The organism is Paraburkholderia diazotrophica (assembly GCF_900108945.1).
Taxonomy (GTDB): domain Bacteria; phylum Pseudomonadota; class Gammaproteobacteria; order Burkholderiales; family Burkholderiaceae; genus Paraburkholderia; species Paraburkholderia diazotrophica.
In genome coordinates this window covers 1-57,671 of record NZ_FNYE01000046.1, presented here as the reverse complement: position 1 = coordinate 57,671, position 57,671 = coordinate 1, and the positions used below count along the sequence as shown (strand labels likewise).

General features: G+C 62.7%; 50 protein-coding genes and 1 pseudogene (1 of these 51 running past the window's edge). 9 read left to right on the top strand and 42 right to left on the bottom strand.

The window, feature by feature from the left end; genetic code table 11:
* On the top strand, window positions 1–270 hold the 3' portion of the coding sequence (locus BMW76_RS34725; protein ID WP_090873353.1) for a muconolactone Delta-isomerase family protein. The gene continues 24 nt to the left of window position 1, outside the view; 270 of the gene's 294 nt are visible here — the last part of the coding sequence; its start codon lies off the left edge, out of view; it ends in the stop codon at window positions 268–270.
* Window positions 271–362: 92 nt separating this feature from the next.
* Window positions 363–1,079, top strand: coding sequence for a GNAT family N-acetyltransferase (locus tag BMW76_RS34720; protein ID WP_090873352.1), 717 nt, complete (start codon window positions 363–365; stop codon window positions 1,077–1,079).
* Between the two features lie 23 nt (window positions 1,080–1,102).
* Here BMW76_RS34720 and BMW76_RS34715 read toward each other — a convergent pair whose 3' ends face one another.
* Together BMW76_RS34715 and BMW76_RS34710 are read right to left on the bottom strand one after the other, a co-directional pair.
* Complete coding sequence (locus BMW76_RS34715) at window positions 1,103–1,948, bottom strand: helix-turn-helix domain-containing protein (RefSeq protein ID WP_090873351.1); 846 nt, start codon at window positions 1,946–1,948, stop codon at window positions 1,103–1,105.
* 37 nt (window positions 1,949–1,985) lie between these two features.
* The gene (locus tag BMW76_RS34710; RefSeq protein ID WP_090873350.1) at window positions 1,986–2,546 is read right to left on the bottom strand and encodes a carboxymuconolactone decarboxylase family protein; all 561 of its coding nucleotides are present in this window, start codon (window positions 2,544–2,546) and stop codon (window positions 1,986–1,988) included.
* Between the two features lie 262 nt (window positions 2,547–2,808).
* On the opposite strand from BMW76_RS34710, the gene tauA reads away from it, so the two are divergent.
* Genes tauA through BMW76_RS34695 form a run of 3 tightly spaced genes read left to right on the top strand, consistent with a single transcriptional unit; the run spans window position 2,809 to window position 5,514 of the window.
* Window positions 2,809–3,819 (top strand): taurine ABC transporter substrate-binding protein, encoded by a 1,011-nt coding sequence (gene tauA, locus BMW76_RS34705; RefSeq protein WP_090873349.1) that lies wholly within the window; start codon window positions 2,809–2,811, stop codon window positions 3,817–3,819.
* A 50-nt stretch (window positions 3,820–3,869) separates the two neighbouring features.
* Window positions 3,870–4,652: a taurine ABC transporter ATP-binding protein gene (locus tag BMW76_RS34700; protein WP_090873348.1), complete on the top strand. Its 783-nt coding sequence runs from the start codon at window positions 3,870–3,872 to the stop codon at window positions 4,650–4,652.
* Between the two features lies 1 nt (window position 4,653).
* On the top strand, window positions 4,654–5,514 hold the full coding sequence (locus BMW76_RS34695; RefSeq protein ID WP_090873347.1) for an ABC transporter permease subunit: 861 nt from the start codon (window positions 4,654–4,656) through the stop codon (window positions 5,512–5,514).
* A gap of 33 nt (window positions 5,515–5,547) precedes the next feature.
* Here the strand turns inward: BMW76_RS34695 and BMW76_RS34690 are convergent, their stop codons facing one another.
* The 16 genes from BMW76_RS34690 to BMW76_RS42905 form a co-directional block, all read right to left on the bottom strand.
* The gene (locus BMW76_RS34690; protein WP_090873346.1) at window positions 5,548–6,576 is read right to left on the bottom strand and encodes a Gfo/Idh/MocA family protein; all 1,029 of its coding nucleotides are present in this window, start codon (window positions 6,574–6,576) and stop codon (window positions 5,548–5,550) included.
* A 624-nt stretch (window positions 6,577–7,200) separates the two neighbouring features.
* On the bottom strand, window positions 7,201–8,244 hold the full coding sequence (locus BMW76_RS34680) for a glycosyltransferase family 2 protein (RefSeq protein WP_090873344.1): 1,044 nt from the start codon (window positions 8,242–8,244) through the stop codon (window positions 7,201–7,203).
* A 616-nt stretch (window positions 8,245–8,860) separates the two neighbouring features.
* Entirely contained in the window at window positions 8,861–10,246 is a 1,386-nt protein-coding gene (locus BMW76_RS34675; protein WP_090873343.1) for a sigma-54 dependent transcriptional regulator, read from the bottom strand.
* A gap of 290 nt (window positions 10,247–10,536) precedes the next feature.
* A complete protein-coding gene (locus BMW76_RS34670) occupies window positions 10,537–11,160 on the bottom strand; it encodes a type II secretion system protein (protein WP_090873342.1) in 624 nt (207 codons plus the stop codon).
* Window positions 11,157–11,549: a type II secretion system protein gene (locus BMW76_RS34665; RefSeq protein WP_090873341.1), complete on the bottom strand. Its 393-nt coding sequence runs from the start codon at window positions 11,547–11,549 to the stop codon at window positions 11,157–11,159. The genes BMW76_RS34670 and BMW76_RS34665 overlap by 4 nt, the downstream gene beginning before the upstream one ends.
* A gap of 22 nt (window positions 11,550–11,571) precedes the next feature.
* Window positions 11,572–12,117: a type II secretion system protein gene (locus tag BMW76_RS34660; protein WP_090873340.1), complete on the bottom strand. Its 546-nt coding sequence runs from the start codon at window positions 12,115–12,117 to the stop codon at window positions 11,572–11,574.
* Window positions 12,118–12,120: 3 nt separating this feature from the next.
* Complete coding sequence (locus BMW76_RS34655; RefSeq protein ID WP_090873339.1) at window positions 12,121–14,466, bottom strand: type IV pilus secretin PilQ; 2,346 nt, start codon at window positions 14,464–14,466, stop codon at window positions 12,121–12,123.
* On the bottom strand, window positions 14,463–15,071 hold the full coding sequence (locus BMW76_RS34650) for a hypothetical protein (protein WP_090873338.1): 609 nt from the start codon (window positions 15,069–15,071) through the stop codon (window positions 14,463–14,465). Before BMW76_RS34650 ends, BMW76_RS34655 begins: the two co-directional genes overlap by 4 nt.
* Complete coding sequence (locus BMW76_RS34645) at window positions 15,068–15,634, bottom strand: hypothetical protein (protein WP_090873359.1); 567 nt, start codon at window positions 15,632–15,634, stop codon at window positions 15,068–15,070. Before BMW76_RS34645 ends, BMW76_RS34650 begins: the two co-directional genes overlap by 4 nt.
* 11 nt (window positions 15,635–15,645) lie before the next feature.
* Entirely contained in the window at window positions 15,646–16,176 is a 531-nt protein-coding gene (locus BMW76_RS34640; protein ID WP_090873337.1) for a hypothetical protein, read from the bottom strand.
* Window positions 16,173–17,114 (bottom strand): hypothetical protein, encoded by a 942-nt coding sequence (locus tag BMW76_RS34635; RefSeq protein WP_090873336.1) that lies wholly within the window; start codon window positions 17,112–17,114, stop codon window positions 16,173–16,175. Before BMW76_RS34635 ends, BMW76_RS34640 begins: the two co-directional genes overlap by 4 nt.
* Entirely contained in the window at window positions 17,095–18,831 is a 1,737-nt protein-coding gene (locus BMW76_RS34630) for a GspE/PulE family protein (RefSeq protein WP_090873335.1), read from the bottom strand. The genes BMW76_RS34635 and BMW76_RS34630 overlap by 20 nt, the downstream gene beginning before the upstream one ends.
* Window positions 18,832–18,845: 14 nt before the next feature.
* On the bottom strand, window positions 18,846–20,048 hold the full coding sequence (locus BMW76_RS34625) for a type II secretion system F family protein (RefSeq protein ID WP_090873334.1): 1,203 nt from the start codon (window positions 20,046–20,048) through the stop codon (window positions 18,846–18,848).
* Between the two features lie 46 nt (window positions 20,049–20,094).
* Window positions 20,095–20,598, bottom strand: a complete 504-nt coding sequence (gspG, locus tag BMW76_RS34620; protein WP_245763503.1) for a type II secretion system major pseudopilin GspG — start codon at window positions 20,596–20,598, stop codon at window positions 20,095–20,097.
* A 135-nt stretch (window positions 20,599–20,733) separates the two neighbouring features.
* Window positions 20,734–21,426, bottom strand: coding sequence for a response regulator (locus tag BMW76_RS34615; RefSeq protein WP_090873333.1), 693 nt, complete (start codon window positions 21,424–21,426; stop codon window positions 20,734–20,736).
* Window positions 21,427–21,448: 22 nt separating this feature from the next.
* Complete coding sequence (locus BMW76_RS42905; RefSeq protein WP_090873332.1) at window positions 21,449–22,456, bottom strand: SCO family protein; 1,008 nt, start codon at window positions 22,454–22,456, stop codon at window positions 21,449–21,451.
* 276 nt (window positions 22,457–22,732) lie between these two features.
* Here BMW76_RS42905 and BMW76_RS34605 point away from each other — a divergent pair, with 276 nt between their 5' ends.
* Window positions 22,733–23,884 (top strand): sensor histidine kinase, encoded by a 1,152-nt coding sequence (locus tag BMW76_RS34605; protein ID WP_090873331.1) that lies wholly within the window; start codon window positions 22,733–22,735, stop codon window positions 23,882–23,884.
* Window positions 23,885–23,954: 70 nt separating this feature from the next.
* Here BMW76_RS34605 and BMW76_RS34600 read toward each other — a convergent pair whose 3' ends face one another.
* Window positions 23,955–24,746: a response regulator gene (locus tag BMW76_RS34600; protein ID WP_090873330.1), complete on the bottom strand. Its 792-nt coding sequence runs from the start codon at window positions 24,744–24,746 to the stop codon at window positions 23,955–23,957.
* Window positions 24,747–25,301: 555 nt separating this feature from the next.
* Here BMW76_RS34600 and BMW76_RS34595 point away from each other — a divergent pair.
* A complete protein-coding gene (locus BMW76_RS34595; RefSeq protein WP_090873329.1) occupies window positions 25,302–25,943 on the top strand; it encodes a lytic transglycosylase domain-containing protein in 642 nt (213 codons plus the stop codon).
* A 36-nt stretch (window positions 25,944–25,979) separates the two neighbouring features.
* Here BMW76_RS34595 and BMW76_RS34590 read toward each other — a convergent pair whose 3' ends face one another.
* From BMW76_RS34590 to BMW76_RS34560, 7 genes are all read right to left on the bottom strand, one after another.
* The gene (locus BMW76_RS34590) at window positions 25,980–27,650 is read right to left on the bottom strand and encodes a c-type cytochrome (protein WP_090873328.1); all 1,671 of its coding nucleotides are present in this window, start codon (window positions 27,648–27,650) and stop codon (window positions 25,980–25,982) included.
* A gap of 2 nt (window positions 27,651–27,652) precedes the next feature.
* Entirely contained in the window at window positions 27,653–28,474 is an 822-nt protein-coding gene (locus tag BMW76_RS34585; RefSeq protein WP_090873357.1) for a LolA-like protein, read from the bottom strand.
* A 26-nt stretch (window positions 28,475–28,500) separates the two neighbouring features.
* Window positions 28,501–29,310: a LolA-like protein gene (locus BMW76_RS34580; RefSeq protein ID WP_090873327.1), complete on the bottom strand. Its 810-nt coding sequence runs from the start codon at window positions 29,308–29,310 to the stop codon at window positions 28,501–28,503.
* Between the two features lie 39 nt (window positions 29,311–29,349).
* Window positions 29,350–29,874, bottom strand: a complete 525-nt coding sequence (locus BMW76_RS34575) for a hypothetical protein (RefSeq protein WP_090873326.1) — start codon at window positions 29,872–29,874, stop codon at window positions 29,350–29,352.
* Entirely contained in the window at window positions 29,871–38,033 is an 8,163-nt protein-coding gene (locus BMW76_RS34570; RefSeq protein WP_090873325.1) for a choice-of-anchor Q domain-containing protein, read from the bottom strand. The genes BMW76_RS34575 and BMW76_RS34570 overlap by 4 nt, the downstream gene beginning before the upstream one ends.
* A 19-nt stretch (window positions 38,034–38,052) precedes the next feature.
* Complete coding sequence (locus BMW76_RS34565; RefSeq protein ID WP_245763505.1) at window positions 38,053–39,597, bottom strand: multicopper oxidase family protein; 1,545 nt, start codon at window positions 39,595–39,597, stop codon at window positions 38,053–38,055.
* 112 nt (window positions 39,598–39,709) lie between these two features.
* Window positions 39,710–41,272 (bottom strand): multicopper oxidase domain-containing protein, encoded by a 1,563-nt coding sequence (locus BMW76_RS34560; protein ID WP_090873324.1) that lies wholly within the window; start codon window positions 41,270–41,272, stop codon window positions 39,710–39,712.
* A gap of 312 nt (window positions 41,273–41,584) precedes the next feature.
* On the opposite strand from BMW76_RS34560, the gene BMW76_RS34555 reads away from it, so the two are divergent.
* Window positions 41,585–42,271, top strand: coding sequence for a DNA alkylation repair protein (locus BMW76_RS34555; protein ID WP_090873323.1), 687 nt, complete (start codon window positions 41,585–41,587; stop codon window positions 42,269–42,271).
* 169 nt (window positions 42,272–42,440) lie between these two features.
* Here BMW76_RS34555 and BMW76_RS34550 read toward each other — a convergent pair whose 3' ends face one another.
* The 16 genes from BMW76_RS34550 to BMW76_RS34475 all read right to left on the bottom strand — a co-directional run bounded on the left by BMW76_RS34550 (window position 42,441) and on the right by BMW76_RS34475 (window position 57,034).
* Entirely contained in the window at window positions 42,441–42,941 is a 501-nt protein-coding gene (locus tag BMW76_RS34550; RefSeq protein WP_090873322.1) for a MarR family winged helix-turn-helix transcriptional regulator, read from the bottom strand.
* A gap of 147 nt (window positions 42,942–43,088) precedes the next feature.
* Window positions 43,089–43,787, bottom strand: a complete 699-nt coding sequence (locus tag BMW76_RS34545; protein ID WP_407669065.1) for a methyltransferase family protein — start codon at window positions 43,785–43,787, stop codon at window positions 43,089–43,091.
* A gap of 185 nt (window positions 43,788–43,972) precedes the next feature.
* A complete protein-coding gene (locus BMW76_RS34540; protein WP_090873355.1) occupies window positions 43,973–44,455 on the bottom strand; it encodes a MarR family winged helix-turn-helix transcriptional regulator in 483 nt (160 codons plus the stop codon).
* 14 nt (window positions 44,456–44,469) lie between these two features.
* Window positions 44,470–45,453 (bottom strand): type II secretion system F family protein, encoded by a 984-nt coding sequence (locus BMW76_RS34535; protein ID WP_090873320.1) that lies wholly within the window; start codon window positions 45,451–45,453, stop codon window positions 44,470–44,472.
* Window positions 45,454–45,496: 43 nt separating this feature from the next.
* Entirely contained in the window at window positions 45,497–46,474 is a 978-nt protein-coding gene (locus BMW76_RS34530; protein WP_090873319.1) for a type II secretion system F family protein, read from the bottom strand.
* Between the two features lie 66 nt (window positions 46,475–46,540).
* Window positions 46,541–47,908, bottom strand: a complete 1,368-nt coding sequence (locus tag BMW76_RS34525; RefSeq protein WP_090873318.1) for a CpaF family protein — start codon at window positions 47,906–47,908, stop codon at window positions 46,541–46,543.
* A gap of 17 nt (window positions 47,909–47,925) precedes the next feature.
* Window positions 47,926–49,107, bottom strand: a complete 1,182-nt coding sequence (locus BMW76_RS34520) for an AAA family ATPase (RefSeq protein ID WP_090873317.1) — start codon at window positions 49,105–49,107, stop codon at window positions 47,926–47,928.
* 27 nt (window positions 49,108–49,134) lie between these two features.
* A complete protein-coding gene (locus tag BMW76_RS34515; RefSeq protein WP_090873316.1) occupies window positions 49,135–49,599 on the bottom strand; it encodes a TadE/TadG family type IV pilus assembly protein in 465 nt (154 codons plus the stop codon).
* On the bottom strand, window positions 49,596–50,063 hold the full coding sequence (locus BMW76_RS34510; protein WP_245763502.1) for a TadE/TadG family type IV pilus assembly protein: 468 nt from the start codon (window positions 50,061–50,063) through the stop codon (window positions 49,596–49,598). The genes BMW76_RS34515 and BMW76_RS34510 overlap by 4 nt, the downstream gene beginning before the upstream one ends.
* 30 nt (window positions 50,064–50,093) lie before the next feature.
* A complete protein-coding gene (locus tag BMW76_RS34505; RefSeq protein WP_090873314.1) occupies window positions 50,094–51,362 on the bottom strand; it encodes a pilus assembly protein TadG-related protein in 1,269 nt (422 codons plus the stop codon).
* A gap of 39 nt (window positions 51,363–51,401) precedes the next feature.
* The gene (locus tag BMW76_RS34500) at window positions 51,402–51,704 is read right to left on the bottom strand and encodes a hypothetical protein (protein WP_090873313.1); all 303 of its coding nucleotides are present in this window, start codon (window positions 51,702–51,704) and stop codon (window positions 51,402–51,404) included.
* 21 nt (window positions 51,705–51,725) lie between these two features.
* Window positions 51,726–53,672, bottom strand: a complete 1,947-nt coding sequence (locus BMW76_RS34495; protein ID WP_090873312.1) for a type II and III secretion system protein family protein — start codon at window positions 53,670–53,672, stop codon at window positions 51,726–51,728.
* A 93-nt stretch (window positions 53,673–53,765) separates the two neighbouring features.
* The gene (gene cpaB / locus BMW76_RS34490; RefSeq protein WP_090873311.1) at window positions 53,766–54,614 is read right to left on the bottom strand and encodes a Flp pilus assembly protein CpaB; all 849 of its coding nucleotides are present in this window, start codon (window positions 54,612–54,614) and stop codon (window positions 53,766–53,768) included.
* Window positions 54,615–54,677: 63 nt separating this feature from the next.
* Entirely contained in the window at window positions 54,678–56,105 is a 1,428-nt protein-coding gene (locus BMW76_RS34485) for an ATP-binding protein (RefSeq protein WP_090873310.1), read from the bottom strand.
* A gap of 121 nt (window positions 56,106–56,226) precedes the next feature.
* A complete protein-coding gene (locus BMW76_RS34480) occupies window positions 56,227–56,775 on the bottom strand; it encodes an A24 family peptidase (RefSeq protein ID WP_090873309.1) in 549 nt (182 codons plus the stop codon).
* A 76-nt stretch (window positions 56,776–56,851) separates the two neighbouring features.
* Window positions 56,852–57,034: a Flp family type IVb pilin gene (locus tag BMW76_RS34475; RefSeq protein WP_090873308.1), complete on the bottom strand. Its 183-nt coding sequence runs from the start codon at window positions 57,032–57,034 to the stop codon at window positions 56,852–56,854.
* Window positions 57,035–57,169: 135 nt separating this feature from the next.
* Between BMW76_RS34475 and BMW76_RS34470 the strand changes: the two are divergent.
* Window positions 57,170–57,671 (top strand): annotated as a pseudogene (locus BMW76_RS34470) (site-specific integrase); the annotation flags it as partial.

The window sequence follows — 57,671 nt, the reverse complement described above, 5'->3', positions numbered from 1 at the left end:
ATCACCACCCCGCCCACTCCGGAACAACAGCCGCAGCTCATGGCGAAGGAAGTCCCCCATACGCTTCAGCTCTATCTCGACGGAAAGATCGAGCAGTTCTGGTTTCGCCAGGACCGCCCCGGCGTGTTCTTTCTGATGGACATCGAGTCGATCGATGAAGCGAAGGCGACAGTGAACGAACTGCCGCTGACGGAAGGCGGCTTCATGACGTTCGAATTGACGCCTGTCGGACCCCTCGCGCCGTTGGGCCGCCTGATTCAGAAGAACTAAGTGCTTGGGGCAGCGTCGACGTTATCAAACGCCTGGAAGAGCGACGGGAAGATCAACCAGAAGCGCTGCCCCACACCTCGATGGAGAAAGCGATGTCTGAAGCCGAAGCAAAAAGGAAAGCGAGCGGAATCCATCCTCTCGACGATGTGGTCTGGAACGCGCTCGTCGCGACGCATAAACGCTTTGCACTCGGCGATGGCGGGGCGATCCGCTATCCGTCCGACGTCGCGCCCTATGCCGCGACGGCCGACTCCAGTGCGGAATCGTTTGCGGCTTTGCGTTCTCTCGTTGAGGCGCAAGGCCCCGTCACTTTGGTCACGACGGACGACATCGTTCCTCCGCCCGGCTTCTCCGTCATAAGGCGGGCCGTCTTGCTGCAGATGATCTGGCAAGGCAGGCTCGATCGACAGGATGAATTTCAGCACGTGAGACTGGCCGTTGCCGATGTTCCCGAGATGCTCGCGCTGACCGCCGCGACCAGGCCCGGCCCGTTTGGTCCGCGCACCATCGAACTCGGATCTTATTTTGGCGTTCGCACGCAGGACGAACTGGTCGCGATGGCGGGCGAGCGCATGACGCTCGACGGGTTCACGGAGATCAGCGCTGTCTGCGTGGACGAGGCGTTTCGCGGGCGTGGCCATGCTGCCGGCCTGATGAAACTGCTGATCTCAACCATCACCGCGCGCGGCGAGACGCCCTTTCTGCACGTCTTCACATCGAACCGGACCGCGATTTCGCTCTATCGCACGCTGGGCTTTGTCGACAGGCGTGAGATGCATCTCACCGGGCTCGATCGCGCGCAAAGCTAGCGGAGCGGACCTTTGCAATCCGCTCAGCGTTTCGATGAATGCGCTGCGAGCATCGCGTGATGGCGCGCTTCTGTTGCATCGTCGACAGGGAACATGCATTCGAGGCGCAGCTCCTGCGCGGCAACGTTTTGCGGTGCGCCAACGCTTGTGATCATCGAGAAATATCGAAGCACGATGCCGTCTTTGACGAAGCCGAGCGGAATCATGGGCATCGCAGGCGCAGTGGCGGGCGCGTGCCAGCTCTTCCAGTCGCGCGGTACGTCGGGATAGGCGAGCAGTTCATCGAGCAGACGCGCGGTATCGTCGTCGATCACCCGACCCACCGATTCCCGGTACACCCGCTGCAACAGGCTGCGCGAAACGGTGTCCCAGTCGGCCAGGAACGGACGCATCCCCTGCCGATCGAACATCAGATGCAACATGTTGCGCGGACCTTCGCGCGAAGCCATATCGATGAAGCAGTTGAAAAAGCGTGGCGCCGCATCGTTGGTCATCAGGACGTTCCAGTGCCCGTCCATCGCGATCGCGGGAAACGGTTCGTGCTGGCGAACGACCCGCTCGAGCGCGCGGATGACGCTGCGCATCTCCTGCGCGTTCCACGGCGCCTCCGAATACAGGGGTGCATAGCCAGCCGCGAGCAGCAGTGCATTGCGCTCGCGCAGCGGCACATCGAGCGTTTGCGCGAGCGTCAGCAAGGTCTCCCGGCCTGGCACGCTGCGCCCGCTTTCAATGAAGCTGATCTGCCGCTGCGAGACACCCGCATCGAGCGACAGATCGAGCTGACTCACGCCACGTACATCGCGCCAATAGCGCAACAAGCTGCCAAGTTCGCCGGGCGGCGCTTTCCGGTCGCGACTGGTGACATTCATTCGATTTCCCCGATCAACGCGGACGACTATAGCGAACTCACGCGACGGGCGCACGCCAGGCGAACGCCTCGAACGATGCTTCGAGTGCCGGCCGGGTCACGCTCGCGACGTAGTTCGTGATCGTCGATGCGGCAACCACCGCGATGACTTCAAGCAGTTGCTCGGCGCTGAACCCGGCTTCGAAGAAACGCCGCTGGTCCGCATCGGCAAGGCGGCCACGCTTTTCGATCAACGTACGCGCGAGCATCGACAGCGCGGCGAGTCGGGCGTCATCAGGCAGCTCGCGTTGCCGGATCGCATCGACATCGGCGGGGCGTACGCCCTGTTTCAATGCGAGTGCGGTGTGAAACGCGACGGGCCACTCGCTGACGTTCGTGACCGCGTTGGTCAGCAGCAACGTCTGGATTTGCGGCTCCGTCAAACTGCTTGCATGCACGCGCTCGAACAGGCCGATGAACCCGTTGACCAATACCGGCGATGTGGCCATTGCGGCCGCAATATTCGGGATCAGACCAAAAGCCTCTTGCAGTTGCCGGAGCACGGGTTTCGATTGTGCAGGCGCCGATTCCATCGTATGAACGGGATAGCGGGTGGACATGGTATCTCCTTGACGGTGAGCGCCACCAGATTCGTAGCGCGACAGCCAAAGAGTAGAGAACGTTGCGCGGCACACCAATTACATCGGATGTAATCGCCGCACGGCATTTGCAAAGAAGCGAACGCGCAATAGAGCCACCGCACGCGTCGCACGACATGCGCAGCAATGCTTCAAGCCGTATATGCAACTGATGATTCATTGGTTAGCAGGCGGCTCTCCACGCGCTAACCTGCTTCCATCTCCAACTGAACAGAAATCTTCCATGAACATTAAACGTTTCGTCCAGGCTATCGCTGCAAACGCAGTGCTGGCAACATGGCTCATCCACGGCACTGCGGCACGCGCAGACACCGTCAATATCGCCTATCAGTACGGCGCCGATCCTGCGAAGCTCGCCCAGGCCAGCGCAGCGTATGAGAAAGCAACGGGCTGGACGATCAACTGGCGGCGCTTCGATACGGGCGCGGACATCGTAGCCGCACTCGCTTCCGGCGATATCCAGATCGGCGATGTCGGCTCAAGTCCCTTCTCGGCCGCCGTGAGCCGCGGCGTGCCGATTGAAGCGGTCGTGCTGAATGCGTTGACGGGCGGCTCGGAAGCACTCGTCGCGCGCAATGGCGCGCATATCGACAAGCCGCAGGATCTCATCGGCAAAACAATCGCAACGCCCTTTGTATCGACCAGCCATTACAGCCTGCTCGCGGCGTTGAAGCACTGGGGCATCAAGCCCGATCAGGTGCGCATCGTCAATCTCGGACCCACCGAAATCATCGCGGCGTGGGCGCGTGCCGACATCGACGCGGCCTATACGTGGGATCCTGCGCTCGGCAAGGCCAAGGAATCGGGCCACGTCCTCGTCGATTCGACGGAAGTCGGAAAGTGGGGCGCACCGACGTTCGATCTTTGGGCCGTGCGCAAGGACTTTGCGCAGGCACATCCGGGATTCGTCGCGAAGTTTGTGTCCGTAACGTTGAACGCCATTTCGGACTATCGGGCAAACGGCAAGACATGGACTTCGGGCTCGACGCAGGTCGTAGCCATTTCAAAGCTCAGCGGCGCAAATACATCGGACGTACCGCAACTGCTCGCAGGCAATGTCTATCCGACTGCATCCGAACAGGCAGCGCCGACGCTGCTTGGCGGAGGCACGGCAAAAGCCGTGGCAGCAACGGCGCGCTTTCTTCAGGAGCAAAAGAAAATCGACCAGATACTGCCTGACTACAGTGCAGCCGTCACGACGCGCTTCGTGACAACGGCTGCTACGTCGAAGTAACGGTATCGCAATGCCCGAACTCTTTGACAAGATAGAACAGCACGCAAACCATGGCTGAACTGAGCGCACATGACGCCACCGTCGTCTATGAAACGGCGCGCGGCCCGCTGACCGCGTTGCAGGACGCATCCCTGTCGGTGCGCAGCGGAGAAATCGTCGTCGCGCTCGGCGCATCCGGTTGCGGCAAGAGCACACTGCTGTCGTTGCTCGCCGGCTTTCAGGCGCCGACATCCGGCAGCGTCACGAGCGACGGCAAGCCCGTGCACGGACCCGACGCGAATCGCGGCGTCGTGTTCCAGGACGATGCATTGATGCCGTGGCTGAATGTGCTGGACAACGTCGGCTTTGGACTGCGCATGCGCGGCGTCGGCCGCACAGCGCGTAATGCGCGCGCTGCAGAAGTTTTGCGGCTCGTGAAGCTCGATGGGTTCGAGCATCACAGGATCAACGAGATCTCAGGCGGCATGCGTCAACGCGTGGGACTGGCACGCGCGCTCGCCGCCGATCCGTCGTTCCTGCTGATGGACGAGCCACTCGGCGCACTCGATGCGTTGACGCGCGAACACATGCAGACACTGCTGCTCGACGTATGGCAAGCAACGGGCAAGGGCGTGTTTCTGATCACTCACAGCATCGAGGAGGCCGTGTTGCTCGCCACCGAACTGCTGATTCTCTCGCCTCGTCCTGGACGGGTCGTGCAGCGGCATCGGCTCGATTTCGCGCGGCGTTACGCAGCTGGCGAGCCGATCCGTTCCATTCGCATGGACCCGCAGTTCACGGCGATCCACATGCAACTGCTCGATCAGCTCGTGCGCGAGACGCAGGAGGCTTGACATGTCATCGCTCAAGAACACTCACGCAGGTCCACCGTCGAACATTGCCGATCAGGCCGCGCTCACGTCCACACGTGCACGAATCCGCATCGGCCGCATCGATCGCGGACATGCTGCAACGTTGATTACCGTGCTGGCGCTTCTCTCGGTGTGGTGGCTCGCGAGCCACCTCCAATGGTTTCCTCCTGTACTGCTGCCGACGCCCGAAGCAATCGTCCGCAAGCTGGGCCAGCTATGGACCGATGGCTTCGATGACGCGACGCTCACGCAGCATCTGGCGGCCAGCCTCTCCCGTATCGCGCTGGCGTTCGTGCTCGCGCTGGTCACGGCCATCCCCGCCGGACTTGCAATCGCGACCAGCAAGATAGCGCGCGGCGCGCTCGACCCGGTGATCGAGTTCTATCGCCCCGTTCCGCCGCTCGCGTATCTGCCGTTGATGGTGATCTGGTTTGGTATCGGCGAGCTGTCGAAGGTACTGCTCATCTATCTGACCATCTTCGCGCCGCTGACGATCGCGACGGCGTCAGGCGCCAGCCGCGTCGCAAAGAGCCGCTTGCTCGCCGCTGCATCGCTCGGCGCAACGCGCTTCAAGCTGCTCGTCCACGTGGTGTTGCCAAGCGCGATGCCCGAAATACTGACGGGCTTGCGAATCGCGCTCGGCGCCGGATGGTCGACGCTCGTCGCCGCCGAACTGATTGCCGCAACGCGCGGGCTCGGCTTCATGGTCTATTCCGCCTCCCGCTTTCTCGTCACGGATGTCGTGATTGCCGGGATTCTGGTGATCGGCGCTATTGCTTTGGTCCTGGAACTGGGACTGCGGTGGCTGCAACGCAAGCTCACTCCGTGGCACGCGGAGAACTGAGAAGATGGTTATCGAGGGGCGTGGGGACCGCGCTTATTCAAACGAGCTTTGACTGTCCTCAATGCTCACCCAACAGCCCGACTGGGCCGAACGGAAAACGGCATCGATCACTCGCATATTCGAGCGCGCGTCTTCGAGCGGAATAGCCTGTGGACCTCCGGTCAATATTGCTTCTGCGAACACTGCGGCTGCCACGCCATATTGATCGCACACCGGTAGTTCCAGCCAGCGTTGCGTATCGACGCCTGTACTTGAGCGCTCGCTCAATAACAGACGCGTCGGCCGGTCATTCGGTGCGTTGAACGGAATCTCGACCTCCATCCGGCCCGTGGTTCCGTGAAACTGCATGCGCTGGTAATTGTGGATCTGCGTGGCGTAAAAGAAACTTGCCTGCACACCGTCGAAATCCATCAATACAGAGCCGAGCCGGTCCACCTCGAATATCGGATCGCGCTCCATCAGCGCGACCACCTGCTTTGGCTCACGCCCAATGATGAAACGTGAAGTCGTGATCGGATAACAGCCGATATCCAGAAGACCGCCGCCGCCAAACTCGCTCTGATTGCGGATATTGCCCGGGTCGGTGTTGTAATAGGTAAAGCCTCCCGTTACTGCCCGCAATTCGCCTATCGCGCCCTCTTCGATCAAGGTTCGCACTTTCAGCCATTGCGGATGCGTGCGAACCATAAATGCTTCCTGCACGTATCGGCCGCTCTTGTCGCGCGCAGCGATCAGACGCTCAGCCTGTCGGACATCCAGCCCGATCGGCTTTTCACACAGCACGTGCTTGCCCGCCTCCACGGACCTGATCGTCCATTCCATGTGAATGTGATTAGGCAATGGGATATACACCGCGTCGATTTCCGGGTCTGCCAGCAGTGCCTCGTAACTGTCATACGCGACAGCCAGGCCATATTTCGCCGCGGCTTCCCGAGCCTTCTGCGGATCTCGCGACGCAATGCCCTTTACGCGACATTTCGGCGCGTTATGCATGGGCACAACAACCTTGTCGTTGATTTTTGCCGTGCCCAAAATTCCCCAAACAACTGCATCCTTTGCCATGACGTGTCCTTTCGAATTCTGTACGTGAGAACTGGAATAAACGCGCACCTGCAACCTCTATTTGCACCAGTGTACGCCCGGCGCTTACTTGAGGCGCACGTGCCGGCCCCCAAAACCACGGGAGTCGCGCCGTGCAGTGGCAGATGGCTCTGCATCAAACGACGGGCAACGCCACAGCGCCAGCAACGGACCTGTCCCTGACAGACAACTTACTAACACGGTGACGTTATTAACTTCTAAGCCCTCTTTGTCTAAACTTTGGCCCGGCAACGACAACCTGCGCGCGTCGAACACCGGCCGGCAGTCAGATCGACACCTTCTGAGAGAGGACAAGAATGGAGGTCTGCAACGCGTGCCACTTCCTGAACGGAAGGCCCTCCAGCACACCGCCGCATCCGCTTTTGCGTCTTGCGGGCTCCGGCGTTTTTGGAACGCCAGCGCGACCCGTTACGCGCTATCTGCAATGCCGATGCGATGATTGCGGCGCATGGCTTCATCAGAACACTGATGCGGGCACGCCGGCTGAAAGGTGGTCGGTGCGAGACGCAGACGCGCGACTTCGCAACGGTGATCGCTTGGCTGCACGCAAAACGGAATGGCCGTTTGCGGCGCGCGTCTCTCTAATCACAGGCCTAAAGTCTTAACACGGCGATTGCTTCTGAGTACCAGAGGATAAACGCGCTTCTTGACGAATTGCACCGCGCAACTCAAAACGCGGGGATGATCCATTGTGTGCCTAAGGGCTGCCGCGAAGCGCCTTTGACGAATCGCCTCGGTGACATCGAGCCAGCGCAGCGAGGTTTCGAGTGAACGGTGCCGGTGCGCACATGCGTCGGCTAATCTTCCGGACAGCGCGTGCGATGCGCGAAAGCGTGCATTTGCTTCGAGCATGCCCAGGAGCGCTGGTCGGTCCGCGGACTTGTCAGTGGAGAGCGAACCGTCGCGTCGCCGATAGTGATAACCCATGGCCGGATAAACAACCATACGCGCATCGTGTTTCACCAGCACGCGCAATAGAAGATCGAAGTCTTCCGCAGAGCGGACCCGCGCGTCATAACGAAGATCGCCTAAAAGCTCGGCCTTGATCATGGGCTGGAGATAGCCGAGGTGCGGCGCGTTGACAAGCGCGACCGCATCGAAAGTCGTGGCGGTTTTAAGGTCGAGTAGCGAGTGTCCCGTGAGCGAGCCGCTCTCGTTCATGATCAGCAAGTCGTCCGCTGCTATCCCTTCGCCGTCTGCCTCCGCCCTCGCAAGCAGCGACGCGAGGCGTCCTTCCGCGAACGCGTCGTCACTGTCGAGGATTGTGATCCAGCGTCCCCGCGCGCAGGTCAGCGCGCGATTGCGCGCAACCGACGGCCCCGCGTTGGACGATGAGGTCAGCAGAACGATACGTGGGTCGTTATCGGCAGCGGCGCGTACGATCTCCACGCTTGCGTCAGTCGATGCATCGTCCACAACGATGAGCTCCCAGTCTGCAAGACTCTGTCTCTGGACCGACTCGATGGCTTCTCCGATCCAGTTCTCTCCATTGAAGTTGGCCATGATGACAGAGACAGCAGGAAGAGGCACCGGCGCAGGAATGATCGAGCGATCCGTGCCGCGCTCTTCGATGCGGTCGAATTCGCGTGGAGGGCTCCTTGAAGTCGTGTGTTCACCCGTTAAGCTCATGGTCTCGGTCCTGAAGCAGGGTTCAAAGATGTGGCGGCAGCGTAAAGCGGCGCAACGTTAGCGGCCGCCTTGCGGGAGCAAGCCCGCTGCGAATGCCAGATCGGTAAAGGAACGTTCAGCGAGCGAAATGGCGATGACGAGCCAGATACGTCCGCTCGACTGCCTCCGATGCGGTGCGTCTACCGGACCGAGGTAGTACAGGACATGTCATATGTCCCTTCCGTGACGGCGCAAAACAAACCGCCCACGAAGCGCATAGGCCGATCGGAAACGCGTGAGTCATAGCTAATTAAGATTAGCATCTGGCCTTACGACGGGCTATCGAGAACCTCAACGTTTTGCGACTTCCTGTCAGACATTTGCGCCTGTTTTCAGGCGGCGCTGAAGTGAGTGCCCCTATACCGGTGACATTGCATGATGTCGAGAAGAGCGACACCGTGCGCGCGGTGCTCGAACATCGTGCGGTGCAGTTCGCATCGGAATGCATTCCGTCGCATGGCGTTTTTTTCGTGCGGGACTGTCGCTTGCTCCGCTGTGGCAGAGACTTTTTCGCACTGCGTCAAGCGCGCCATAACGCACCATAGCGCACCGTAGCGCGCCGCGAACTGTCATGAAACTAGCGCACGGTTGTCAGCGGAACATCGGCGCGTATGACGCTCAGAAAAGCCGCAATATCGAACCCATACGACTCGAGCAGCCGGTATAGCGTGACGCGCGAGATATCGAGCTCGCGCGCGGCGTCCGCGACTCTTCCGCGATGACGCATCAGAGCCCTTTCGACTGCGTGCTGTTCGGCACGCCGCCGCACCTGATCGAGCGATACGGTACGCGTGCCGACATAATGCGCGAGACCCAGGTCGCTTGCCGTAATCACCGGATTGTCGAACAGCACGACAGCGCGCCACACGCGATTGCGCAGTTCGCGGACATTGCCGGGCCAATCATGCGTGCGCATCGCGCGGATCGCATCGTCGGAGAAGCCGCGAATCCGGCGGCACGAATCTGCGCGCAGCTGATCGAGCAAATGCCGCGCCAATAGCTCGACGTCGGTGCCGCGCGCGCGCAGCGGCGGCTCGTCGATCTGCAGCACGCTCAGCCGATGATAGAGGTCTTCGCGGAATCGGCCCTCCAACGTCGCCTGCTTCAGGTCCACATGGGTCGCGCAGACGATTCTCACGTCGACATCGATCGAGCCGTTACAGCCCAACCGCTCGATGCTGTGTTCCTGCAAGAACCGAAGCAGGCTCGCCTGGCTCTTCATCGGCAGATCGGCGATCTCGTCGAGAAGGACGGTGCCGCCGCTCGCCGCTTCGATGCGTCCCGTCTTACGCTCGTTCGCGCCAGTGAATGCGCCACGCTCATAGCCGAACAGTTCGGACATGACGAGATGCTCAGGTATTGCGCCGCAGTTGATCGCGACAAACGGCGCATGCCGCCGCGCGGAGTAGCGGTGAATCGATAGCGCCGTCAGTTCCTTGCCCGTTCCCGACTCGCCCTGGATGAGCACGGGTGCGTTGCATATCGCGACCTTGCGGATCGTGCGAAAGAGCTGGAGCATCGCGTCCGACGAACCAATCATCTCGCCGTCCATCACCGTCCACGGATGCGCGGCTATCGGCTCCGCCAGCGAGCACATGCCGCGCGCGTGCCCTACTGCATGTCCGAGCTCGTCCACTGTCGTGGGCAGCGTGACGTAGCTCATGCAGCGGCCGCGCACAAGCGAGCGGATCGACTTGTCTTCGAGCTGCTCGGGCCGCAACGCCGCGACCCAGCCTACATCGCGTGAAGCGATCACGTCGGTGAGCGCTTCCATGTCACGCGGAAATTTCATCGACGCGAGATCGATCAGTCCGCCCGCGCCTGCTGCAAGCCGTGTCCGATGCCTCGTTCGCGCGCCGACGTCGATCCTGTCGATATTCCATCCGTTGTGCGGCAGCACCGCGTCCGGCAGCGCGCGCTTGCCACGGCAAACGTGATAGAGCTTTCTCGTCACCGCGTCCATATGAAGCCTCTCCGGCCGGCCCGAACTAGAAAGGAAAACTGATCGCTTCGATAAGAAAGAGAAAATGCGCTGTAAAGGAAGTGTCGGCTAACGAAGCTGAAGAACGCCTTAAGATCTTTTTCTTATTCCGTGAAAGAAGGCGTTCTCGCGTCTAAATCGATCGAGAAATGTGCGGTAGACCGCATAACAAAGCGCTCCTGTGCGCACAATGAGAAGCCGGAATGGAATCCGGACTTCCATTCTACGACGCTCGAATGCTTAAAGCCGTATTTCAATGAGCTTGATGCCGATCACCAGTTCGACGTGCCCATGCTGCGCGGCGTGAAACGCGTCAGGCCGTCGTTCATCGGATCGAATGGTGCGTCCAGCGAGCCTGGTCTCGGCTTCCTTGAATGCGTATCGAGGTTGGAGTTGGAGCGTGGCATCGGTGGCATATAGAAGAATTGCCAGCCTGTATAGGCTTGCTGCCCTTCGAAGTCTTCGAACTGCCGGGGAAAACGCGAGCGCTTGATCGGCGCGTCCGTCGAACTGCTGTGCAGGCCGGCTATTCTGCCCGCCTCGTACAGATAGACCCAATCGTTCTGTCCGCTGACGGGATCGGCATACGCGCGCCGCAGATGATGCAGCGGCTGCGGAAAGCGCGTGTCGTTGAGCAGATCGTCGACGGATGCGGGCAGTGCGCGTCCTGCGCGGTAGTAGCGCAATATCGCGAGACGGTACTGGTTGCCGACGAACAGCAACTGCTGTTCGGTTTCCCGTTTGCGTTGAAACGACCATACGTCGAGTGCGCCCATCAGCGCGATGGAAAGCAGCATCAACGCGATCAGCAGCGTCAGCATCACGAGGCCGCGTTCGCGCGCGACTTGCGCACCCGGCGAACGTGCGTTACGGCCGTGCGTGGCAATGAAGCTCATTGACCCGCTCCCGCTGCATCCGACGCTGCGCCCTGCGGACCGCTTGCGGGCAAGATATCGTAGACGCCCGTTTTGTTGTCGTCCGGCGAAGCGACGACCGCCCACTTGTCGTCGCCATTCACGGGGTCGACGGGAATCGCGCGCAAATAGTGGCGCGTCACGAGTTCGTCGAGCGTGTCGGGATACGCGCCGTTATCGCCGTAGTACTTGTCGATTGCATCGCGCATGACCGCGAGATTCTGCGCGCGCACCTGCTCTTTGCCGCGATCGATGCTATGCATGTAGCGCGGCAGCGCGATGGTCAGCAAGAGGCCGATGATCGCCATCACGACGACGAGTTCTATCAGCGTGAAGCCGGCGCAAAGCCGGCGCATAGCGTTGCCTTTCATGATCGCACTCACCACTGTCCGCTCACCACTGTCGATAAGGAATGCCGTTGATGCCGACGCGATCCGATTTCGACGTGACATCGAACACGTCCTTGCCTGCCGTGCTGGTCGCGGACGGGTCGGTGTCATCGGTATGCGCAGGCGCCTCGCCGAAAGCACGCACGTTCCAGGTGTCTTGGGGTGGCGTATCCGGTTCGCCCGTAAAAAAAGGATCGCGTGGCACGCGGCGCAGAAACATCAGCAGCCCGCCTTTGGGATCTTTGACGTTCTTCACGCCATCGACTAACACGATCAGCGACGGCGGATAGCCCGACGCATCCGCTTCGCGTTCGATAAGACCCGTGTCGCTCGCTTCCTTATACGCGTCGAGCGCAGTGCGGATCTCGCGCAATGCCGCGCTCAACTGCTGTTCCTTTTCGCGCTGCACGATCAGTTGAGAAAACGGCACGATGGCAAGCGCAAGAACGCCGACAAGCGCGAGCGTCACCACGAGTTCGATCAGCGTGAAGCCGCACTGCGCCGCTCGACGCGCGCGGCGTACATGGCCGGGACGCGTGACGCGAAACATTGTCTAGTACCCGCCGTTCTGGATCGAGCGCAGCGGGTTGTCGCTGGGCATGTCGCCAGGCGGCATCACGAGCATCGGCGGCGGCGCGGGCGCGGCAGGCGCGGGCGGAGGCGGAGGCGCGCCCTGCACAGCGGGCGCGGCGTAAGCATTCGATGGTGCTGCGTATGCGCTCGATGGCGCGGCGTAAGCGTTGGATGGCGCACCGCCGTTGTTCTCGCTGCCCGCCGGCGCCTCGCCCGCGCCCTGCTCGGCAGGCGCCGCGGCTCCGTTGGCGGGCGGCGCGGCACCGCCCGCCGGCGGCGGGGGCGGCGGGGGCAAGGTCGAATAGCGCCCGCCGTAAGGCTGCGGTGGCGGCGTCGTACGCGGCTGCACGGGCGCTTGGCCAAACGCGCTGGCGGGCGGCGAAGTCCCCGGCCGGTTCTGCGTGCTGCTGTGCGGCGTGGCGGCCGCACCTCCTGTCGTGCCTCCACCCACGCTGCCCGGCTTGCGGATCACGGGACTCGGCGCGGGCGGCTCCAGTTCCGCGACGACGGGATCGAGCCGCAACTGGTCCGCGTGCACGTTGACGTCGGTGCCCGACCACACTTCCTGCGTATCCGCATCGGCGGCTGTCTGCGGACGCACGATATGCGGCGTGATCTGCAGCACGATCTCGGTTTTGATGTGATCGGCGTTGTGATTGGAGAACAACCGCCCGAGCACGGGCAACTGGCCGAGGCCGGGCACCTTGTCGGCCGTCTCGCGGTCCTGATCGGAAATCAGCCCGCCGAGAATCTGCGTTTCGCCGTCGCGCAGGCGCAGGCTCGTCGACGCATTGCGCGTGCCGATCTGATACGCGAGCGTCGTCAGCCCGGCCTGCGAGCTGTCGCTCTGAATGACCTTCGTGATGTTGCTCACTTCGAGGTTCAGCTTGATGCCGACATCGCCGTCCCGATAGACCTGCGGCTCGACTTCGAGCTTGATGCCGACATCGAGGTACTGGACCATCTGCGTGTACGACGGTCCGCTCGTGCTCGGCGTGCTCGAACTGGAGATCACGGGCACCTTGTCGCCGATCAGGATGCGCGCCTTTTCCTTGTTGCGCGCGCGGATGCGCGGACTGGCGAGCAGGTTCGCGTCGGTATCGCTGAGCTTGAAGTTGGCCGTCGCCGACAGCCCGCTCACGTTCAGCGCGTTGATGGGCAAATGATGCAGCTCGCCCCATGTGTTAGCCGTCGCCGGCGTCGCCATCGTGAACGTATTCGGCCATTCAATGCCGAGGTCGGTCATGCGGTCGTGCGAGACTTCGAGCACCTGCACTTCCATCATTACCTCTGGCTCGGGGATGTCCTGCGCGGCGATCATCTCCTCGGCCACGCGTATCGTATCGGGCGTGCCGCGTATCGTGACGGTGTTCGCGCGTTCGTCGACGACGACTTCCTTGAGCTTGAGCAGACTCTTGAGCAAGCCCTGAATCTGCTTGGCATCGACGTTCGACAGCTGGAACGTGCGCACCTTCAGCTCCTGATATTCGAGTTCTTTCGCGGGTGTCGCCGGATAGATGAAGAGCGTATTCGCGTTCAACTGTTTCTTGTCGAGCTGGCTCTGCATCAGGATCATGTCGACGGTGTCCTGCAGCGTCGCGTTGGTCACGAAGATCGTCGTCTTCAGGTCGGCGCGCACGTCGCGATCGAAAATCACATTGAGGCCCGTCGTTTTCGACAGCGCTTCGAACACCATGCGCACGTTCGCATCGCGGAACTGCAGCGTGACGGGCGTACGCATGATCGACGACGCGGCGATCTTCTCCTCCTTCAACGCGCGCTGCTGGTTGCGCTTGTCCTGAATCTCCTTGAGCATCTGCTGCGCCATCGGATTGGTCGGATTCTGCGCGAGCACGCGATGCACGCGCTGTTCCGCGAGCGCGTACGAGCCGCGCTGCATCATCCGGTCGGCTTCCTGCAACGCGGTGAGATCGCGCCGGTCGCGGTCGACGGCGGCGCCGATCTTGCGGCCGCGTTCGCTCGTCGGATCGATCTGATAAGCCTGGCCGAGCTTCTGTGCAGCGAGGTCGTACTGATAGCTCGCGCGGTACGCTTCCGCGTCGTCGAGCAGCGCATTCACACGCCCGTCGCGGTCGTGCAGATAGTCGATCTGCAATTGCGCGTTGGTGGGATCGTTCTGGCGCGTCGCGGGCGGCGTCACGCAGCCACCGAGCGCCAGCACGGCCAGCGCGATGCACGCGGCCTGCCGCTTCACGTGAGGCACGCCTCGCGAACGGCGCGCAGGGGACGCTGGGTCGGGCGGATAGCGCGTCGGCGAGCCGCTGTCCCCGTTGCGGCTCTCATCGCGGCTGCGTGCGGCTGTCATTGTTTTCCTTCCCCTGGTATGGAGATCACCTGCTTCTGATTCAGCGGCAGATAGGTCAGCACGATATCGCCGTCGGAAATCGACTCGACGCGATACTGTCCATCGACGATTTCGCCCTGCGACACGATCAGCAACTGGTCGCCGCTGCTCAGGAATACGCGCGGCTTGAGCGTCGATCCATCCAGCTTGCCGAGGTATACAAAAGGCACGGGCGGTGCAGTCGGCGGCGGAGGAGGCTCGGGCGGCGCCTGCACCACGCGTGGCGGCGGCGGCAGCCACGACGATGCGGCAAACGGGTTGTTGCGCGATTCGAGCGACATGGGCTTGCGCAATGCCGCGAGTTTTTCGCTCGACGTATCCGCTGCATGCGATGCGGATGGCGCGACCGTGCTTGCAGCGTTCGTCGTTTTCCCCGGCGCTTTCGTCCAGCGCTCTTTCGCCGCATCTCGCGCAGACGCAGGCGGCAGCGTTGCTCGATGACGCGCGGGATTCACGGCCGCCATCGCCGCCGAACCCTGCGACGCCCGCCACTCCTTCACCGAAAGCGCGATCGTTGCGATCAGGCACAGTCCGAGCACGCCGCGGCGAACGAAGTTCGGGTTCATGGCCGCGCCGTCCCGTAGACGAGTTCGAACCGGACGCGCGCATCGAGCACACTGCCGTCGACAGCGGGCCGCTCGACGTGTATCTCGCGCAAGGCCGCGTTCGGCAGGTTGTTCAGCACCGATGCGAGAAAACGCCGGATCGCGCCGTACTGATCCTTGACGGGCAGCAGCATCTGATAGCGGACATACCGTCCGCCCGAGTCGGCGACGACGAGATATTCGGCGGAACCGACGGTCAGATTGTTTTCGCCGGCACGCGCGAGTATCGCGGCAATGTCGTCCGCGCTATGGGCGAAGCGCGGAAAGAGCTCGGGCAAGGTCTCCAGCATCGCTGCATCGGCGGACGCGCGCGCATCGCCGGCAACGTCGGCTTTCTTCGCGGCTCGCGCCGGGCTCACTTCGTTCGACAGATCGCGCGTGCCCGCTTGCATGCGCATCGCGCCATTCGCGACGATGGCCGCCGCGCACAGCAACACGACGCCCGCGAGTCCCGGCACGCCGAAGCGGCGCACCAGCTCGAAGCGCAACGTAAGAAGGCGCTCGCGCACGGAGTCGGCGTTCATGAGCGGCTCGTTCATGATCGACTCCATACGGCAGTGATCTGAAACCGGACCGGCGTGCCCGGAACGTTGGCTTCGATCTCGTGATCGTTGAGGACGGCCTCGCGCAGCAGCTTGCTCGATTGCAGGTAGCGCAGGTACGCGATCATCGCGTCGAAGTTTTTCGCTTCCGCCGTGATGCGTATCTGGCTTTGCACGGGATTGTGGTCGATGCCGATCAGCGCGACGTCGTGGTCCGGATAGTCTTCGAGGATCGACAGCAGGTCCTGCCACGGTACGGTCAGTTCGCGCAACACGGCGAGGCTCTGCTTTTCCGCATGCATCGCGGCGGCGGTGGGCTGCGCCCTCACGGGATGCGTCTTCGCGAACAGCCGGTGCCGCGCTTCTTCGAAACGCTCCTGGACGCGATCGTTATCGTCGTAAGCCCGCCACAGCAGCACGCCGCTCACGAGCAGCAGCACGACGGCTGCGCCCAGCACGACGAGCCCTGCTGGCGCGAGGCGCGGCCGATTGCGAGCGAAGTCGATGTGAAGCGGCTCGCTCATTGCGCGTACTCCAGCAGACGGCACGCGAAGCTTGGGCGTGTCCTGTCGCCTGCTTCGTTGCCCGTCTCATTGCCTGTATCGGCGGCGCATGACGCAAGCATGGTCACGCTCGCAAAGCCTGCTTGAAGCGACGCGTGATCGACATCGAAGCCGTACAGGCCGAGCGCGCAATCCTGGCGTTTCGTCTTCGAACCTTCCGCGCAGCGCTCGAACGCCTGCACAGCGAGCGCGGCGATCCGCTCGGAATCATCTGCGTCGCCATCGAAGAGACGCTGCACGTCGTAGCCGACCCAATGTCCCGCTTCGATCAGCACGGCCTGCATCAGCGCGTCGGCTGCGAAGACGAGCATCGCGTTCGCTTGAGGGACGCAGTTCAGCGTGCGATTGAGCATTTCCGGCAGGCACAGTTTCAGCGCCTCGATATCGACGCCCGCCGCCGTACCCGTCTCGCGGATGCCGTCGACCAGCGTACGCGGCAACGCGCTCGCGAACAGCGCGCGGCCGCCGCGCTGCACGCAGGCGCGCACGACGATCGCTTCGGCATCCACGCCATACGTATCGACGAAATGCGCGCGCGCGATCTCGTCGATCTCGCGCGTACGCAGCGTGCGGAAGTCGCCGCGCAATATCGCGTGATTGCCCCAGAAATCGTCGAGTACGATGTGCGCGCGACGGTTTCGCGAAGGCGCCTGCTTTGCGGGCGGCGCGCCATCATCGGATATCGGCGCGAGTGCGGCGCGCAACGCGTCGAATACGCCGCTCTCGGTGTAGCGCTGTGCGTCGGACATCAGCACGCTGCGCGGTGAACTCGTTAGCGCCGTCTTGTGAAAGCGTCCCCAACGCAACGAACGCGACGCGCGCGGACTCACGGCAATCTCGCGCGTGCCGATGCCGACGTTGACGCTGCCGCCGCGCGAATCATTCGACCATCGTGACACGGTTGATCTCCTCGAGCGTCGTCTCGCCTTTCTGCACGAGCTTCACGGCCGCGCCCCGCAGCGTCTTCATGCCCTGGCGAAATGCGGCTGCCTTGATCTGCGTGAGCGGCGCGCGCTCCGAGAGCAGCTGGCGAAGTTCGTCGTCCATGCGCAGCGCCTCCGCGACGGCACGGCGTCCGCGATAGCCGCTGCCACGGCACGCGGCGCATCCCGCGCCGCGCCGGAACAGATAGCCGCCCGCCGAATCGGGATCGATGCCCGAACGCGCGAGCGTGTCGGCATCGACGGTATCCTCGGTCACGCAATCGGGACAGCACTGCCGCAACAGCCGCTGCGCGATCACACCGTTGAGCGCAGACACGAAGCTATACGGATCGACGTCCATGTTCGTGAAGCGACCGATCACGTCGAACACGTTGTTCGCGTGCACGGTCGTGAAGACCTGGTGGCCCGTCAACGCCGCCTGCACGGCGATCTGCGCGGTCTCGGGATCGCGGATTTCACCGACCATGATCTTGTCGGGGTCGTGCCGCAGAATCGAGCGAAGGCCGCGCGCAAAGGTCAGCCCTTTCGCCTCGTTGACGGGAATCTGCAGGATGTCGCCCAACTGGTATTCGACGGGGTCTTCGATGGTCACGATTTTTTCGAGGCCGTCGTTGATCTCCGTGAGGATCGCGTAGAGCGTCGTGGTCTTGCCGCTGCCCGTCGGTCCCGTCACGAGCAGCATGCCGTAAGGCATCGCGGCGACGGTGCGCATGAAGCGCGTGTCGTCCTGCTGAAATCCCAGTGCTTCGAGCGTGAGCCCACCCGATGCCTGCGAAAGCTGATAGCGGTCCAGAATGCGCAGCACCGCGTCCTCGCCGAACTGGTTCGGCATGATCGACACGCGGAAGTCGATTTCGCGGCCTGCGTAGACGGCCTTGAAGCGCCCGTCCTGCGGCACGCGCCGCTCGGCGATATCGAGTTCGGAGATGACCTTCACGCGCGACAGCACCTGATCCGCGACGTCTCTCCCTTCGACGCGCCCGACCACCGTCAGCACGCCATCGACGCGGCACTTGATCATCAGCCCGTTGGCGCGGCATTCGAGGTGAATGTCGCTCGCCATCATCTTCAGCGCGTCGTAGATCGTCGAGTTGAGCAGGCGCACGACGGCGCTGTCGTCGCTGCTGATGCCTTGCAGCGTCAGCGCGAGCGACGCGGGATCGGCGGCATGCGGGCTCGCCTGGTCGAGCGCGAGCGAGTCCATCGCGCGCACGTCTTTCTCGCGCACCGCGAGCCACGCGGTGATATCGCCGACGCTTGCGAGCGCCCATCGATAAGGCACCGTGGGCCGCGCGCGCATGCGCTGCTCGATGCTGCCGCGCGTGCGCCGGTCGAGCGGATCGGCGATCACGAACAGCAGGCCCCGCGCTGTTTCCGAATCGCCTGCTTCGCAATCGCGAAAGCAGATGCAAAGACGCGTCGTCGCCTCGACGAACGGCATGATGTCGAAGTCCGGCTGCATGCCGTTCAGCGTTTGCATCGCGATGGGCTGCATGTGACATTGCGCGGCGAGTCGCGCGAGCACTTCGTCCGGGCTCGCCGATGTTTGCGACAGCAGGTCTTCGAGCGCGCGCAGTCCGGAGCCATGCCGTTCGGCGAGCACGCGCAGCGCGTCGCGCAGATCGACGCTGCCTGTGCCGTCGATGCCGTTCGCGATGCTCGCCGTGTCCATGACGCCCTCGCCTGCTATTGAACGCTCGACGCGATTTCGAAGATCGGCATGTACATCAGCACGACGATGCCGCCGATCACGACGCCGATGAAGATCATCATCGCGGGCTCGATCAGCCGCGAGATCAGATCGATTGCACGCGCAACCTGTGCTTCCTGAAACGCGGCGATGCGGTCGAGCACGGGACCGAGGCCGCCCGTTTTCTCCGCGACGGTCAGCAGCCGATACGTGATCGCGTCGGCCAGCGACGCCTGCTGGAACGCGTCGGAAATCTTCGCGCCGTTGCGCACCTGGTCGAGCGCGCGGCCGAGCGCCGCCTGATCGGAACGGCCGACCAGTCCTCTCGCCAGATCGAAAGCACGCACGGCGGGAATGCCGCCGTCGACGAGCATCGCCGTCGTACGAAAGAACTGCGACTGGCGAAACACGCGGAAGTACTGGCCGATGCCCGGCAACGCGAGCATGCGATCGGCGATCCAGTCGCGCGTGGACGGACGGCGCAGGATGATGCCGCCCGCGATCGTCAGTACGGCGAGCGCGATCGCAAGCGTCTTGTCATGCGCGTGAACCAGGCTGCCCCACGCGATCAGCAGCTGCGAAAGAAGCGGTAGCTCGCGTCCGCTATGTTCGAGCAGCGTCGCGAAGCGCGGGACGACGAAGCCCAGCAGAAAGAGCACGACGACGGCGCCCACCACCAGCAGCACCGTCGGATAGATCGCCGCCGATACCACGCGCGCGCGCAGCTCGTGCAGCATCGCGCTGTTGCGCGAATAACGCGTGAGACTGTCCGCGAGACCGCCCGTCTGTTCGCTCGCCTTCACGCACGCGACGAGCACGGCGGGAAACACGTCGCTCGCCTGTTCGAGCGCCGCCGACAACGACTGCCCTTCTTCGAGACGCCGCAGCAATCCGCGATACACGCCCGCTGAGCTTTCGCGCCGCTCGTTGCTCGCGAGCGTGCGCAACGCATCGACGACACCCACGCCCGCCGACAGCAGCGCCGCGAGTTCGCGCGCGAAGAGTTCGACGTTGAACTTGCCGCGCACGAGCGCCGGCGCACGCACGCGCAGCTGCACTCCGCTGCGCTCGCCGCACACCGACACGACTCTCAATCCTCGTGCGCGCGCGAGCGCTGCCGCAGCCGCCGTCGAATCGCTTTCGACGCGCACTGTCTGCACCGTCCCGCTCGTATCGAAGACCCGCAGCACGTACTTCACGTCGCTTCTCCTCGCATCGCGTTGCTCAAGCGTGCTCAAGCGCCCTTCACCAGGAAATCACGTCCGAGTTCTCACCCGCGCCTCCCGGCTGGCCGTCCTTGCCATACGAATACAGGTCGTAGTCGCCGTGCTCGCCGGGCGCGCGGTACTGGTAGGGACGGTCCCACGGGTCGGGCGGCACGGCCTTCTGCAGATAGGGGCCGCTCCAGTGCGGCGCGTCCTGCGGTTTAGCCATCAGCGCCTGCAAGCCTTCTTCCGTGGTCGGATAGGCGCCGACGTCGAGCCGGTATTGATCGAGCGCCTTGCCGAGCGATTCGATCTGCGCGCGCGCGATCTTCGTGTTCGACTTGCCGACCTGCTCGAAATAACGCGGCGCGACGAGGCCCGCCAGAAGACCGATGATGACCATGACCACGAGAAGTTCGAGCAGCGTGAAGCCGGCCTCGCGCCCGGCCTGTGGGGCCGGTGCGGCCTGTGCGGCTCGTGTCGCGTTTCGTGCATGCGCAGCGCCAGCTTTGCCGCATGGGGACATGAACCGGATGTCGCTCACGTTGTTGTCCTCCCTATGACTGCCGCGCTTCGCGCGGCCAGGACGCCTGAATGCATTCTTGTTCACGTCCGCACGCACGCTAAGTAGGGAGACTCGTGCAAACGGATGGGTAAAGACCCTCCAGTTCCGGGCTGCTCAGATGAAGTAGTTCAACCCATTGCCCGCTTCCTCGGGCAGCGCGAGCACGCCGAGTTCGAACGCCACGCGCACGAGTCCCGTCGCATTCGATACGCCGAGCTTGCGCATCAGACTCGCGCGATGTTTCTCGATGGTCTTGGGGCTCAGGCGCAGCTGCTCGCCCACTTCGCGATTGGTGCAGCCCTCCGCGACGAGGCGCAGCACGGTGCGCTCGCGAGACGTCAGCGCGCTCCAGGTCTGCGCGTGCTGCACGTTCGACGCGAGGCCGCGCGGCTCGCCGTGCCGCGCGCCGTATTCGTCCAGGGTCGCGTTGGGCAGGCCGAGCATGACGACGCGCATCGCCTCGACGAGCTCGTCGAACGATGTGTCCTTGAGTACGTAGCCGTCGACGCCCGCTGCCAGCGCTTCGCGCACGTGCATGTCGCTCGCGTGAATGGTCAGCGCGATGATCCGTATCTGCGGCGCCTTCCCCTTGATCTGCGCGATCGCTTCGACGCCGCTCCTGCTGGGCATCGACAGATCCATCAGGATCAGATCGGGGAGCAGCGACAGCGCGAGACTGCACGCCTCGACGCCGTCCCTCGCCTCGCCTGCGACGCTGTATTGCGGCAGCGCGCGAACCATCGAGCACAGTCCGCCGCGCAGCAGCGGCTGGTCTTCGGCAATCAGCACACGGTGGATCTTCTCCACGTTGCACCTCCGCACGGCGGGTTCACGATCCGTTGCTGCCAATCACCTCGTGATATGCGCTCAACAGCTCGTCGGGTGTCGCAAGGCCGTCGAGCCGCAGCCACGGCTTGCCCGGCGCGGCGCGGAAAAATGCAACGGCCGTGTGGTTCATCTTGTCGCCGCGATAGACGTTGAATGCGCGCTGCGCCGCGATGCTCGCTTCGACCGTGCCCGTGTAGTACTGCCATTGCGGACCCGCGCCGAAGCGCTCCGCGTACGCCTTCAGCCGCGCGGGCGTGTCCTCTTCGGGATCGATGGAGATCGACACGATATGGACCTTGTCGCGCTCGCTGCCCAGTTCTTCCTGCAATTGCTCGAGGGTCTGGCTGATCATCGGGCAGATCGTCGTGCATGACGTGTAGATGAAAGTCAGCACGACGGGGCGGCCGTCGTTCAGTTCGTCGACGAGCGACACGGCCTTGCCGTCGTCGCGTACGAGCGTGACGGGCGGCAACGTGTAGTCGGCCGTCGTGCGCGTCGTGCCCGGCGCCATGTCGTGATGATGCGCGTGCATCTCGTGGCCGCCCGTCATCGAATGAAGCTTGTCATTCGACTGTTCGTCGTGCATGGGCATCGCGTCGGCGGGTGCCGTCGTGTCGTGCGCGGCGGGCATCGGCATGTCGTCCATCGGCATGTCGGCGGGCATCGCGTGCGCGTGAGGGGCCGCGGCTTCTTCCATCGTCGTGTCCTGCGCTTTCATGCCCGCCGACGCGGCCTCCTTCATCACCCGCTCTTTTGCCGTCATGCCTTCCATCGCGGCATTCTTCGATGCACTGTCCTGCATCGTGTCAGCGTGCGTGTTCGCGACGGCATCGGTAATCGCATCATCGGCTTTGGCCTCGTCCATGTTCATCGAGGCGTCGTGATGTTGTGCCTCCATCTGCGCATCGGCGGCGGGCGTCTGTTGCGCGTCGGCGCTCACCGCGGCCTGCGCGGCCAGTCCCGCGCCCGTCAGCACGAGCGCACCGATTACGAGCTTGTGGGTGTTCATCGCAACCTCCTCTTCATCAGGCAACGGGCTGCGAACCAGGGCCCGGCGCGCAATTCGCCCTTGCTGGTTCAGTCTCGTCAATCGGGTTGGGAGCGTCATTGGATGAAGCTACCCAAAGTGCGGTAGGAGACTTCCACCTACGGGATGACCCGCCGTATGAGGCACGGTATTCCCCGTACGTATCGCAGCACGTGACCCGTTGCGGCGCGTGCGGCTCGCAGCCTACAATCCCCGAGCGGCTTGAAAGTTTTTCGGGTCAACCAGCCGGGAGCGCCCATGCATGCCACTACGCCGCCTGAACCGCCCGTAAGGCTGCGCGATCTGATCGACGCGATGCGCAAGCTGGGCAAAGCCATGCGCGACACGGAGCCGAAAGCGGCCCACGTCAGCGACGCGCGCGGTGCGGCGCTCGCCGTGACGACATCGGGCGGCGCCATCGTCAGCATGAATCGCAGCGCCGCGGCGCTGCTCGGCTACACGGGCGCCGAACTCGCCGGCAAGCGCCTCGCCGATATCGCGCACGAAGACGACCGCGCGGACGTCGAACGGCAGCTATACGCCTTCGATGCAAACGAGCCCTGCCGCTCGTCCCGCACATTCCGCTCGTTCGACGTGACGCTCGCGGGCCGAACCGGCCATCGAATGCCCTTGCATGTGTATCAGCAGACGTTTGCCTCGGGCGATGCGGACGCGCCTCTGCGTCTCCTGCTGTTCGTCGAGCCGCTGCCCGCGTATGGCGAAACGACGCCGCCTGAAGCGGCACAGAAAGACGCATACAGCCGGTCGATCTGGCTCACGCGAGGCCAGCAGCGCGAACGCGAACGCCTTGCCGCCGAGCTTCACGACGGCATGGGCCAGGCGCTGACGCTGATCAAGCTGATGGTCGAAGATGCGCGCATGCGTCTGCGACGCGGCCAGGCCGACGATGCCGCGCAACTACTCGATGCAGCCGTGCTGCAGATACGCGACACGATCGGCGAAATGCGGCAGATATGCGGGGAATTGCGGCCGCTCGCGCTGGAGCGCCTGGGGCTGCCCGCAGCGCTGAGCACACTTTGCCGGCGCGTCGAGCAAAGCGTCGAGACATTGCGCGTCGTGCTGTCGTGCGGCGTCGAGGATAGTGAAATCCCCGAGCATCTGAAGGCAGACATCTTTCGCATCGTCCAGGAAGCGCTCAATAACATCGTCAAGCATGCCGCCGCTTCGGAGATCCGCATCGAATTGCAGCGCGACGCCGCGCATCTGCTTCTGTCGATACGTGACGACGGCGCCGGCTACCACACACATCCGCTTCGCCCCGACGACGCAAGTTCGAACGGGCTTGGCCTGATCGGCATGCAGCATCGCGTGGAAGCGCAAGGCGGCGCATTCACAATGAGCGCAGGCGATGACGGCGGCACCGAAGTGTCCGCGCGCTGGCGTCTTTAGCGTTACGTTTTCAGTTGCTTCTGCAAGCGTTGCCCGCGGCGTTGCCCGACGCGCAGCAGCGCCGGCAGCGCTAGCCCGTCGCCGTGCCGCTCATGCGCGGCATCTCGCCGTTTTGCGCATCGTCCGGTTCCGGCTCGGCCTGCGCGCCGGCAACGGGCAGTCGATACAGTTTGTCGTCCGTTTCCGGCTCCGCACATTTCGATGCGAGCGACGTCAGCAGTCCCATGCTGATCGCCGCGAGCACCAGTTCCGTGACGTTTTCGATGCCGAGCTTATGCATCACGCTCGCGCGATACTTCTCGATCGTCTTCGGACTCAGATTCAAATACTGGCCCACCTGCCGGTTGGTCCGTCCTTCCGCAATCAGCTTCAACACGCTGCGCTCGCGTGCCGTCAGCAGGTCCCACGCTTTCTTCGGCGACGCAATCTCACGCCCCGTCACGAACGAGTCGACCATGAAGCCATAGACGTCGGCGCTCAAATGCTTCTTGCCGTGCATCACGGTACGCATCGCGAAGAGCAATTCATCGAACGACACGTCCTTCAGCACATATCCGTCGACACCCGCGCGCAACGCTTCGCGCACGTACTCCTCGCTCTGATGCACCGTCAACGCGATGATGCGCACGAGCGGCGAACGCCGTTTGATGGCCGCCGTCGCATCGATGCCGTTCATGCCGCGCATCGACAGATCCATCAGGATCAGGTCGGGCGCAAGCGTCATGGCAAGCTGACACGCTTCCTTCCCGTCGCGCGCTTCGCCGATCACTTCGTATTCTCCCTGCGCCGATAGCATCGAACGCAGGCCGTTGCGCAGCAGGTCGTGATCCTCTGCGATGATTACCCGATGTTTGATATTCACGTTCGGCTCCTCGTTTCCGAAGTGTGCGGGCTATGAGCAGCGAGCACAAAATTCTTCTTCTCTCTATTGTTACTTTCGTGAGCATTACGCATATATTTCGCTTTACTAACAACGCACCCCGCAAACCCGGTCCAGCGCGCATCTGGCCCAGAAACGCAAGCTTCTTGCCAGCCTCGCGCGGCCTGTCCCGGTGTCAGGGTTGTTTAAGAAGCGTCAAATACCGGTAAAAATTGCATTCAAAAACGTTTCACTTCCGATTCGTTCCTTCCCGATTCACCGCTCCGTAATAATCGGCTAAAAGAGAGAATCGACGCTAAAACGCATGCGATTTGGCAGATTCCGCCCAAGCCGGTTCGAGTCGTCTGATTTGCTTTCCACGCTCGCCTCCACTCGCGATACGCGGGCAAGGCACGCCCTCAGCCAAATACGGCCCACCTGTAACGTTTCTGTACAGTGGGTGAAAGCCCTCCGCTTGCGCGTCCGAAAAAGGGGGACTCGCCCCATTGCTGCCCGCTGGACCGCACAACACAATCAGAGCACCAGCGGAGAACGATCATGCGCGGGCATGCAGCGACACGACCAGCTCACCCGGCGTCCGCGCCATCCGTCGTACTCGGGGTTGTGTTCTTCGCGCTCGCGCAGCCTGCGCACGCCGACATCTTCGGCAAGGTCGACAAAACGGGCGCCGTCGTGCTGACGGATACGCCGGGCAACGCGGGTATGTCGCTGATCGTCGCCACGCCTGCACCTGCGCGCCGCGCGAAAGAGCCAGGCGGCACTGCATCCGCTCGCGTCGACGGCGCACAGTTCGAAACCGTGATCGCTGAGGCCAGCGAGACCTTCCACGTACAGCCGGAGCTCTTGCGCGCCGTGATAGACGTGGAATCGCGCTACAACCCGCGCGCCGTTTCCGACAAAGGCGCGCTAGGCCTCATGCAGCTGATGCCCGATACCGCGCGCCGCTTCTCCGATGGCGACATGTTCAACCCGCGCGATAACGTGCTCGCGGGCGCACGTTATCTGCGCTTCCTGCTCGATCTGTTCAAGGACGACATGGAGCTGGCGCTCGCCGCGTACAACGCCGGAGAGAACGCGGTGATACGCGCCGGTTATCGGATTCCGTTGATTCCCGAAACACGCGCGTACGTACCGCGCGTGCTCGAAAAATACCGGCGGATGCTGCCCGCCAGCAGTTGAGCGCAATCCGTAACGGCGGCATGCAACGCGAGAAAGCTACGGCACGATCCAGTCGCTATCCGCGACGACGCGCAGCGGGTCGGCTTGCGCGAAGCGCACGATATACCCGCCCTTCGACGCGAAGCGCTGGCCCGGCGCGAGCGTCAGACGCGGATAGTAGCCGGTGAGAATGCGATGCTCGAGCATGTCGTCGATGCGTTCGACCAGGTAGTCCCGCACGAACGCATCGACCATATGGCTCAACGTTTCCGCGAGCAGCCCGCAGGCGAGATAGGTATCGGCCTGCACGCGTTCATCGACGATGGGAATGTGCCGTATCGCGAACCAGCCGAATGCATAGTCGACGCGCACACGCCGGCCTTGCGGCAGATCGACGGGATACGCGACACGCACGCGGTCTCGCCAGTGCGAAGGTAACGGCGCGCGGTCCAGCCCGCCCATCAGCCCGGACAGATACACGGCCGTCGAAGCAGGCGGCGCATCGCGGAGCGCAGCGATGTCGGGTGGCCTGAGCCATAGCACGAGCACGTCCGCGTGTGCCGCTCCGTGCAGCGCCGTCGTGACGCGCGCATTGGCAGGCAGCGGGCGATTCTCGACAGCAACGCCCTGTTTCCTGAGATCCGCCGCGAGTGCCTCGGCTGCTGCCTCGCCGCTGTCGCCCGCCCGATAGACCTGGACCACCGTCTTGACAGGGCGCCCGGATGCGGAGCCCGTCGGTTCGCGTATCCGCTTCGCGATCAGTTCTGCTTCGAGCAGCACGCCACGCGAGAAATACGTCGAATAGAAATCGTGCTCGGTTTCGACGGGCACTTCGACATTCGGAAACAGGCACGGCACCTGTTCGCGCTCGCAGAAGTCGTGAACGGGCCCCCAGTTTCTGCCGCCCAGACCCGACAGCACGGCGAACACCGGCTGCCGCACGAGATCCTCGTGCAACTGCGCCTGCCATGTGTCCGGCGGGCCATGCAGTTCCCACACATGCAGTTCCCAGCGTCGGTTGACCATGAACATCATCTTGCGCGACGAGCGCAATGCGGGTGTCGCGCCCAGCGGCGCCGCGTTCTTGTCGGCGAAATAGTGTTCGAGGACATCGAGCATTCCGCGCCGCTTCACAGGGTCGGCGTCGGGCGCGATGATCGTCGCGAAGTGCAGCACGGTATCCGTCACGCCGGGCGCTCTGCGCCTGTCGAGCGTCTTCAGGTAATCGATCAGCGCATGCATGTCCGCGTCGTTGAGCGCGAATTGCGGCATCAGATAACCGAGCGGCTTGCCTTCGGAATCGATGCCTTCGCGGATCGCGCGCGCGAGCGTCGCTTCCGTATAGGGCTCGCGGCTGGTGCGCATGCCGTCGATGAACGGTATCGTCAGTTCGTCCGGGCTCTGCGCGCGCGGATGAAACAGATACTGCGCGGCGATGGGCGGGATCGTCGTGTTGCCTTCCTTCGAGCCGAGCCCGCTGCGCCGATGGCAGTTCACGCACGCCGCCATCGCGCCTCGCATCGCGACTTGCCCCTGATGCGTCGCCTCGACGGGTTGGCCATCGCCTGCGACGCCGTCGCGAAAGATCGCCTCGCCGACGTCGATGGGTGGCGCGCTTCGGGCGTGATGCGCGCACATCAGCAAGCCCGCGGCGAGCGCGCCCGATAGCAGCAAACGCAGCACGCGTAGCGGCAACGCATCCGCCCTCGCGATGAGACCGCGCGCCATGGCTAAGGCACGGGACGCAGCGCCGGCATGCCGCTCACGCCCACGGCAACCGATGCGCGCCGCCCCGGCAACGCGGGTTTGATGAACATCGCGTCCTCGAGCGGCGGATTCACCGAGACTCGCTCTAGCACGAGCCTGTCCTTTTTTGCCGCGCCCGTCACGCCGCTTTCGATCACGAACGGCACCTGCAAACCATCCACTTCGCGAAAGTCGCGATACGTCACTTCGATCGTGACGGGCGTGCGCGACAGGGTCGGTGCTTCTCGATCGTATTTGATGTCGAGAAACGATGCGGCATCGACCCACACATGCCGATGCGCGCCCGAAGGCAAGGTCACGGCCAGCCGGTAAGCGTTCTTCCCTTCGACGGCATCCATGCCGTCGAGCGCCACGGCAATGCCCTTCGCCGTGTGATCGAGCAACGGCCCGTCGATGACCTGTTCGTCGCGCGCATAGCGGATTTCCGCTGGCGTATAAGGCTGCACATCCGGCGCGCCGCCCGACGACGGCCGTATCTTCCAGCCTTCCTTGCCGTCGAATATGCGCACGATCCGCTGGTTCATCGCCGTGATTTCAAAGCGTGTGCTGCTCGGCCGCCGCAACGCCAGCATGAACGGCGCGTTCGGATTCGGCGCATTGGCGCTTTCGACATGTCCCATCCAGATCATCGTGCGGACGTTGCGCCAGGCTTCGTCGCCGCCGCGCGCGGCCGCGTTCTTCGCGATGATCTCGTCGACCGTGAGCAACGGCTCGGCGGCGGGCATCTGCGCCCATGCGAGCGCGGACACACAGCCCGCCAGCAGCCATGACGTGAAGCGTTTCATGATCGTGCCCCCTCGAACGCGCGACGTCATCTGCCTGCTACCTTGGCAGGCGCCGACTGCGGCTGCGCGGGCAACTGCGGCTTCGCGAAGAGCGCGTCGTCGGCGGGCTGGTTCACGGTGACACGCTCGATCGTCATCTGATGCTTCTGCTTCACGCCCGTCACCTGCGTCTCCATCAGATGCGGCACCATCAGTCCGTTCTCGCGACGGTAGTCGCGGTAGTAGACGGCAACGGCATGCATGCGCCCATCGAGCTTGCGCGGATCGCCTTCGATCTTCAGTTCGAGATAGCTCGACGCGTCGATCCACACGTGCCGTTGCGCGTGATCTTTCGTCGTCAGCAGTAGCTTGTATGCACGGTGTCCTTCGATCGTGTCCATGCCTTGCAACGCAACCTGGCTGCCCTTCGCCGCATAGTCGATCAACGGGCCGTCGAGGTCAGCCGTCTCCGCCGCCGATTTCGCTTCGGCAGACGTATAAGGCTCGGCGACATTGCGGCCGAGGAACGGCCGCACCTTCCACCCCTGCGTGCCGTCGTAGACCTGAAACGCGATCTGGTTATCGAAGTTCAGCTCGAAGCGGCTCTTGTGAGGCCGCTTCATCGTCATGACGAACGGCAGCTTGACCGGCTTCTTGCCGCCGACGTCGATCTGTCCGCTCATCGTCATCGTGCTGACGGCGCGCCACGCCTGCAATCCGCCGCGCGCGGCCACGTTGCGCTCGACGACCTGCGCCGCGCTCATGCCGCCGCCACCCGCCGCCAGCGCAACGTGCGAGACGGCGCTCGCCGCTATCGCGCCCGTCGTGCAAACCGCCATCAGAATGCCCCGAATCATGTCGATCTCCTCAATGTCGTGCCGCGCACGCGCCGTGCACTATTCGACGACCAGCCCGTCGATATGGAACGAGCCGATCAGCACGTGGACGCGGTCCCCCGCTTTCACCAGATTGCCCTTGTTCGAAAACACCATCCAGTATTCCTGGCCGATCCTTAGCGTGCCCGTCTGCCGCAACTGGCCGATGTTGTCCATCACGGGCACTTCGAGCAGCACATGATTGGCCTCGCCGTAGAGATAAGGCGTCGTACCCTTGTCGCCGAGCAGCTTTGCGAGCGCCGGGTCCGTCACGCGATAGCTGAAGCGCAACAGATTGCCCGACGCCGTGCGCCGCACGCTCATGTTGTCGATTCCGCGCACCGATTGGTAGAAAGCGCGCGCGTGACCCGGCAGCTTCATCGGCACATAGTGCGACGCGTGCGAAGCATGCTGGCCACTGCCGTGCATCGCCACCTGCTGCACGCGCTGCGCCGCTTGTACCGGCGGCGTCTGCTGCGCCGCTGCCGGCATCGCCGGCAATGCGGCACAGCAGAGCCACGCAGCCGTCGTCGTCGCGCGTCTCATTGCACCACTCCCGTGGTCGCATTCGCCTGCGGACCACCCGTTCCCGTCGCGGTGCCCAGGACCTGGTTGAGCAGGTCGAGCAGCGCGCCCGGCGCGAACGGCAGGTTGCCGCCTGCGAAGAGCCCGGTGCGCGGCAACTCCACTGCGCCGATGTCGTAGGCGCCGCTCTGCGGACGCAGCGTGCCGAAGAAGTCGTGATTCGGCGCGCCGACGTTCGTGCCCGCATTGACGGCAGGCGACCCCGTCTTGATCGAGTAGTTGCCGAGCGGCACGCCATAGCCCGTGCTACCCGAACCCAACGTCATGTTGAACAGCGACAGCGGCCCGTACGACATGTTGATCCACTGGTTGCCTTCATCCGGCGTCGCCGACGGCAGCAGGCCGAACAGCGGATTGGGCAGCACGGTGTCGGCAATGCCGGGCGGCACTGCGAAGCCGTTGCCTCCGCCTTCGGGCGGCACGCGCGCGCCGTTGCAGTACATGCTCACGACGTTCGGGTCCGCTCCGCTGTTGTGCGCGTTCGGATAGTCGCCTGCGTCCGTGAGGATCGAATACTGCGGCGTGAGCGTCATGCCCGACGAGTGATCCGACGGCTTCGTATCGCCATAGGTCCCGATATCCCAGTACACGGCATTCGGATCGCAGTAGCCCGTCTGATGTCCCGCCTGGTTCAGCGTCGGGTTCAGCGTGACCGTGTTCTGCAAGCCCGGGATGTTCGGATTCAGCCCGCCCACGGTGATATAGAACGTGCGGTTCCTCCAGAACACGTCGTTGTTCAGCACAGGGAACGAGAAGTGGCTGCAGTCCTGCCCGGTCGGACAGCCCGCGTTGCCCGCCGAGAACGCCGTCAGGAAGTTCTGCGTGTGCTTCGCGGTCTCGAGGCCGGACGGCTGCATCGTCGACGTCGTGATCGGGCTGCACGTCGTTTCCGAGCCGACCGTCGTGCAGTTCGGCGGAGGGATGTTGGCCTGCGCGGCCAGCGCCGTGTTGAACAGCACGCCAGCGGAAGCCGTCGAGTCGTTCGACATCACCGTGTTGTTGATGAAGTTCACCCGCACGGCATCCTGCACCGACACGCCGCCGCCCGACCAGCCCGCCACGTTGTTCGCGATGATGTTGTTGATCACGTTCACCTCGTACCAGCGGTTGCGGTTGCGCGGGCTGCGCTGCACGTCCGTGCCGTTGATGCTCTGCAGACGCAGGCCGCCGCCCTTGCCGCTTTCGGCCGTGTTGCCGACGATCAGGTTGCCGTCGATCACGAGCCCCGGCCCGACGCCATCCGAGAGCTGCGGCGCGCAGTCGATATCGACGGGGTTGTTCTCGCAGAACGTGCCGTCGGGCGGCACGCCCTGGGCGATCACGCCACCGCCGTACGTCGGCAGAGTCGGGTTGTTGCTCTGGTTGAACAGAACCCAGTTGTGCGACAGGTCGCCGTTGTAGCTGAAGCCGAAGTGCGCGACACCGCCGCCATCGCCGCTGCTCATGTTGCCGCAGACCCAGTTATAGTTGAAGTGATAGTTGTCCGCGCCCGAGCAGAACGTGACACCGGCAGCCGACGAAGGCGTCGTCGAGTTGATCTCGTCGCCGTACGACGCATTCGACGTCACCGAGTTGTGGTGCACGTTGACATGCGTGTTGTACGCGAACGGCTCCTGCGTGAAGCCATCGGCGGCGATCGTGCCGTCGGGCACTTCGACCTGGCCCACCGTGATGCCGCCCGTCAGCGTGCCCGCATTGCTGAAGACGCGGTTGTTCGATACCTCCGTATAGTGGTTCCAGCCGTGCAGGAAGATGCCGCCGCCGCCCTGCGAGCTGTTCGTGAACGTGATGCCGTCCACACGCGACGGATTGCACAGGAAGTTGCTCGAATACGTGGTGCAATCCGCGGTGCTGGCCGTGAGCGGCACGCAGACGCCGTTCGCCGTGCAGTTCGGATCGGGCTGCAACTGGCCGCCCACGCGCACGTCGCGCACGCCCTTCGCAAGCACGGTGATGCCCGCGCCTTCGTACGCGCCCATCAGCGTCGGCTCCATCAGCAGCTCGCCGAGATTGCCGTTGAGCGTGTTGTCCCAGCCGACCGTCGGTTCGAGCGGAATCGCATCCACCTTGCGTTGCATCGCAGTCGAGCATGTGTACGTTCCCGAGGGATCGTACGGATTGCTCGACGTGATCGGGCTGCCGTTGAGCGCGACGCCGAACAGGCAGTCGACCTGTCTGCGCCACGGATCGACTTTGCCCGACGGATGCGTGTTCGCGTTCACGACCACGCTGGGCGCGCCGACGCCTTGCAGGCGCACGGGCTTCCACATCAGCAGCATCTCGTTGTAGTTGCCCGGACCGACGATGATGAGATCGCCCGGCGTCGCCTTGTCGATGGCCGTCTGGATCGCGTTGTTCGTCCCGTTCTCGCCGGCGACAAAGGTCGGCGCCTTGCCGCCAATCGTGACCGTCACCGTATCGATCGACTTCTTGCCGTTGCCCGACGTGATGACGAGTTCGCCGCAGCGCGTCGGCGTGATGACGCTGCGCTGCTGGATCGTGCAGTTCGACTGGGTGGCCGACAGCAACGGCACCCTGACGACGATCTGCGTATCCGACCACGAAGTCACGGGCGCATTCACGCCGCCGATCGTCACCGACCCGGTGCCCTGCTGCGCGCCGAAGCCATAGTGCCGCGTGACGAACTTCTGGTTGTACGGCGCCGTGGTCGCCGCGGGACCGCCATACGCGTGGTTCGACACCTGCTGGTCGCCGAGCGCCTTGATCGTCAGCGTATGGTTGGCCGCGCTCACCCACGGACCCGCGCCGCCGTTGCTCGTGTCACCCGTCACCGACGAGATCGCGGGCGTCGCATCCGGATACGCGCAATCAGGCGGGTTGTAGCCGTCCGCGAACGCGGACACGGGCACGACAGGCGTATCCATGTATTGCGTCTGACCTGGCATGAACGGTATCTCGTAGCAGAACTGGCTGTACGCGGGATTGAACAGCGGATCGCGGATCGTCTGCCCCGGATGCGCGGGGTCCGGCATGTCGGGATCGTTCATGCAGGCGACCATCATCGTCGGCGCGTAGCCCGTCGGGTTCGGCGGATTCACTTCCCACGTCGAATAGTTCATCCCGTTGAAGATGCCCCACTGGTCCGAATACACGCGGCTCACTTCGTTGCCCGCGAAGTCCTTCAGCGAGACGGGCACGTTCGGCACCGCGAACTTCTCGCCGAACTGCGGCGAGTACGGATCGAACTCCGACGAGAAGTCGTCGAGCATGAAGCCCGTGAAGTGCGCGGCCACATGCGTCGAGCTGAACACCCAGAACTTCGCAAGCACCGACATCTGGTTCGTCAGCACGACTTCCTTGCGGTCGCACAGGTGCCGCGATGCGCCCGCGAACGGCGCGACTTCCTGCGAGCCGGGGAACAGGCTGATGTAATCCGGCACGACACGCAGTGCGCCGACGCACGGCCAGAACGTCTCGACGCTGCCCGTGTCGCCTTCGTGACGCGGCTGCGAGCCGAGATCGGTCGTCGGGTTCTGCGCGTTGTTGCGGTTGTACGTGGAGTTCACGGCCGCCTGGTCGGGCAGGATGAAGATGTTGCCCAGCCCGCCGAACTGCTGCGTGACGGGCGCGATGTAGTTGTCGCCGATCAGGATGTTCTTGTCTTCCTCCTTCACGAGCTCATAGCCCGGCGGGACGATGATCTCGACCACATACTTGCCGGGAGGCAGCATGAACGAGCCATCGGCCTGCTTGCTGCAGATCGTGCAGTTCGAGCCCGTCGGCGTGCCTTTCGACACGTCGCGTCCCGTCACGCTCGGGAACTGGTACATCCCGTCGTACGGAGCGGGCTGCAACTGGTTGAACGCGTGCATGCCGTCGTAGCACTTGAACTGCGAGTTATAAGGCAGCGCGCGCCTTTGCGGATCGAGCCATTGCGGGCTGTTCTTCAGCGTGAAGAAGAACGGATCGGTGGTCTCCTGGCCGGGGCAGTTCATGTTCGGCCTGCCGTCCGAACGGAAGCCCTGGGCCCAGTCGTCCCAGCTGCTCGTCTTCGTCGTATCGACCAGCGTCAGGCTTTGCGTGCCGTCCGGCGCGGTACCCTCCGCGTACAGATTGACAGTCACGTTCGGCACGTTCGGCGTCCAGCTCGTATGCAGCAGCAGGGCAGGATCGTCGAACGGACGCGTCGACGCATAGATCACTTCGCCATGAATGCCGCCGTTCTCGTTGGCACCGAACGGCGCCTTGCCGAACTCGATGAACGAGTTCTGGCCCGAGAAGCCCTGCCAGCCCATCGTCGTGACCCACGGCGGATCGATGCGGCCCGTCGACGGGCTCGTGCCCGAGCGGTCATTGCAGTCCGCGTCGTTGCAGTAGATCGCGCCTGGCACGCGCAGGTCGGACGGCAGATGCGACGTCGACGATTCCTGTGTGTTCGCGAAGTTCGCCGCAATCGACGAGCTGCCGCCGCCAGGCGTGCCGTCGGGCGGTCCGCCCGAGTCGTAGACGACGTGCACGCCCGTCTGCTTGTAGCGTGTCGTGTCGGCCTCGGCGACGTACCAGTTGAAGAGCGGGAACACTTCGTTGAACGACGCATAGCCGTTCAGGTCCGTGTTGTTGAAGTTCGAATAGCTGCCGTCGCGGAAGCGGATATTGGTCGGCACGAGCGCGAGACCGGGTTCGCTATCCTGCGAAACGCCATCGCCGTTCGTATCGATGAAGGTGCGCGTATAGAGGTTCGTATGCCATTGCAGCACGGGCAGATCGCCGACGTTTTGCACGTGTCCGCCCTTCAGTTGCACGGCCGTCGCGAGGCCGTCGACGATCTGGTCGTTCCACTGGTCGAACACCGTGATGCGGAACAGGCCATCCGGCAGGCCATTGATGCTGAACGTGCCGTCCGCGTTGCACTTCGTGAACGCGACGTCTTCGAGATCGGGATCGCCGACGCTCACGTAGCACTGCGTGAAGCCCAGCGAATCGCGCGAGCCGCTGCTGTAGAGGTTTTCGTTGGGCGGACGGCTGTAGTGCAGATTCGTGATCTTGCCCGTGATGCCGTTATTGCACGCCACGCCGTTGCAGATACCCGGCAGCCGCGCGTTGATGATCTTCGGATTGGCAAAGCCGATCGTCACGTGAAAGCCCGCCGGACCGAACTCCTGGAAGTACGCGGGGCCGCCCACCTTGATGAACGCGTCGTGAGCCTTCTGGCCATCGAGCGTATTGGTCTGCAGCCACTCCTCGCCCTTCGCGATGCGATCGGCAGCCGGCGTCGCGACGACGCCGTAGCGTCCCGGCATCAGGTTCGCGATGATCGCCTGGCCCACGAGCGGCGACATCGTCTTGCCATCCGATTCGAACTTCGGGCAGGTCGGGATCATGCCGACGAGGCCATCGCTCGCGGCCTTCGTGATCGGACAGGCGTCGAGGCCCGTGCTCGGATCGATCGTGCCTTGCAGCGAATTCGACAGCGGCATGTTGAACATGTCGTAGGTCATCTGGCCCGTCGAATCGCCCGTGCCGCCCGCGTCGTCGAAGAGCTTGATTTCGAAGCCGCCGAGGCCCGGCTCGCGCGCGGAGCCGAATGCATCGGTGCCGCCGCTCACGTCGACTTCACCATTCACGGGCGCATCGTCTTCGAAGACGAACACGGAGATCTTCGCGGTCTGCAACGGCGTCTGCTGCAACAGCACGTTGACGGCGTGCTGCGCGGGCGCAATCTGCGCGCCGCCCATCGCGTGTCCGCAGGTGCCCGTGCCGGGCGCGAAGTCCGCGCCGCCCGGACCCGACGGGCAATCCTTGGCGATATCGAACTGCCGCTGCGCGCCGTCGGGATTCTTCGGGTCCACGGGCTGCGGCGCACCCGCGCCTGCTGTGAACGTGTTGCCGGCGTCGCCCGGCAGGATCGACAGATAGTAGTGTTTCGTCGGATCGAGCGCGACCTGCGATGGATCGACAGGCGTCTGCTGGACGGCATCCGTGCGGCACACGCCGTTGCCGACGTCGCATACGGCAGGCACGTGCTGGTTCGTCTGCGGATCGAGCACGGTCTGTCCCGACTCGCACGACACCGCGCCGACGCATCCCGCCGCGACGACGGGCATATAGCTCGTGTGGAAGCTCGTGCCGAGGCTCGGCACAGGCAGCGGCGGGCATGACGCGGGACGCGTCGGCGAGTTCACCTGGCAGGCGGGATCGATCTGGAACGTGCGGTCTTCCTCGATGATCCAGCGGTAGTCGTTGATGGGTGTGCCTACCTTCGCGTCCTTGACCGCGACGACAAGACCGCTGCCGCCCTTGAAGGTCACGGTGACGTTCGCCACGGCGCTCGGCGTGTTCTGCGAATTGACGGCCTTGTACTGGAACGTCACTGTCGCCGTCGCATTGCCGACGGGCGGGGCCGCGGGCGCGACGTTGAACGAGCCGTCCTTGTTCAGCGTCACGGTGCCGCCCGACGCGCTGCCGGCAATCGTCGCCGTGAGCGGCAGACCTGCCGGGTCGCGGTCATTGCTCAGCACGCCCGGCGCGCCGACATGCAATTGCGACGCGATATTGCTGCTGAACGCATCGTCCGATGCGGTGGGCGGTCCCGACTGGCAGCTCTGGCTCCCCGAGCACGCGTTGAGCATCACGGTGGCCGTCAATGCGGGGTTGCCGTTGGCCTGATAGACGAAGCTGTCCGATGTCGTGTTCGTGTTCGGCACATAGGTGAACGTGCCATTGGGATTCAGCGTCAGCGTGCCGCCCGCCGGCTGCGTCTTGATCTGCACGCCATAGACGCCCACGTCGTTCGCGATCAGGCCCTTGCCGGGGTCGGAGACGGTCAGCGTATTGCCCGCGACGAGATAGTACGAATCCGGGTTCGCCTTCGCGTTCGCATTGCCCGCCGCCGAGGTCGGCACTGCGCCGCCGTTCACGCTGATATAGGCCTGCATGCCGCCGTCTCGCTGGTTGTTGGTCGACAGGCTCAGTTGCCGGTCGAATACAGGCAACGCCAGCGCGCCCGTCGCGGGCGAGTTCATCATGATGTCGTAGGTCTTGCCGGCGGGCATGAATACGGCGCTCTGCACGCGCGCGTTGCCAGGCAGCAGGTTGCCGTCTTCCGCGATGAGCGAGAAGCCGGACGCGGCCGGCGTGCCCGTTTGTGCGCCGACGACGGACGGCACGTGCATGCGCAAGCCGGCGTTCACGAAGCGCAGCAGGATCTGGCCGGTCGTCGTGCTGGTCGATGCGGGTGCCGTGACCGGGAACGCGGAGCCATTCGCATTCGAGCGGTCGAACGCGACGCCGTTGATCAGGTAGTAGCGCGGATCGTAGTTCACGGCAGGCGGATAGCAGGTGCCGTAAGTCGCCGACGTGGGATCGCCGCAGCCGCCCGACAGCCCGGACCACACACGCGTCTCGCTGAAGCCAGCCGTAGAGACGGCTGTCGCCACGGCCTGGTTCTGCACGGGGTCGATTTCGCTCAGCACGAGCGGCAGGTCCGCATCGTATTTGACGTTCGGATAGGCCGTCCCTTGCGGCGAGCCCGACGCGGGCGGCGTCGTGACGACGAGCACGCCATAGAGACCCATCGGTCCCTGGATCGACGGGTGTGTGCCCGATTCGATCAGATAGGTACCCGGGCGCAGATTGTTCCAGGTGAGCGCCGTCGTGTTGCCCGTCGTCACTTCCGTCGAGAACGACTGTACGCGCGGTCCTTGCGCGGGCGGCGTGAAGCTCGCTCCGCTGCCCGTGCCGGCAATGGGCCAGGTCGTCGCCGTCTGCGTCGGGTGAACGGGGCTCGTGGTCGAGGTGGCCGTGGTGCCGAGACCGCCGCCCAGCTGGCCGACGATCACAAGCGAGGTCGGCACCTGGGCGGGCAGGCTGTTCGTGAGGTTGATCGTGAGCGAGCCGGGCGGCGTCGTGATCACGACGGGCGACCAGTTTGCGCCGGCGCCGGGATTGGTCGCCGCGCAGGTTGCGGGCGCAACGGCTGCCGCCGAGCAGGTGTAGCCCCACATCGGCACGACCTGTCCATCGGGAAGTGCAATCGTCTGGGACTTTGCAGTGAGGGTCACGCTTTGCGCGCAGACCATCGCACTCGCCGTCATCAGCACTGCCGCCGCGGCACACTTCACGAGGCCGGCAAGCGTTCTGTTGAAATCGCTGGATCTCATCGCGATTCTCCCCGTCTCTCTAATTGCCTTCGTTGATCGTGAACGCCTGCGGATCGACGAGCATCATCATCATCATTCCGCCAGGGAAGATGTTGTTCGTGGTGATCTCGCGCTCATTGTGCGAATGCCACATGTAGGCGAATCCTGCTTCGGAGGTCGGCGGATTCGCGATCGTGCCGCTCGGCGGCGTCGTGCCCGTGAACGATGTCGCGCGGATCGTCGCGTCGGGGCCGAGATACGGACTGCCGCCGTACCACGGGCCGTTCGTCAGCACGCGCGCATCGGGCAACGTCACGGGGCCGCCGCTGCCGACATTGCCGAACGGATGTGCTTCGAGCGGCTTGTTGTGATCGGCGCACCACTCGTAGTAGTTCGGCGCATTGGGCGGCGCGGGGGGATTGCTGTTGACGGTGTAATAGCCGTTCGCATCGGGAACGCAGACGCTGCCGTCGCCCGCCGTATGGCCGTAGACGTCCCAGTTCAGCCCCTTGCCCGTCCAGTAGAAGATGCCATCCAATGCGAGGCCGGGCGTCGTGGTCGTCGTAAAGAGCAGCGGTCCCGCGAGCTTCGTCGTATCCGTCTTGCTGAGCAGCAGATTGCCGTCGCGCGCGAGCACACGCACGTGATTGCCGTGCTCGTGGAACGGATGCTGCCAGCGGCCCGAGCCGATCACGCGCAACAGCACGAGTTCGCCCGGATGCATGTGCGGGTTGCCGTTATATGGCTGATGCGGATACTGCTGCGCGTAGTTCGGGTCCATGTCGTCGGGCATCGAGCGGCCGTTGATCATGAAATACGCGGGGTGATACGGCTCGGTCTCGACGGACATGCAGCCCGTGGGCTGCGAGCACGACTTGCTCGCTTCCTGCTCGGCCTGCGTATGGATGCGCAGGTCCATCTCCGAGAACTGGAACAGGTACTCGCGGTCGTAACACGTCGACGGATGGTTGTACGCGGCAGCGGCATTGCGGAAGTCGGGCTGGCCGTCGGGCAGCGTCCCCTGCACGGCGCGGCAGCCGGCGGGCACGGCGAGCGCACCGGGCGCCGAAGTCGGCAGCACGATGATCGCGCCCGACAGGCCCATCTCCACCTGCAGATCGCCCTGCGTGCCGCTGTAATACGCATGCGTGCCCGGCGTCGACGCGACGAAGCTGTACGTCACGCTGTTGCCGTGCGTCGCCTCGCGCGTGAGCAGGCCCGGCACGCCCGTGAGCGTCGTCGGACAGGTGCCGTCCGTGTTGAGCGCGGCGGCGCAGACCTGGAAGCCGGGAAACAGGATCGACGTGTTGCCCGCCGCTTCCGGCAGGTTGTTCGTCAGCGTGACGGTGACGACGTCGCCCTGCTTGACGATCAGCGTCGGCCCCGGCACCTGCATGCTCGGGCAGTTCGCGCCGGGAATGCCAGCGGGGGAAAAGCCCGACGGCGCAGTGCGGCAGCCGTAGCCCCACGCGTACACGCTCGTTCCGTCAGGCTGGCTGATGCGGTTGGCTTCGGCGCTGAGATCGAAGCTCGTTCCCGTGATGCCCGGCGCGGCCGCGTGCGCATTCAGGCAGTACAGCAGCATGACGAGAGCCGCGCAGAAGAGCGCGTGGGCGAGCGTAAAACGCAGCGCCGGTCCGCGGCGCGCGTGTCTTGCGCGCCAGAAGTTGTCGATGATGTTGCCCACGGCTCATCTCCTAGGTGCAGGACTTCGTGGTCGGGTCCACCGAATGACAGATGTGGACCTCGGTCATCAATCCGCCGAAATTCTCGGCATCGTTCGACAGGTGATCGAGGTTCGGCGTGTACAGATAGAAGACGGAGCCCGCCGCGTAGCGCGTCGTATCGCTCGCGTCGAGAATCACGTCGATCGACTCGCCGCCGCCGAGCGTGATCGAGTTGGTCATATAGGTCATGTCGTTGCCCGCCAGGTCGCGCAAAAGTCGCGCGTTGATACCGATCACGTGCATCGGAATTCCCAGCGAGGCGAGCGTCTGGAATTCGCTCGTGTCGAGGTCCGAGATCCGCAAGAGCGCCTTGCCGCCGGCCGGAATGTTGATGAGCGCGGGCAGCGGCTGCGAGAAGTGCTGCGAGCCGTCGGCGACGGGCGTCTGGATCGGACCTTGCGTGACGGTGTCGGGATAGCTGCGGCCGTTGAGCAGGAAGTACTTGTCCTTCTCGTCGGTGAACGGCTCCGGATTGAACGTCATGCCCACGAAGTGGAAGTTCGGATCGAAGCCATGAATCTGCAGCGGGTACTCGACGTCATAGGCCGTCGTACCGTCGCCGTCGTTGTACGCGTAGAGCGTCGGCGTGCCGTTCCTGTTATTCGCATGCATGTATCCGTTCGGCGGCGGCAGCGGCGTCGAGCAGAGAATGTCGTTGCCGCACGCGGTGCGCGGATCTTTTTGTTGCTGCAGCAGCGCATCGTAGAGCTTGGCGCCGCCCGCCACGCGGTTCTGGCGCGGCCTCACGAAAATCTGCCCGACCATGCCCATCTGCAAATGCTCAGGCGGCGTGATGTGGCAGTGCCAGAAGTAGGTGCCGGCGTCGGGCGCGAGGTAGTAGTACGTGAAGCTCGCGCCGATATTGATCGCGACCGACGCGTCCGGCACGCCGTCGAAGAACGACGACGCATTCGGATAGCCGTGGAAGTGCACCGTATGCTGCTCGAACAGGTCGGGCCGCATGATCATGCCGACGTTGGTCAGCGTGAGGAAGAACTCGTCGTCCTCGTCGATGGCCATCGTCGGCGCGGGCATGTTGCCGTTCATCACGCCCACGTCCATGATCTGCCGCGGATCGACGTGGCCCGTCAGCTGCCCCGGCGGCGTCGAGTCCGGATCGGGCACGAGGCCGATCGCGCCGTTGTAGTTGGGATCGGCGGCCGTGCCGACCACGTTGAACACCGACGCGAACTCGGTGCCCGGCAGTCCCTTCTTGATGTCGGCGAGACCCGACAACGGGCCGAATGCGAACAGATAGGTCTGCGTGCCGTCGGCCATCGTCGCATAGCCGTCGCCGCCCGAGATCTGCTGGCATTTGATCGCGCCGTTCACGACGTTCGTCGGCTGAGAGGTCGATCCCGTGAAGGACGGGCCCGTGTAGGCAGGTTCGCCTGCGCCAACCGGCAATGCATTCGGATGCAGCGTAGTGGTGAGCGGACATTGCACGCGGAACGACTGCGCGAAGGACGGCAACGCGAACAACAGCAGCAACAGCGCCGCCACGCCGTTGCGATATGCGAGGGTACTGAACATAGGACCTCCGCTGAGGAGTCAGTCAGCGCGGGGGCGCGCTGCTGTCGGGCTCTGCGATCACGGGACCAGATGCATCGTCACACCTTCCCGTATCTGGATTCTGCAGATGGGCAACGAACGGCGGGATGGGGCACCTCCCTACACTTGCGGTAGGGTTGACCCAACAGGATCGGGGAATAAGCGGCAACGCACGCGCATCCAATGGGCGCGGGTGACGTGCGTGACGCGCGTGACGCGCGCGACGGGAGTCTTTGCGCCGGGCGGGTGTGATAGCGTCCGTCGTATAAATGCGGCAAGCAGAACGAGGGACGCGTGAGCACGAGACCGAAGCAATTCGCCGATGCCGTCGAGGCGGCATTCCGGCCGCTCGCAAATCCTGAACAGGCGGCGAAGATGGAGCGGTACATGTTGAACCGCTATGTATTTCTTGGGCTACCTGCGCCGGTTCGGCGCGGTGCGGTCAGGATGCTGATCGCACAACCCTGGCAGTCGTCGCATGCGCTGCTCGACGCGGCTCAAGTACTGTGGAACAAGGCAGAGCGCGAATACTGCTACACGGCCATCGACCTGCTCATGCGACACCATCGTTTGCTATCGACCGACGATATTTCGACACTGCGCCAACTGCTCGAACAGGAATCGTGGTGGGAAACCGTTGACGGATTGACCTCGGTCATCGGTGCCGTGCTACTCGCGAGCGATCGTGCGTCGGGCAAGGGCCAGGCGTCGATGGACGAATGGGTATGGGACGCAAACTTCTGGGTTCGCCGCGCAGCCATGCTGCATCAGCGTGGATGGCGACTGAACACCGATACGCAACGCCTGTTCTGCTACGCGGAGCAATTGGCTGGCGAAAAGGAATTTTTCATTCGCAAGGCCATCGGCTGGGCGTTGCGCGACTACGCCAGATGGGATGACGCGTCCGTGCGTAAGTTCGTGCGCGTCAACATGCATACGCTGTCTCCGCTGACCGTGCGAGAAGCGCTAAAACGGCTTTGATAGCGGTTGGGTGAGGGCGTTGAAGTGGAACAGCGATACGCGATTGCTGCATCGGTACTTGCGCGCAAAACCGGAACCGGCGCAGCCAATTCAGTTTGCCACGCCAGCGCGCGCAGTCGTTGCGGGCCAGATGGCGGTGCAGCGAATGCGAATCGAGTTTGCCAGTACATCAGAGCCGCGACGACTCGCGATCCCGCAGCGTTACGCAAACTGGCTGGTTGTCGGCCATGTAGTCATCGATGATCTTCAACAGCCCCAGGAAGTACTTCTTGATATTGGCTAGCTCTTCACTATCGAGCGTCCCATCAAGGTCGGCCAGGTTGCGGTTGACAGGTTCGAACCACGCATTGATCGTTGCGCGGCTGCCCGGAATGAAACGCAACAGAATGCGCCGCCCATCGGTCGGGTCGGGCTCGCGTCTTATCAGACCGGCATTTTCGAGGTTCTTCAGGGAAGTCGTGATACTGCCTGGCGATAGCCCCATCAGTTTCGACAGCCGGCCCGGGGTAACGGGTTGCACTTCGTCGTAATAGGCGACTTCGAGGCATTCCAGGTCGGTAACGCTCAATCCCAGCTGCCTCGCCACAAACTGGTTGAAAGCCGCCAGTTTGACACCCAGCAGAAACCGGAGCCTGACAACATCGACGCGTTCTTCAGTGGCACGTTTCATGGTTCAACTGCGACCGTCATCGCCAGTGTCAGTTGCTTCATTGTTTTTGCACGCTGCCTGGGACTTGATCAGCATTGCCTCGTGGGTCAGTAAGCCATCACCCGCCGGCGCCGGTTGCAATTACAACGACATGTCGCGATAACGCATTTAGTAGAGTCCCGGCAGGACGCGATATCGAACATTGCTTCTGTACGCACGATAAAGCGCGTCATCATTCAGGAGCCGTTCCTCCCGTGCGATTCTGCACGCTTGCAAGCCAAACTGAATCACAAATACCAACACGTTCTGTATGCCGAAGTTTGACAGCAGAAAGCCGACGTCTTCGATGAAATATCCGAGGTACATCGGATGTCTTACGAAACGATACGCACCCGTCGAAACGACCCCGCGATTCGCGGGCAATATCCCGAACGAGCGACGCAGCGAAGCCTTCGCAAAAATCTGCCAGCAGATACCGGCAACCTGAAGCGCCGCACCCACCGCCTCGGGCACAACCTGAAAACCAGGTCTGAGTTGAACGGCGAGAAAGTAGTATGTAGCGCCCATCGAGCAGATGTACGCGAACGGTGTCCAGTCGCGTCGGACAGGGACACGTGAGAACAGAGACAGGCCCACTGTGAAGCATTGCGCTAAGACCAGTAACAATAACGTGACGCGCCCAGGATCGGCAAGCCAGTGGAGAATCGCCGCATAGCTGAAAATCCCCAGCATCACTGCCGCGCATGCCCGTGTTGTCACTTCGAACAGCGCATCCACGGCTCTTGGTGAAGCCGGCGGGGCAACGGGTTCCGAGCATGCCGCGCATTGCGCTGCCGAGTTACTGCCCTCATCGACGATCGTACCCATACCCTTGCCCCGTTGTGTTTGGTGTGCAGTTAGACTCTGCCGACAGTCCGAATAAGTACTTATTACGCTTTTCAGTTCGTCGCTACCTGTGCGCCGTCAAAGATATTCATCTCGCGATTGATCGGTTCGAAACAGACATTAACCGCCGCACGCCTGTCTGGAATAAAACGCAGCAGGACACAATCTCATGATCGCAATCTCACACAAACCCGCTGGTTGTCGGCCATGTAATCGTCAATGATCTTCAGCAGTCCGGAGAAGTACTTTCTTACGCTTTCCAGTTCCTCACTATCGAGCGTTCCATCAAGGTCGGCGAGGTTACGGTTGACCGGCTCGAAACAGGCATTGATCGTTGCACGACTACCTGGAATAAAACGCAAAAGAATGCGCCGTCCATCGGTTGGATCGGGTTCGCGGCTTAGCAGTCCGGCTTTTTCCAGGTTCTTCACGGATGTCGTGATACTGCCTGGAGACAGCCCCATCAGTTTCGACAGCCGGCCTGGAGTGACGGGTTGCACTTCGTCGTAATAGGCAGCTTCGAGGCATTCCAGGTCGGTAACGCTTAGCCCCAGTTGCGCGGCCACGAACTGGTTGAAGGCGGCCAATTTGACGCCAAGTATGAACCTGAGCCTGATGATATTTACGCGTTCGTTAGGAATACGTGTCATGGTCTCTCCCGCCATCACTGAAACGGCGTTGCGCCGCCTGCATGGCCAGCCATCGTCGGCAAGAGCACGCGAAGAACCTGAATGAATGCTGGCCCCAGCAATACCAGCATCAGCGTCGGAAATATGCAGAATATCAGCGGAAACAGCAGCTTGACCGCAATCTTCCCGGCAGCCTCTTCCGCCTTAAGCCGCCGCTTAAGCCGAAGGTTATCAGAATGTACGCGCAACGAATCACCCATGCTTGTGCCGAAGCGTTCGGCCTGAATCAGCATCGCGACCAGCACATCGATTTCCTCGACACCTGTTCGTCGTGCAAGGTTCTTGAGCGCAGTTTCCTTGCTCATCCCCGCTCTGAGCTCCAAAAGAAGAAGTTGCAACTCATCACTCAGTGTCCTGCTCTTGACGTGCATTTCATCAGCTACTTTCATCAGCGCCGCATCCAGCCCGAGGCCCGCTTCCACGCAAACCGTAAGCAGGTCCAGCGCGTCAGGAAAGTCCTCGAAAATAGTTTGCTGGCGCTGACGCACCCGGCGCGAAAGCGTGATATTTGGCAGGTAATAGCCCAGGCTCGCCAGCACGAGCAGCAACAAGAGAAGCAGATGATTCTTTTGGTTCGACAGATACGGGCCAGCCACCGCGAGGCAGACAAGGGGCAGCGCGATCACCAAGGCCGTCTTGGCTGCAAAGAAAACCCCGGGAGCAGACGCGCTGCGCCAGCCGGCGTGCATGAATTTTGTGCGCAGCGCCGAATGTTCCCAGCCCTCTTTGGGGATCGAAAGCTTTGCGATCGGCTTCGAGGCTTCCGCAATCTTCTTTACCCATTGTGCCTCTTCGCCGTCAGCCACCTGCGGCAAGGACTGCTCGTCGATGGTGAGCTTGCTGAGGCGGCGGTGTATCGAATTTGGCATCAGCAATGCCATCAGGCCGAATGAAGCAAGGGCGACAATCGCGAATACGGCGGCCAGTAATATGAGTTGTTCAGTTTTCATGGCGTGTATGGGATCGCCCCATCCTCAAAGAATGAAAATGACACGCTTCTTTTTAAACATGGATACGGATGATTTTTCGCATCCAGATCACACCCCACGCCATCATCACGAGCGCCCCGCCGACCATCTTGATACCAGCCGAATCGGTCCACAACACCCGAAGGAAGCCTGGATTCAGAATCGAGATCAGCAATGCCATCGCGAATGGCAGGACTCCCAGAATCCAGGCCGATAGCTTGCCTTCAGACGCCAGGACCTTGACCTTGCCGAGCAGCGCCAGCCGTGCCCGGATCATCTGGCTGATGTTGTCGAGAATTTCAGCCAGGTTACCGCCGCTCTCGCGCTGAATCAGCACTGCGATCACGAAGTAGCGCAGGTCACTGATCGGTATGCGGTTGGCGAGTCCGCCCAGTGCGTCATTGAGCGACACGCCGAAATTGATCTGATCGAATGTCGTGCGAAACTCGTTGCCGATCGGCTCGGGCATTTCATCCCCCACCATGCCGAGCGCCGTCGAGAACGAATGTCCGGCCCGCAGTGACCGGCCGATCATGTCGGTAGCCTCGGGCAACTGTGCCTCGATCTGCCTCATCCGCTTCGTCTTCGCGCGATTGACCCTGAATGGCGCGATCATGCTGGCGATCAGGATCGCAGCAAGAAGCGGCAGCAGCGGCACATAGACCACGCTGCCGGCGATCCAGACCACGAGTGGCGCAAATGCGGTGTAGGCGAGAAGTTTGCCCACCGACCAGTCCAACCCGGACTGAACCAGCCAGCGGTCTACCGTCCGGATGCGCGGCACCAACAGCAGCACCTTTGTCAAAAGTGGCGATGTGCTCAGTTCGCGCTGCTTGAGAATCGACACCGCGCTCTCATCGCCATGTCCGCTGGCGGACATCATGCGGATACGGCTTTCGACGCGTTTTGCCTCGCTGCTGTGCTTGCTTTTCCACCAGAGATAAGCGGCCTCGATCAACAGGATGATCGAAAAGAACACCAGAATGACAAATGCATAGAATGCGAAGTTCATGAGGATGCCCCTCTCCATTGAGCAGCGGTCTTTCCGCGCCACTCCGTTCCCGCATGGCCGTTGCCGTTACACCGGATAGTGCCGGCTCGGGTCGTACAGCGTATCAGGCACCGCGACACCGAACGCCTGGAGCCTCTCGGAGAACTTTGGCCGCACGCCCGTCGCGCAAAAATGCCCGCACACCTTCCCGTCTTTGTCGACTCCCGAGCGCTTGAACGCGAAGATCTCCTGCAGGTTGATAACGTCGCCCTCCATCCCCGTAATTTCCGAGATGCTGGTGATTTTCCGGCGCCCATCCGTCAGGCGGGCTGCCTGGATGATGACACCGATTGCCGAGCTGATCTGGTGGCGTGCGGACTTCGGCGGCAGATTCAATCCCGCCATGCCAATCATGTTTTCGAGTCGCGTCAGCGCATCGCGCGGCGTGTTGGCGTGTATTGTTGCAAGCGATCCTTCGTGCCCGGTATTCATCGCCTGCAGCATGTCCAGCGCCTCCGCGCCGCGCACTTCGCCAAGGATGATCCGGTCTGGCCGCATCCGCAGTGCATTGCGTACCAGCGAGCGCTGCGTGATCTCGCCCTTGCCCTCGATGTTGGGCGGACGCGTCTCGAGCCGCAGCACGTGCGCCTGGCGCAATTGGAGCTCGGCCGCATCTTCAATCGTCACGATCCGCTCATCGGATGGAATGAAACCCGACAGCAAGTTGAGCAGCGTCGTCTTACCGCTGCCCGTGCCGCCCGAAACCAGCACGTTCACCTTAGCGGCGGACAGCGCTTCGAGCACCTGCATCATCGGCGGCGTGACGCTTTGATACTCAATCAGATCTTTCACACCCAACGGGTTGACTGCGAACCGGCGAATGGACATCAGAGGTCCGTCAATGGCCGATGGCGGAATGATCGCATTCACGCGCGATCCGTCGGGCAGACGTGCATCGACCATCGGGTTCGATTCATCGACGCGGCGGCCCACACGAGATACGATCTTCTCGATCACTTTCATCAGATGCGCATCGTCGTAGAACGTCACGTCGGTCAGTTCCAGCTTGCCGCGCCGTTCGACATAGATCTGCTTGTATGTATTTACAAGAATGTCGGAGACGGTCGGGTCGGCCAGTAACGGTTCGAGCGGGCCGAAGCCGAGCATTTCGTCGCGCACGTCGCGCACGAGATGCCGCCGCTCGACCTCGTTGATCGGCACGTTGTCTTCTTCGACGATGCGCTCGACCAGTTGCGCCAATTCATGCTGAATCTGCTCGGTCGAAAGACGCTGAAGCTTCTCCAGCTCGACACGGTCGATGATGGCCTGGTGAACGTTCCTCTTAAGCTCCTGATACGCGCGCTTGGCCATCCGGTTGCGGTTGAGGTTCTCATCCTGAGCGGATGCGCCGCCCAGGTCGGAGAATTGTTCGCGTAGCGTCAATACGTTATCCATTTTTTCTCTCCTCTATCTCACGCCCGGCTCAGCGCCGGCCTGCCGAAGAATTTCTGCAGGATGCCGCCCCGTTCGGTCTGGGGTTGCGGCGGCGACAGCGAGCGCACCAGTTCACAGAGACCTTTGGCCACGCCGCTCGATCGGGCGAGCCGCAGGATCGGCACGCCCTGATTGATCGACGCCGACACCGAAGCGCCATCTTCCGGAATCACGCTCGCCACCCGCAGGCCCAATGCCTTTTCCAGCTCCGGCAACCCCACCGGCCCTTTCTTCTCATAGCGATTGACCAGCACGCGCACCTTTTCACCGCGATAGCCGAGCGAGCGGAAGATATCGAGCAGACGCCGGCCGCCGCGCAGATACGGCAGGCTCAGTTGCAGCACCGGGAAAATGCAGTCGCTCTGGTCGAGCGCCGCGATAGACACATTGCTGATGCTTTGACCGATATCGAAGATGACGAGATCGTACTGATGTCTCACCAGATTCAGGATGCGCTGCAAATGGTCTGGCTTGATTTCTTTCGCTTTGGCCGGATCGGGCGCACCCGCCAGCACATCGAAACCGTCGCTGACATGGGTCAGGCAAGCATCGAGAAACGCGGGATCGAGCCGCTCGATCTGTGCACTCACATCGGCCAGCGTTGCGGGCGGTGTAACTTCCGAGACGAGAAAAGCCGCTTCGCCAAATTGCTGGTTGAGATCGATCAGCAACGCGCGCTTGCCCGCTGTCGACGCCGCAAACGCCACATTTGCCGCAAGGAACGATGTGCCGCTTCCGCCCTTGCAGGAAATGAATGAGATTACCCTGCCGTCGCGTCGTGCTCCGTTCGACCTCGTGGCGATGCGTTCGATGGCATGCCGCAAATCCTGATGATCGGCCGGCCACGGCTGGACGTCCCGCACCCCCGCGCGCATTGCGCGAATGAGCAGGTCGGCTGACGGCGACGGCGTCAGCAGCATGCAGGTCAAATCGGCATGCTTCGTCGCAATAGCCGACAGCGCATCGAAGTCCTGTTGTGCCAGTTGTGCGCCGTCAAACATCAGCAGGTCAACGCCATCGAGCGCTTCTTTGTTCGCGCAGAGATCCGACAATTCTGCCATCGAAGTTTTGACCCGATGGTGAGAGTCTCCCGCCTCGACAATCCGCGCAATCGCGCCGGCATGTGCTGGATCGGGTGAGATTATGAGGATGTCGATCATTTCATTCTTCCTGTCACGGGCGATGGCTTAGCTACAGGTGGGATTGGTCCCGCCCACGCTGTTCAGGCTTTCTCTCGGCAATCTCGTCGAGAATGGCGGCATGGTCAGGTTGAATGGCACGAAGGGCACGACGGTATTGACCGCAACGTTGGCGATGGCAACCGTGACCGAAGTGCATGATGTGGCGTCACAGCCCGCTGGCGCGTATGTCACGGTTACGTTGGAAGGCTGCAGAATCGGCAATAGGCGCTGCATATCCCTGATCACTGGATTGCTTGCTGACTGGCTGCTGTTGATGTCGCACACCACGGCCACTCGCGCGCCCATCCGCGTGGCCTCCCCTGCCGTGTTCCAGTAGAACAGCACGCGTCCCATCTCCATGATGCCGATCAGCAGCGTGAAGAACACCGTAGATATCAAGGCGAACTCGAGCGCTGCGACGCCACGCTGGCGACGGGCGCAGGGTAGACGATGGATGTTGAGCCTGTTCATAGCACCTGCCTCATGACGCAACTGATGTCCCCGAAGACAAGGCCCCCAAGATTGAAGAACCCGGTGATCTGCGAGTACGGATAGCCGGTGACCTTGACCTGCACAAGATTGATCGTCTCGGCGGCCGGATTGGTTGGCACGTTCTTGAACTGTCCTGTGCACCCAGCAGTGTTGACCTGGTCACACACCACGACCATGTTCGTTTTCAGACCATCGACAAGAGGCGATCCTGAACAGTCTGTCGTGCCATAGACAGCAAGACACTGCGCTTGTGCAAGCGGATAGCCTGCGGCGTCGGTCGGGTCATACGCCGACAGCAGACGCGTCGCATCCCGCACTGACTTCGCGACCGTGTTGTACTGATAGAACGCATGCCCAAATTCAGCGATGCCAAGCAGCAGCGTGATCAGCGGCACTGCCACAAGCGCGAACTCGACAGCCACCGCGCCTCGCATTCTGCGCATCGATTTTCTTTGCGAGTGCATGACAGTCCCCTATTGAACCAGTACCGGCACCATCGGCCCGATGCCAGCAGAAGTGCTTCCCGGGATACCCTGTGTTGCGCAGGGCGTGGAGGGATCGGTCGCGTCACCGCGGTACTCCAGGTAGATCGTGCCATCAAGCCCGCTCTTGCTGCCGCCTTTCTCCATCGGGTGCAGCATCAGCACGCAGGCCCATGAGTCGATCGCCGATTTCTGGCTGCCAGCTTGTAACGCAGCACAGTCGGTCACCGGCACAAGCGCCAGCCGCCGGTCGGCGCCGCTTGAGTAGTAGGTGCTCGACTGGGTCGTGCCCTGAACCTCAAGGAGATTCGTCGTCTTGTCGTGGCCCTGATAAGGCGTGTGGTTCGGCCGCTGGTTGTCGCGGAAATCCGGGAAGACATTCCTCGTCGGATACGACCCGTTGAGCTGCGTAACGGGCGAATAGGCAAAGCCCGTAAAATCGGATATCCCGGTGGGATCCGGCGGCGGATTGTATGAGCCATGGTAGATACCGAAACGGGTGTTCCAGGCGTCGTCCATACTCTGGATGTTGCCGGTATGGCCGACCTGTGTACCGAGCGTCGGCAACGTGCACTGTCCCGAACCCGTGAGAAGCGTTTTCATGTCCGGCACGTTCTGACCAGGGTACGCGACCCACATGAAGTTGCCAGTCAACTGATTGTCCGAACCTACCTTGCTGGACACCCAGTCCCCCACGTTGTAGGAGCTACCGGCGGCCGGCTTGCAGATGGCAACGGGCAGCGCGCAGGTCGTCTGCGATTGCGTGGTCGACGCCACAGCAGTCGCGGCAACGGCCGACGTGCCGAGCGTGGCGTCGAGCACCTGCATGAACCAGTTCGCAATGCCCGTGCGGCTCACCGTACAGCGCACGTAGCCAATACTCGGCACGTCCGCCGCCGTGAACTGGTCCTTGGTCAGATAGGGACCGGCAAACTGTTTGCTGAACGTGACGTTGCCGTTGGTGCTCAGCGAGACGTTCTCGCTCTGCAGCACCACACGGTTGATCGATCCAACCGTCATGCCCGCGGCTTCGGGTGCCGCAAGAGAGACCGCTTTCGTCAGGTCGCGCGCTGCTGCCAGAGCGCACGCATCCGCAGCGTTGGACAGTTCGGTTTTCGCGACATACAGCTTGCCCAGATCGATCGCGAGACCGGCGAAGGCGACAAGCACCGCAAGCGTGAGTGCTACGATGATCGCCACAACGCCGCGCTCGCGCCGATGCGCAGCACCATATGCATCAGAACGGTTGACGCGACGCATGACGATCTCCTCGAAACTGTTGTTATCAGGTTGCCGTTGTTATTGGCCCACGCTGCCGCTGCCTACGCCGATCACGAAGGCATTCGGCGTCGGCACGACTTCCTTGAACGACTTGTCGTAGTTGGCCATTGCGGATGCTGCGGACTTGCCATCCACGCCCTGCGTGGACGGCGCGTGCTCTCCCGCATGCGGGTCGATAATCTGAGCCTGGGTGACCGTCTTCAACGCTTCACCCACATGTGCATCCCAGATCGGCGTGCTGGACATGCATCCACCCAGCGCGCCGCAGACCGACACCGCCAGCGCTGCCCAGCGCGCGAAAACAACATGTGCGAGTTTCATGAGATTCCCCTTGGCGTGAATTCAGTGGTTCAGCGCATGGCGTGAAGCATCGGTGTTCGCGACATCCTGCCGTCCCTCGCGTGCAGCGATCCGGCGAGCGGCGCTCTCGATGCGGGCAATCCGTGCTGCCTGTTCGTCCGTCACCGGATTGAGCACAACGGGTTGAGCCGACGGCTCGACCTTCTGTGGCGGCGCTGCATTGCCGGACGCGGCCGGTTGCGCGGGCGCGCTCGAGGTGCTCGGCGTGTCATGCGGCGGCAGTGCATTCGACACGGGTGCGGCAGGCGCCTGAGGTGCGGGAGCGGGCACAGGTGCCGACGCTGGCGCATTACCAGGCTCGGTCCCAGCGGGCGCAGCGGAATACTTGCCATGACGGCCTTCCATGTTGCCCGTCGCGTACACATCCACTTCGTTCGTTTGTGAGAAGGAGTCCGTCGGCAGCGGCAGGTTCGCGGTTTGCAGCGGCTTCACCAGATGCGGCGTAACGATGAACACGAGTTCCGTCAGGTCCTGCTGGAACGATGTGCTACGCATCAACGCGCCGAGCACGGGCACTTCGCCAAGACCGGGAATGGCTTTCAGCGCGCCCGACACGTTGTTGCTCAGCAGTCCGCCGATCGCAAACGACTCGCCGTCGTGCATCTGCACGACCGTCGACGCGCGACGCGTGTTGATGAGCGGCAGAATGGAAACACCCGTCAAGCCCGAAGCCGAGACCGCCACACCTGTGGGTGACAGTTCGGACACTTCAGGCGCCACCTTCAGGCTGATCCGCCCTCCAGACAGCACGGTCGGCGTGAACTTGAGCCCGACGCCGAACTCTTCTTCCTGCAGCGTGATGCTCGATACGCCGTTGCCGCTGCTTTGGGGAATGGGAATGAAGATCTTGCCGCCCGAGAGGAACGTGGCTTCCTGACCGCTGATCGTCACGAGGTTCGGTTCGGCGAGGATCTTGATCAGGTTGTCGGTCTTCTGCGCATCGACGGCGAGATTGAACGGGCGGTTGTTGGCCTTGCTGACGGCCAGTGCGCTCGTGACGCCCGCGAGCAGATTGCTCACGAGCGCCCCCGTCCACGAGCCGAAGCCGCCCTGAATATTGAGGGCCGATCCTAGCTGGTTCATCAGCGTCTTCGACACTTCCGCTACCTTGACTTCCAGCATCACCTGCTGTGGCGTGTCGACGGCCATCATGTTGATCACGGTGGCCGCCTTGCTGGTGCTCGAACTCTGCTGGCTCGTGCTCGACGTGCCGTTGCCGGACGTTGCCGAGGCTGCCTGCTGTTGCTGCGTGGGTTGCGAGTCTGCGAAGGCCTGCGCGATCTGCATTGCCTGTTGCGCGGCGGGTGCGCTCGACACGTGACCACCGAGCACGAGGTTGCCGGCCGCCGTCGATACGCGGATGCCCCGCTCTTCGGGCATCAGCTGTCCGAGTGCCTGCTGCAACCCGTTGGCGTCGATATTGACGATGACATTGATCATCTGGCAGCCGCCGCTCTTGCCCTGCACGATCATGTTGGTCGTGCCGACCGTCATGCCGACGACATAGAGCGTACGCGGCGACACCAACGCGGCCTGTGCGACCGTCGGATTGCCGAGTGTGCGGTTGCGCGCAGGCTCCATAAGGGGCACGAGAACCGATTTCCCGACGGACACGTTGACCGTCGTTTCATCGCGGATTTCGCCCGTGCAGCTTGGCCCGCGCAAAGGCAGAGGTCCGTTTGCCACACCTGCGGCGCCTGCAACGCCAGCAGGCCCGCCCATCGCGAGCGTCATCGGCGTCGCGCCGCGGCCTGCCGGCAACGGCGGTGTCGCGCCGCGCTTCGCCATCATCGGAAATTCGAACACCTCTTGTGCCTGGACAGTCTGCGCACCGACCAGTCCAAAGCAAACCATCGCGGCGATCGCCTTGCTGCCCAGCGAGCAGCGTTGCTTGATGATGCAGGATGAGAATCCTGGTTTCGTTTTCATTTCGTCATGCCCCCGATATCTGCAAGTCGAGACTCGCGTTCCTGCCTTGTTGTTACCAGCCACGGCGACCCGGTCAGAACGGCCGCAACCGGTCTAGAAACATTCGACACTGCCCAGCACGCCCGACAGCACACCGATGCAGTCACGCGGCGTAGCCGGGCGTGCCGCATAGTGCGCCCGGACGGGGCGCACGGGCGCCGCCGCAGGCGCCGAGGCTGCCACGGGGGCTTGCGTGCCGAGCAGTGTGAATTTAGTCGCGCCCGTCGTCGGCAGCGTTGCCGTGTCGATCTGGTTGCGCAACACGAGCGACAACGTCCCGACACTGCGCGCCAGATCGAGCTTCTCTGCCTGTTCAGGCGTGACTTCGAGCGTGACGGCGTTGACCACTTTCGGCTTGGTCTCGTCGCGGCCGACTTCCTGGGCAACGGCCAGCACGAGAATCTTCTCCAGCACAATCTTCGAAATGCTCTCGTCCTTGTTCGAGCCCTTGTCAGTGCCCTTGTCCTGCTGCGTGCTGACGATGATGTCGACGTAGTTGCCCGGCAGCGCGAAACCCGCGACGCCAATCACGTCGTTCACACGCACGGTGATGGCGCGGCGCCCTTCCCCGATTACAGCCGAGAGTCCGCCCTGCGTGCCGACGGGCGTGAGCTTGCCTTCGAGAATCGGCTCGCCCCGCAGCACGCTGTTTTTCATCACGCGCCCATCGAGCGTCTGGCCATCGGTGAACGCGCCGGGCGGCACGCTGCCCGATGGCCAGTCCACCATCTTGATGAATTCGTTATTCAGCCGTTGTCCGAGGTTGATGTCGACCGCTGCGACAGCAACCTTGGCCGTCATGCCCGACGACCTGTCTATCAGCCAGCGCGATGCCATTGCTACTGCACCGAGCCCGGCCACTGCGGCAACCAGCAACATCACCAACGCACGCATGTTTTTCATGACAACTCTCCCTGATGCCTGACCTGTGTTCTGACTAGGGTTTCCGGCCGTTTAACCGGTCCATTAACCGGCCGCTGATTTTTTTGCACTTCGCTCAGCGGCGCCTTGCTGTTGCGGCGGTGGCGTGTCATGCTCACCGACCACTGCGAAATAGGCGTTCCAGGCGCGCAGAAGATTCAGCGCGTCAGCGATGGCCGGCTGTTCCAGGTACTTCGCATTGGCGAGCACGATGCGCAGAAGGTCGCCCGGATAACAGGCGAGCAAAGGTCGGCCAGACGTCATGTGCAAGTGATGCACGAGGTATTCGAAGGCATCGTCGTCCGATATCACGCGCAGTTCTTCGCAACGGCGCTCGTACACGGTCCGGTACTCGGCAACGTCGAGCGCCCCGACATACAGCTTGCAGCCGAGGCGCCGGAAAAAGGCCTCATCGCCCAGATCGGCCGGCGAGAAGTTGCTCGAAAATGCCACCCAGACGTCGAACGGAAGCGAAAAGCGCAAGCCCGTATGCAAGGTGAACATGTCGCGGCCTCGGTCAAACGGCACGATCCAGCGGTTGAGCAGTTCAGCCGGCTCGACACGCTGACGTCCCAGGTCGTCGACCACATAAAGACCACCATTGGCCTTCACATGCGGCGGCGCCTGATAGAAGCCGCTGGATGCGTCGTAGCGCAGCTCGAGCATCTCGAGCGTGAGCTCTCCGCCCGACAGCACCGTGGGCCGTCGGCAGATCTGCCAGCGCGCATCGGCGGGCGCACTCACCGCACCGTCGCGCGAAGCAACCGTGACAGGCTCGTGAATCAGCGGGTCGAAAATCTGGATCACTTCGTTCTCGACGGCAACGGCATACGGCACCGCGACGCGCCCCGGCAGCAGATTGCCCAATCGTTCGGCAAGCGAAGTTTTTCCGCTGCCTGGCGGCCCGAAGAAGATCACCGGCTTGCCGCTATTGACCGCTCCGCCAATGTCGTCGAGCAGCGAGGTCCGGACCGTCAGCCCTGCGAAGGCTGCGCGCACCTGCGCGTGCGTCACGTGCATGTGCCGCACGGATTGCAGTTTCAGCGCCGCTTCATAGGCGGCGAGCGACACGGGCGCCGGGCCGACGTAACGGCAACGGTTCATGAATTCGGACGCACGCTGACGTCCGCCGTCCGTTAGCTGCAGTTCGACATCGAGGTCGCTGGCGCCGCGCCGCACGATTTCCAGAATTCGTTCCCGCACGCCGAACGACACGACGCTGTCTAGCACGCTGGCGCCGAGCTTGAGCCGCTGCACCAGTTGCGAGAGTGACACCTTGCCCATCACGAAAGCGGACTTGGCGACAAGTTCGAGAAGGAAGGTCTGATCGAGGCCCGTTTCAGCGATGGTCCGCGGCGCGCGCGCCAGCAGGCTCGTTCCTGCCAAGTCCGCGTCTGACCGTGCGCGGCTTGCGTCGTAGAGACGCGTAACGTCGGCCGACGCTTGCGGCGCCGTCGGTTGTTCGTCTTTCACGTTGTACCCCCCGAATTGGTCCCGCGCATTGCGCGAAATCTTCTCTGTCTGCTACCTGTTCTGCTGTCTTTTCTTTCTCTTGCCTCTCGACGTGGGCTCTCTTTCTGAATCCGGTTGCGCATTAACCGAGGCTATGCCCCGAATGCAGGACCATGATGCTAAGCGTGCCCAAGGCAATAGCGACGCCATATGGCAGCGACCCGACAGAAGGCAATGCGGCGTACTTTCCTGTTTCAGACAGCCTCCCGCTCAGCCCTTTCTCCGAAAGCATGATGGCCAGCATGTTGGTTCCCGTCGACTTCAATGCGTTCTTGAAGATCACCACCGTCAGCGCCCAGATGCCGCCGACGACGCAGGTCATCAGCACGGTCTCGAACGCCAGTTCTGGCCCGACGAACGCACCGACCATCGCCATCAGTTTCACGTCGCCTGCGCCCATGCCCCGCAACGCATAGAGCGGAAGAAACAGGCCTCCGCCCGTCAGTACACCGAGCCCCCAAGACGCGTACCCTTGAGCTGCACCGTGCTGCCACCACTGCACCGCAAGCGCCAGCGTCAGCCCCGCCAACACCAGCCAATTTGGAATGCGGCGCGAATGCAGATCCATACCTGCTGCCGTCGCCAGCAGGACGAGCAGACAGATGCCGACCGGAAATTCGAAAGCGTTCATGGGTTCGCCGTTCCTATTTGCGATTGATTGGTAAGGAGCGGCCTAAGGTGAAAAGGCCGCTCCTTGATCAATCCGTTTACGCCGGGGTCACAAGTTTGCCTTGGACGTAATTGAACACACCGTCGAGCTGGGTGCCGACAAGCGTGACCGAACCGATGATGACCACCGAAATCAACGCGGCCAGCAGACCATACTCAATCGCCGTTGCACCATCTTCATCACGCGCAAAGGCACGGATCAGGTCGAGAGTTTTTTGCATTTGAAGCTCCTTTGAAAAAGAAGTTGTTTTACTCAGGTACACTAAACATGCCCGCCTGCGGTAACGGCAAGATGCGTGTCACGGACGCGTAAACCACCACAGGCACAGTATGGACACCGAAGACGGGAGATGTCCGTGGCTACGCTCGAACATATCCACTTTGTTCCGCACCGCTGCGAGGTTGTCGACGGCGCAGTGGCTTACGCGCCGCGGCGTTACGGTCGCGAGACAGGGGCCCTGCCCCAGATATTCTGGGCTGATGGCGCGCCGTGGGCGGAGGCCAATCTTTGGGCCGTCGAGCGCATCAGTCGCGAGGCCGTGGCCATTGAGACCATCGAGTCGAACCTGCGTAGCCTGGCGGATTACGCAACGTTCCTGGAATCTCAGGGTTTGAAGTGGTACGCCTTTCCCATGCGCAAGGACGAACGGTGTCTGGTTCGCTATCGCGGTGCACTCGTCGAGGCGCGTAATGCCGGCCTGATCAGCCCGTCGACCGCTACCATGCGGATGCGCCAGGTTGTTCATTTCTATCGTTGGGTTCAGGCCCGCGGTCTGTTTTCTCCTGCATCGCCTCTCTGGTGCGACAGGATTGTCTACATCAGGTATTTCGACGCCGTTGGTTTTGAACGAACGCTTG

What these genes read in the sequence shown, in the direction of transcription:
- BMW76_RS34520 (WP_090873317.1), bottom strand. Translation starts at nt 49,107, where the DNA reads ATGATCGACATCCTCATAATCTCACCCGATCCAGCACATGCCGGCGCG.
- BMW76_RS34605 (WP_090873331.1), top strand. Translation starts at nt 22,733, where the DNA reads ATGCATGCCACTACGCCGCCTGAACCGCCCGTAAGGCTGCGCGATCTG.
- cpaB (WP_090873311.1), bottom strand. Translation starts at nt 54,614, where the DNA reads ATGAAAAACATGCGTGCGTTGGTGATGTTGCTGGTTGCCGCAGTGGCC.
- BMW76_RS34540 (WP_090873355.1), bottom strand. Translation starts at nt 44,455, where the DNA reads ATGACACGTATTCCTAACGAACGCGTAAATATCATCAGGCTCAGGTTC.
- BMW76_RS34640 (WP_090873337.1), bottom strand. Translation starts at nt 16,176, where the DNA reads ATGAGCGAGCCGCTTCACATCGACTTCGCTCGCAATCGGCCGCGCCTC.
- BMW76_RS34660 (WP_090873340.1), bottom strand. Translation starts at nt 12,117, where the DNA reads ATGTTTCGCGTCACGCGTCCCGGCCATGTACGCCGCGCGCGTCGAGCG.
- BMW76_RS34655 (WP_090873339.1), bottom strand. Translation starts at nt 14,466, where the DNA reads ATGACAGCCGCACGCAGCCGCGATGAGAGCCGCAACGGGGACAGCGGC.
- BMW76_RS34525 (WP_090873318.1), bottom strand. Translation starts at nt 47,908, where the DNA reads ATGGATAACGTATTGACGCTACGCGAACAATTCTCCGACCTGGGCGGC.
- BMW76_RS34645 (WP_090873359.1), bottom strand. Translation starts at nt 15,634, where the DNA reads ATGAACGCCGACTCCGTGCGCGAGCGCCTTCTTACGTTGCGCTTCGAG.
- BMW76_RS34700 (WP_090873348.1), top strand. Translation starts at nt 3,870, where the DNA reads ATGGCTGAACTGAGCGCACATGACGCCACCGTCGTCTATGAAACGGCG.
- BMW76_RS34675 (WP_090873343.1), bottom strand. Translation starts at nt 10,246, where the DNA reads ATGGACGCGGTGACGAGAAAGCTCTATCACGTTTGCCGTGGCAAGCGC.
- BMW76_RS34585 (WP_090873357.1), bottom strand. Translation starts at nt 28,474, where the DNA reads ATGAAACGCTTCACGTCATGGCTGCTGGCGGGCTGTGTGTCCGCGCTC.
- tauA (WP_090873349.1), top strand. Translation starts at nt 2,809, where the DNA reads ATGAACATTAAACGTTTCGTCCAGGCTATCGCTGCAAACGCAGTGCTG.
- BMW76_RS34665 (WP_090873341.1), bottom strand. Translation starts at nt 11,549, where the DNA reads ATGAAAGGCAACGCTATGCGCCGGCTTTGCGCCGGCTTCACGCTGATA.
- BMW76_RS34715 (WP_090873351.1), bottom strand. Translation starts at nt 1,948, where the DNA reads ATGAATGTCACCAGTCGCGACCGGAAAGCGCCGCCCGGCGAACTTGGC.
- BMW76_RS34580 (WP_090873327.1), bottom strand. Translation starts at nt 29,310, where the DNA reads ATGATTCGGGGCATTCTGATGGCGGTTTGCACGACGGGCGCGATAGCG.
- BMW76_RS34650 (WP_090873338.1), bottom strand. Translation starts at nt 15,071, where the DNA reads ATGAACCCGAACTTCGTTCGCCGCGGCGTGCTCGGACTGTGCCTGATC.
- BMW76_RS34560 (WP_090873324.1), bottom strand. Translation starts at nt 41,272, where the DNA reads ATGTTCAGTACCCTCGCATATCGCAACGGCGTGGCGGCGCTGTTGCTG.
- BMW76_RS34545 (WP_407669065.1), bottom strand. Translation starts at nt 43,787, where the DNA reads ATGGGTACGATCGTCGATGAGGGCAGTAACTCGGCAGCGCAATGCGCG.
- BMW76_RS34630 (WP_090873335.1), bottom strand. Translation starts at nt 18,831, where the DNA reads ATGGACACGGCGAGCATCGCGAACGGCATCGACGGCACAGGCAGCGTC.
- BMW76_RS34670 (WP_090873342.1), bottom strand. Translation starts at nt 11,160, where the DNA reads ATGAGCTTCATTGCCACGCACGGCCGTAACGCACGTTCGCCGGGTGCG.
- BMW76_RS34570 (WP_090873325.1), bottom strand. Translation starts at nt 38,033, where the DNA reads ATGAGATCCAGCGATTTCAACAGAACGCTTGCCGGCCTCGTGAAGTGT.
- BMW76_RS34530 (WP_090873319.1), bottom strand. Translation starts at nt 46,474, where the DNA reads ATGAACTTCGCATTCTATGCATTTGTCATTCTGGTGTTCTTTTCGATC.
- BMW76_RS34680 (WP_090873344.1), bottom strand. Translation starts at nt 8,244, where the DNA reads ATGAGCTTAACGGGTGAACACACGACTTCAAGGAGCCCTCCACGCGAA.
- BMW76_RS34595 (WP_090873329.1), top strand. Translation starts at nt 25,302, where the DNA reads ATGCGCGGGCATGCAGCGACACGACCAGCTCACCCGGCGTCCGCGCCA.
- BMW76_RS34720 (WP_090873352.1), top strand. Translation starts at nt 363, where the DNA reads ATGTCTGAAGCCGAAGCAAAAAGGAAAGCGAGCGGAATCCATCCTCTC.
- BMW76_RS34475 (WP_090873308.1), bottom strand. Translation starts at nt 57,034, where the DNA reads ATGCAAAAAACTCTCGACCTGATCCGTGCCTTTGCGCGTGATGAAGAT.
- BMW76_RS34500 (WP_090873313.1), bottom strand. Translation starts at nt 51,704, where the DNA reads ATGAAACTCGCACATGTTGTTTTCGCGCGCTGGGCAGCGCTGGCGGTG.
- BMW76_RS34480 (WP_090873309.1), bottom strand. Translation starts at nt 56,775, where the DNA reads ATGAACGCTTTCGAATTTCCGGTCGGCATCTGTCTGCTCGTCCTGCTG.
- BMW76_RS34690 (WP_090873346.1), bottom strand. Translation starts at nt 6,576, where the DNA reads ATGGCAAAGGATGCAGTTGTTTGGGGAATTTTGGGCACGGCAAAAATC.
- BMW76_RS34710 (WP_090873350.1), bottom strand. Translation starts at nt 2,546, where the DNA reads ATGTCCACCCGCTATCCCGTTCATACGATGGAATCGGCGCCTGCACAA.
- BMW76_RS34550 (WP_090873322.1), bottom strand. Translation starts at nt 42,941, where the DNA reads ATGAAACGTGCCACTGAAGAACGCGTCGATGTTGTCAGGCTCCGGTTT.
- BMW76_RS34505 (WP_090873314.1), bottom strand. Translation starts at nt 51,362, where the DNA reads ATGCGTCGCGTCAACCGTTCTGATGCATATGGTGCTGCGCATCGGCGC.
- BMW76_RS34695 (WP_090873347.1), top strand. Translation starts at nt 4,654, where the DNA reads ATGTCATCGCTCAAGAACACTCACGCAGGTCCACCGTCGAACATTGCC.
- BMW76_RS34590 (WP_090873328.1), bottom strand. Translation starts at nt 27,650, where the DNA reads ATGGCGCGCGGTCTCATCGCGAGGGCGGATGCGTTGCCGCTACGCGTG.
- BMW76_RS34575 (WP_090873326.1), bottom strand. Translation starts at nt 29,874, where the DNA reads ATGAGACGCGCGACGACGACGGCTGCGTGGCTCTGCTGTGCCGCATTG.
- BMW76_RS34515 (WP_090873316.1), bottom strand. Translation starts at nt 49,599, where the DNA reads ATGAACAGGCTCAACATCCATCGTCTACCCTGCGCCCGTCGCCAGCGT.
- BMW76_RS34495 (WP_090873312.1), bottom strand. Translation starts at nt 53,672, where the DNA reads ATGAAAACGAAACCAGGATTCTCATCCTGCATCATCAAGCAACGCTGC.
- BMW76_RS34565 (WP_245763505.1), bottom strand. Translation starts at nt 39,597, where the DNA reads ATGCTGCTGTACTGCCTGAATGCGCACGCGGCCGCGCCGGGCATCACG.
- BMW76_RS42905 (WP_090873332.1), bottom strand. Translation starts at nt 22,456, where the DNA reads ATGAACACCCACAAGCTCGTAATCGGTGCGCTCGTGCTGACGGGCGCG.
- BMW76_RS34510 (WP_245763502.1), bottom strand. Translation starts at nt 50,063, where the DNA reads ATGCGCAGAATGCGAGGCGCGGTGGCTGTCGAGTTCGCGCTTGTGGCA.